We start from the raw sequence: 57,671 nt of genomic DNA, 5'->3' as shown, positions 1-57,671 counted from the left end.
GCTTTCGTCTTCGGCAACATCGTCATCACCGTCCATATCGAACAGCTTGTCGAGGTCGTCTTGTGACATCTCGGAGGCATCACCCATATCATCCTCCGCCTTTGCTTCTACTGGGGTTTCGTCTGCTTGTTCATTGCCGGAGTCCGCGCTCTGGGAGTCTTCATCAGAAATGATCCGGCGTATCGATGCGAGGATCTCCTCCATCGACGGCTCTTCAGCCTTGCTCGCCTGTGACATGACGTCCCCCGTACTTGTTGGCTACTCTACGCTCCAACCAGAAGTCCCCCGGATGATTCGTTAATGAAATTATGCGGATCATCTGGAAACGCGCAAAGCAACCGCACGGCCTGAGATAGGCTTTTCCCCTTTTAAGTCCACTTTTTGTAAACTTTTGGGTAATTGCAATCCGAATCGCTCTCTACAAACTCCAGAAACAAAGAAACCGGCCAAAGCCGGTTCCATTAGCGTCCTACTTCTAGCAAAGGGAGTAGCGGTTGTTCCTCAGCGCCCATCTGGCGTCCGCAGACCAATCCACTTGCCGCGGACGGACCTGTAATGCTGCTCGGGATTATAAACGTTGACGTTCAAGCTCAGGGACTCCGCGTCCAGCTGACCAACAGCCGCCACCAGCTGATATCCGCCAACGATCCGGTTCCGCTGGGCAGTCACAAGATTGGATTGCTGGATAACAAGTTCGCGCTGCGCATCCAGAACATCGAGCGTCGTCCGCTGGCCGACCCGCTGTTCCTCGATCACGCCTTCAAGAGCCAGCTGTTGTGCTTCAACAGCAGCACGCGCGGCAACGATAGACGCTTCAGCAGCCTGGAAGATGCCCCAAGCGGTGATCACGTTTGCGCGGACTTGATCGCGAGCGACATCCAGCTGTAGACGGGTCTGACCCAGCTCTTCCTTGGCCTGACGGACACGTGAATAAACGCCGCCGCCCTGATAAATCGGGATGCTCACATTGCCGAAGATCTGCGCTTCGTTGCTGAGATCGATCGTGTTTGAGGGGTTCCAATTCCGGCCGACACTCGCATCAACCGAGACAGTAGGCAGCAACTCCCCCTCGATGGTCTTCACATTGAAGATGGCAGCATCCACCAAGTGTTGCGCTTGCTGGATCAGAGGTTGTTTCTCTTCACTGGTCTGAAGCGCAACATCCAAAGACTTTGGCACCTGGCGTGTGATGGATGTGTCCGCCGAGAGGCTCTTCGGATCAACGCCGATCACCTGACGGTAAATCGCCCGGCTGGTGTTCAAATTGGCAAGCGCCGTGTTCAACGATGCCTGAGCTTCCGCGGCACGCGCTTCAGCCTGGGACACGTCGGTCCGGGTGCCCTCGCCCACATCAAACCGGTCGCGCGCTGCACGCACCTGTTCTTGAAGGAACGCCAAGTCACTACGCTGAAGCGAAACAAGCGCAGTATCGCGAATCACGTCGACATAGGCCGTCGCTGCACTGAGCAGCGTGTCCTGTTCGCTCGACATCAGGCTTTCGCGTTGGGCCCGGACAACAGCTTCGGCCTGACGGGTGGAATTGACCGTGCGAAAACCGCGGAAAACCGCCTGACTGAGGGTCAGCGAGATGGCAGCGTTGTTCCGATAGGCTTGCCGGCCGTTAAGAGAAGACCGAACACCACCAGCAGCCAGAGCAGCCGAAGCTGTAGGCCGCCAGCCGGCCAGTGCTTGCGGCACATTTTCATTAACACCGCGCAGCTGGGCCCGGGCAGCATTCAGGGTCGGATTATTCGCATAGGCGAGAGACAGCGCATCACGGATCGTGTCTGCACTGGCCGAGGACGCAATGAAGCCGGACAAGACGACGGCGGCAACCCCGCTCATCAGTCCTTTCGTTAGTGCCATTGCTTTCACCCTTGAACGACCAGACACTCTACACTCCTTCCGGATCACCCACGTACACTTAAAACCTGAGTAAACTCACCGGTGTCCATCTTCAACCGGTAGGGGCTCAGATTTAATGAAAATCTTCCAGTGCGGCTTATAGGCAACAGGCTCTAACGGAGCACACTGCATAACACAACACGTGAAACTGGCCGATCATGCCCGGTCTTCAGATCAGACCGGAAACAATTCTTTTTACAGACCTTTAGAAGGTAAACTCTGCGGCTTGAGCAAAACCGGGAAGCAGCGCTGCCGACGCATTGAAGGCAAACCGTCCGCTCACCACTTCGCCCGATTTCTGATACAGCTTGGCCACACCTGCTCCGCCTTGGCCTTCGATGACAACAAGGCGGCCGTCAGACTTCAACTGTTTCAGCAAAGCCTCGGACAGAACTTCAACCGCACCATCAATCAGTATAACGTCATATGGGCCTTCCGCAGCATACCCATCCACCAGCGGACCTTCCACGACGACCGCGTTTTCAGTTCCGAGATCAACGAGGAGATCCCCAGCATCGCGGGCCAAATCCGCGTTTTCTTCCAGGGCGACGACAGATGCCGCCAGCTTTGCCGCGACCGCCGTGCTGTAGCCGCTGCCGGCTCCAATCACGAGCACAATGTCGTCCGCACTGATCTGCGCCAGCTGGATCAGCTTTCCGAAGATATGCGGCTTCATCAAGTATCGGCCTGACCCGGAAGCACCAATGGGCAGATCTTCATCGATGTAGGCCACTGCCCGCTTCGATGCAGGAACGAACCGTTCGCGCGGAACCACCTCCATTGCATCCAGGATCTGGTGATCCGTCACATCGTTGGTACGCAACTGGTTGTCCACCATCTTGCGGCGGGACTGGTTAAAGTCCGTCATATCGGCCCTCGCTTGAATTGCCGGCGTCCCGGCACCTCTTCGGCTGGTTCCATACCGAGGCAAACCCGCCCTGACAAGCACCAGATGCGGCTCTATCACCAAACCCTTTGAATTCCGGGAGATTTTTTACCGCTGACAATCAGTCATACAGACCTTTCCACGGGTGTCCCAGTGGAAATGTTATCAGCCAATCAATCAGGACTTGACCTGCCGCGCCAAGTGTTTGATAAGGCGCGGCACACCACCGAGGGGCCCTGTGGCGGAGTGGTGACGCAGCGGATTGCAAATCCGTGTACACCGGTTCGATTCCGGTCGGGGCCTCCACTTTTCTTCGAAAATTTCATACTATCAAGCCGATCTCGGCAACCTGGCACCAGATCCGCGCGGCATCTGCCCTGGTGTTTTGAGTTTCGCCATCCGGTCAAGCTGAGCCCGCCGGAGCCACAAGAGGGCTCTCACCGCAAATATCGATGGTGCACTACGCAATAATTCGTGCTTGACCCCGCAAAGCCTGCTCCCGCAAGCTGTTTAGATGAAAGAGCCCAGCTTCAGCATCGGGATTGAGGAAGAATATCTTCTGGTCGACCGCGCCAGCCGCAATATCGCGAGCTCCCCGCCTACCGATTTGTTTTCTGCCTGCGAAACCGCGCTTGAAGGCCGAGTCAGCCCGGAGTTTCTTCAATGCCAGATCGAAGTTGGCACCCCGGTTTGCATGACGCTTGGCGAAGTGAAGGCAGAACTGGCTTATTTCCGCAAAACCATAGCCGATGAGGCCGCCCGACATGGCCTGGCACCCATTGCCGCCTCGACCCATCCCTTTGCGGAATGGACCGAGCAGCCACACACCGACAAGGAACGCTACAACGATCTTGCGAGGGTCATGCAGGTTGTCGCCAAGCGCCTCCTGATCTGCGGCATGCATGTTCATATCGGTATTGAAGATGCAGAGCTGCGCGTCGATCTTTTCAATCAGCTGACCTATTTCCTGCCCCACCTTCTGGCGCTGAGCACGTCTTCGCCTTTCTGGCGGGGCCGGAACACGGGACTGAAATCCTATCGGTTGTCGGTATTCAACGAGCTGCCCCGCACCGGATTGCCGCCGCGATTTGAGAGCCACGAAGACTACCGCCACACAATTGACATGCTGGTTCAAGCCGGCGTCATTGAGGATGCGACCAAGATCTGGTGGGACCTTCGACCCTCCGACCGGTTTCCAACCCTTGAAATGCGGGTGACGGATGTCTGCCCGTGCGTTGAGGATGCCGTTGCAATTGCAGCGCTCTTCCGGTGCCTGTGCCGGATGCTCTACCGCTTGCGGCGCGCTAATCAGGGGTGGCGGCACTATTCCAGGTTCCTGCTCGCGGAAAACCGCTGGCAGGCGCAGAGGCATGGCTCGGCCGCCAACCTGATCGACTTCGGCCAGAAGAAATCCATCGCGTTCAAGGATCTGGTCGACGAAATCAGCGAGCTGGTGGCGGCAGATGCTGCGTTTTTTGGCTGTGAAGCGGAGATCGCCCACATCCGGACGATTGCAGAGCGCGGTACATCAGCTGATCGTCAGCTGGCACTTGCAGGCGACATTACGGAAGACAGCCTGATCGACCGCACGAAACTGGAGGCCGTGGTGGATCAACTGGTCCATGAAACCCAGCATGGCCTTGCCGAAGCTCCTGCATCGGCCAAAGTTGGATGACGCTGATCTGATCTCCCGGAAATCGCAGCCCTAGCTCGGATCGTCCCTGGATGGCGGTGTTCCGTGGGCTTTAAGATGAAAAAAGTCACGCGATCCGGTCAGAACCAGGGCAAATTCATCAATTTCAGACACGACTGCATCTGCAGAGCGCGCAAGGCCCGACTTCGGTTTCATGCTTCGATGCGCCTCAATCAACGCCGCACGGGCACTTCCCAGTGATTGCAGTAACTTATCCCGGTCAAAGTCCAGTGGAGACCGGGTTCGCCTTGGGTGAGACATGGTCAATTTAATCCTGCGCACAGCTTGATGTTCTTATTTTGTTCTATTTTCAGCCAAGCGCCCCCGCGTGTCAACATGAAGCCTGGCTATTTTACATCATGCCAATACCGGTCCGGGATCGCACGGTGCCGGTCAGACAAAAAGGGATTCGCAATTTCCAGTACGGTCAGATCGTTCTGCCGAATATGACCCAAAGCCGTTTGAATCCGCGGATGTGTTTCAAAAAGCTGCATGAAGGCACCGGCCTCATAGGCCCGTTCTAGCCCGCGCTCGATCAATTCTGCCACGGCACGGTTGTCTTTTCGCACGTAGAAGAAAAACCCGAAGCGGTATTTCACAAGCAGATTGTTATCGACGGTGAGGTTTGGATAGATTTCATCGAAATTCGCTCTTTCGGCATGGGCTTCATGGACACCGAGATTGAACACATTCGTGCGGCCGACAGACAGCATCCGCCAGATGTTTTTCCATTCCGCCGGCAGAACCTTAAACCCGGCTGCCCTGAAAATATCCGTGTCCGGCCAGCCGAAGCCGGAGCCAATCACAGCATAGTCGCGAAACTCATCCAATGTCTTGATTTGCGCCAGCTGATCCAGCTGGTCCTTGCGGGTCACAAATATGCGGTGACCAAGCAGGCCGCGGCTCAAGGGGATGTCGATCTGCTCAAAACGTTTTTCGCGTTGCGGCGATCCGCCGCTGTAAAAAACATCAAAATTTGAGCGGCCTTGCTCAAACTCGATCAACACGCGTTCCTGCGTCGTATCACCGAGCGAAACCACCTCAAGGACGGCATCCTCTCCGGAATGTTCCAATGCGAGTTTCAGCAAGGAAACTTCGTAACGGTCATCACCATCATCGTAATGTTCGATCCCAAGCCGCACGATCTGCTGTGCTTGAACACCCGCACTTGCGGACATCCAGAGCATCAGGACAAAGACAAGCACTGCACGTGATCCGGGCATTGCGTCTCCCTTGACTGAAACCTACCATACAAAACACACACGAGAATTGGTAACTTGATCTGCAGACCTTGGCGACTTGGTCAAATCGACAATGTCTTTTTCCCACGCGCAAAACTGCAACCTTGTCTCACGTGCCGTTTCTAACGCAGCATAAGTCGTGATCCGCCTGTACTTTTATCATTGATATCCGCTAGATAGCAGCCTTGGACAACCATGCGGCTTGCGCATCACACAGGACTGACCGGGTCATGAAGCACGGCGGAGATTTGAGCGAAGCAATCGAGCGCTTTGGCGGGACACCTGACCAGTGGCTAGACTTGTCGACCGGCATCAATCCGCATGCCTATCCAGTCCCGGACCGGTTTTCCGATAAAGCGTGGACTTCCCTGCCCGCACAGTCTGCCCAGGATCAGCTTATTGGCGCTGCGCGACAGACCTATGCAGTGCCGGATCATCTTGGACTTGCCGCAGGGCCCGGCACCCAGCTGCTTTTGTCAGTGTTGCCGCAGCTTCTGCCCCAAGGCCCTGTTGCCCTGGCGGCCCCAACTTATACCAGCCATGCAGACGTGTGGACCCGGGACGGCCGCAAACCGGTCGAACTATCCAGTATTTACGCCCTGCCCGCCGATGCGAAAATCGTTCTGCTCGTCAATCCGAACAATCCCGACGGTCAACTTGTTGATGTCAAAAGTCTTCTGGAGATCGCCAGAACGTTGACGGAGCGCGGCGGGTACCTTGTGGTGGACGAAGCTTTTGCCGATGTCATGCCCGGTTCAAGCCTTCTGCCGCATATGGGCAATGAAAACATCCTGATCTTGCGTTCGTTCGGCAAGTTCTTTGGTCTGGCCGGCCTGCGTCTCGGTTTTTTGGCAGGACCAAAGCCGATGATCGCAAAGGTCTCAGCCCTTCTGGAAAGCTGGTGCCTCAGCGGCCCGGCTCTGGAACTCGGCACGGCCGCACTGAAAGACCAAGCCTGGCAAAAATCCATGACCCGCCAACTGGCCGACGAAATGGCCGATCTCACACTGGCGCTGCAACAGAACATGCTCAGCGTCTTTGGCGGCACCCCGCTATATGCGCTTGCCGGGACGAGATCTGCCGCCAAGCTGCATGACGCACTTGCCAAACAGCGGATCTGGACCCGGGTCTTCGACTACGCACCAACCTGGATCCGCTTCGGCCTGCCGGGTGGCGCTGAAAACCTGGCACGCCTGACCGACGCGCTTGCAGCGGTTCAAAAAGACCTCTAACCAGCACCCATGCTGCTTTATGAAAACGCGCTTTGGCTGCTACTCGCCGCCCTGATCCTCGACGGGATTGTCGGTGATCCGGACTGGCTTTGGCGTCGCCTGCCCCATCCAGTGGTCTGGATTGGCAAAGTTATTTCAGCACTTGATCAAGCACTGAACCGCAAAGACTGGCGCCCTCAGACCCGCCGGGTCGCCGGGATCGTGACCTTGTTGATCTTGTTGGTCGGGAGTATTGCGCTGGGCTTCCTCGTTCAGGAATTCGCAACCGCGATCCCTTTCGGTGAATTCCTGATCGTCGTTATTGCTGCAGTGTTGATCGCTCAAAAAAGCCTTTATGAGCACGTTGCAGCGGTGAGAATCGGCTTACTAAACAACGGCCTTGCCGGTGGCCAGCAGGCAGTCGCCATGATCGTTGGCCGGGATCCGAACTCCTTGGACGAAGCGGGTGTCTCCCGCGCTGCAATCGAATCCTGCGCCGAGAATTTTTCAGACGGCATTGTCGCGCCGGTTTTCTGGTTTGCCGTTCTGGGACTGCCGGGCCTGATAGCCTACAAAGCGGTGAACACAGCAGACAGCATGATCGGGCACAAGAACGAGATATATACTGATTTCGGCTGGGCATCGGCACGGTTTGATGACCTGATCAATCTTCCTGCCTCCCGATTGTCAGGTATGTTCCTGGCGCTAGCGGCGCCGCTTGCCGGCGGATCCGTCAGAAAAAGTTTTTCGGCCATGGTTCGGGATGCGAAACAGCATCGCTCCCCCAATGCCGGCTGGCCGGAAGCGGCAATGGCCGGTGCGCTCGGCTTGGCGTTGGCCGGTCAACGGACCTATCCTGGATACACGGTTGATGATCCATATATGAACGCAAACGGACGCCGGGACGCAACGGCTGATGACATCTCGCGCGGCCTCAAGGTTCTTGTCGGCGCGTATGGTATCGAAGCCGCGCTTGTTCTGCTTCTGGCTGTTCTTTTCTTGATTTGAGAGACAAACCCATGCTTCCCTTTTCTGCAGCCGCTGACCGCAACAAGGACGTCGTTCTGGAGACCTTGCGGCCAATCCTGGCGAACCGAACAAAGGTTCTGGAGATCGGCAGCGGCAACGGCCAGCACGCAGTTCACGTCACGAACGCCTTGCCGCATATCACATGGCAATGTAGCGATTTGCCGGACAACGTTCCGGGCATCGCTGAACGGCTGAAACAAGACGGCAATGACCGGACACCCGCTCCGATTGCCCTCGACGTCGCCTCGCCTCCATGGCCTCTGCCAGCACCGGACGGACCGGAGGCCTTCGATGCCATTTTTACAGCCAACACACTGCACATCATGTCATTTGAGCATGTGGAAGAGTTTTTCGCCCGTGCTGGCGAAGTCCTGTGCACACAGGACGGCGCTCTTTGCGTCTATGGACCACTCAAGTACGGCGGCGCCTTCACCACTGAAAGCAATGCCGCCTTTGATGTCCAGCTGAAAAGCTGGAACCCAGTGAGCGGCATCCGTGACTTTGAAGAACTCGACGCACTTGCCCAAAACACGGGCCTGACCTTCGCCGTAGATCACGCCATGCCTGCCAACAACCAGCTTGTGGTCTGGGAACGAGGCTAGTTTTCCCAGCAGTCACAACGGCCAGATGGTGGGGACTATTGCCCTAACGGCGGCCAATTTTCGTGGCAAGTGCGAGCTTTCGCTGTTTTTGATGTTCGCGCAAGAACACCAGAAGACCGCCGCCGACAATCAGACCAATTCCCCCAAAGACCACCGGCGCCGGCAATTCACCGAACATCAGCCAGCCCCAGAAAACGGCGAGCGGCAAACCAATATATTCAAACGGCGCAATCGTTGCCGCATCCGCGATTCTGTAAGCTTGCGACATGGTGTACCCAACGACACCGGAACAAAGCCCGAGCGCAACAAACCAATAGACATCCTCTTCCGGCGGCCAAACCCAGGCGCGCAGCAAGAACTGCAGGCTGGCGTTGTCGAAGCTGTCAGCGTAACGGCCATCCCCGGCGACCAGGAAAAACCCTATGGATACAATGAGGAATCCGGACTGCAAGTAAACAGCAAGGGCGGAGGCTTTGCTTGCAACACCCAGTTTCCGCGTCAAGACCTGCATCATGGCATAGGCCGCTGCGCCAATAACAGGCAGAATCAGAACCGCGCGCCCACCTTCAATCTGCAGATCGGTTTTCCAGGGCTGCATCATCAGGACGACTCCGCAGAAACCGATCCCGACTGCACCAAGCCGCCAGGGTCCAACCTTCTCGCCAAGTATGGGGATCGACAATAGCGTGATGAGCAGCGGCGCAACAAAAAACAGCGCTGTTGCATCGGCAAGTGGCACAACGGCGAGCGCGGTGAAAAAGCTCATGTTTGCAATCAGAACCATCACGCAACGGACGACATGCAAAATTGGCCGCCGTGTCTTCAGAATCGTCCAACCACCCTCGAAATGCACAAGAAACAGCATGAAAATGAGACCGATCAGGGACCGGACAAAAATCATCTGATGCAAGGGATATCCGCCCGACAACTGCTTGATCAGCATGTCGTTGACGGAAATTGCCGTCACGCCGGCAAGAACAAAGACAATCCCGGCAGCTGGTCTGGAAAGGGGCGTGGAAGATGAAAGCAGTCTCATTTATCCCGCCTACACGAGATGCGTGCGCCGCGCCAGCCCATCGGAACACATGTCGGGTATAAGCTTGCAATACTCGGCTGGATCACACTGCCGCTTAAAGTCGCCTCAGGCCTAGTATGAAGTTAGTAAATCGGCGTGTGCCAATCGTGAGAAACACTCCCATCCCCAGCGTAAACAATCCGTTGCCAAGTTCCGGGTTTGCCAGAACAGCCAAAGCCGATTGAGAGTCCATATAAGACTTGAACAAGACGGCGTTGAACAACGATTGCAGACCGCGAACTGTGAAGTAGAGACCAATCACAACTATCGCGATCTGCAGCATATTTTCAGATGGGATGTGATCCGGTTCTGCTTGCGGATCAGGTGTTTTCAGATCGCGTAGAACAAGTTGGGGAAAGAAGAACAGCAGACCAGCTATGAGCAGACCACCGCCGACAGCGCCAAAGGACACAATTTGCAGGGCTGGATCAGAATTTGCGGCGAAGAAAGCAAAACTCAACAAAGTGCTCAAATTGCTAACCAGAAGAAAAATGGCGAATAGTCGGACCTGAACGGTCCCAATGTATTCCATAAGAACTCCCTTAAAAAACGATCGCCGGACCTATCGGTTGTTTGCAATCTCCAAGATCACCTCAACATCCAGCACACGCTCCAAATGCTTCGCGAATTCATCAAGCACCGTGTCGATCTGGTGCTCGTAGGCAAGGTCGGATACCGCCCCGAAGCCTTTCAGATAGGTTTTCCGAAAACCATCATCGGTAAAGAGCCCATGCAAATAGGTTCCGGCAATACGGCCATCTGATGACTGCGCCCCGTCCAGTTTCGGCGTCCCGCCCGCATCACGGATGTGGAGATATGGCCGGGCGCAATCAGGCCCGGATGTGCGACCGATATGGATCTCGTATCCTTTGACACTGGCACCCGATGCCAGGTGCTTGCCCTCAGCCTCGACGAGCGATTTATCCGCCGTCAGTACCGTTTCGACATCAAGAAGCCCCAGCCCTTCGACAGTTCCGGCCGATCCCTCGATGCCATCAGGGTCGGAGATGGTTTTGCCGAGCATCTGATAACCGCCGCATATCCCGATAACATGGCCGCCCCGGCGCACATGAGCTGCCAAGTCAATGTGCCAGCCTTGTTTCCGGAAGAACGCCAGATCGCCGATGGTTGATTTGGATCCAGGCAGAAGGACGAGATCCGCATCTCCCGGCAAGGGCGTTCCGGGCTGGATCAACTCGAGAGAGACATCCGCTTCCATACGCAACGGGTCGAGATCATCGAAATTGGCAATCCGGGAAATCACCGGAATGACGATCTTGATCCCGCCCCTGCCCGCGCCGCTTGCAAGATCCAGCGCGTCTTCCGCAGGCAGTTTGTTGGCATCTGCAAACCACGGCACAACGCCCAGGCCCAGCCAGCCGGTGCGCTGGGCGATCTCGCGCATGCCGTCATCAAAGAGGCTCGGATCGCCGCGAAACCGGTTGATGAAAAACGCCTTGATGCGATCCTGCTCGGACGGCTCCAGCACTGCATGGGTACCCACCACCGAAGCAATGACACCGCCCCGGTCAATGTCAGCGCACAGGACAACAGGCAGGTCGGCTGCTTCCGCAAACCCCATGTTGGCGATGTCACCTGCGCGTAGGTTGATTTCGGCAGGGCTGCCCGCGCCTTCCACGATGACGAGATCGGCGTCTGACTGAAGTTTTGTAAAGCTCTCCAGAACCTTCGGCAAAAGCTCTGCTTTCTGCTTGCCATATTCGCGGGCGCGCATGGTGCCGAAGCGCTTTCCCTGAACGATAATTTGCGCGCCAGTATCCGTTTCGGGTTTCAAGAGAACCGGGTTCATGTGCACGGTCAGCGGTACGCGGCATCCCATCGCCTGCAAGGCTTGCGCCCGGCCGATCTCGCCGCCGTCGGAGGTGACAGCGGCATTGTTGGACATGTTCTGCGGCTTGAACGGGCGGACCGTCATGCCGCGATTGGCATAGAGGCGGCACAGCCCGGCAACAATCAGACTCTTGCCGACATTGGATCCGGTCCCCTGGATCATCAGAGCCGGTGTGCGGCGGCCAGTGCTGTTTGTCATCGGCTCACCGGCTCATCAACCGGCGGCGCGCCATATGGCCGGAATTCCTTCGGCACCGGGAGGTTGGCGAGTTTCAGCTCCAGAAGAAGCCGGATGGTCGGCCGCACCCCGAACAGGATCGAGCCGATCAGAAACAGCCAGGTTCCGGCATAAAGCAGGCTCTCGTAGAAAAAGAAGATACTGCCGATCACGAACATGAGCGCTGCGAGAAACTCAACTATTGTCCGGTAGAGTTCATACTTGCGCACGATCTCCGCATGGTCCGGAGACGCGCTGCGAAGGCTATGATCAAACAGCTTGCTCATTTCAAAGGCCCTTTTTGAAGCACCGGAAGGTCATGTCCAGCTGGGTTTTGGTCTCTCCGGTTTCAGCATATCCAAGGGATTTATAAAAGCGCTCCGCCGTGAGCGTGCTGGAAAGACAAGACTCATCCAGACCGCGGTCGCGAAACGTGTCTTCAAGCGCCCGCATCAAGGTTTTGCTCACCCCGGTCAAACGCGCATCCGGCAACACATACATCAAGGGAATGTGCCCCTTGGGTGTCCCCATTGCAAAGCCGAGAATGCGTTTGTCCTGATCCTGGACGACAAACGCTGCCCCCGGACCATCGATCCAGCTTTCCACATTCGGCGCGGTTTTGTTTTTCAGCCAGGCTTTATAGCGATCCGGATTGTCACCATGGTCAAGCCCGCAGAGCTCAATAATGGATGCGCGCAGCAGCAGCGTGATCTCGTGAGAGTCCGCGCTGCTGGCGCGTTCAACTGTGTAAGGCATCGCTCGGTCTTAGAACTCAATGCCTTCTTGCGGCTTTACGCCAGACCGGAACGGGTGCTTGACCTGCGTCATGTCCGTGACAAGGTCCGCGACTTCAAGCAGCTCATCCTTGGCGTTCCGTCCGGTGATGATCACGTGGACGTCTTCCGGCTTTTCATTCTTGAGGAAGTCAACGACCTCGTTGATGTCGAGATAGTCGTAGCGCAGCACGATGTTGAGTTCATCACACAGGATCAGCCGGAAGTCTCCGGAGCGGATCATGTCCTTGGCAGCGTCCCAGGCCTGTTGAGCCGCATCGATATCCCGCTGCCGGTCCTGGGTTTCCCAAGTAAATCCCTCACCCATGCGCTTGATCGTCACCAGATCGTGGAACCGCTCAAGCGCCATGCGTTCGCCAGTTTCGATCCGGCCTTTCACGAACTGGACAACGCCGACCTTGTGACCATGGCCAAGGGAACGGAAGACCATACCGAACCCGGCCGTCGACTTGCCCTTGCCCTTTCCGGTGTGAACGATCACCAATCCCTTTTCGATGGTCTTGGTCGCCATAATCTTGTCGCGCGCGGCCTTTTTCTTGCGCATCTTTTCCGCATGGCGCGCGTTGAGTTCGTCTTCCGTAAGCTCGGGTTTATCCGTATCGGCGGTCATGGTGTGTCTCCCGATTATTGTGTTTTGTTCAAATCATTCAGTGCAGCATGGGTCGAATTGCGGCGCGGTGTCCAGAGGCCACGATCAAGCGCCTCCTGAAACCGTGCCAGCATTTCCTGATAGCCTGCCGGATTCGCGTCCTGAAGAAAGTCGCGCACGACTTCATCGCCCAAATAGGCCTCGTAAAGCTGATCAAAATGGTGATCGCCGACAGCCCTGGTCGTTGCGGCAAACGCAAACAGATAGTCGAGCGTTGCCACCATTTCGAAAGCGCCTTTGTAGCCATGACGCATCACGCCCTTGATCCATTTCGGGTTGGCAGCCCGACCGCGCACGACACGGCCGATTTCCTCAGACAAGGAACGCACAACCGGGCGCTCGGGACGCGAGTGGTCGTTGTGATAGACTTTTGGCACGTCGCCTTTCAGGTGCTCAACCGTTGCCGCCAGACCACCCTCGAACTGATAATAATCATCGCTGTCGAGAAGGTCGTGCTCGCGGTTGTCCTGATTGTGCAAAACCGCATCAACGGAAGCCAGCCGCCCTTCAAGTTCGCCGCGCGCCTGATCACCCGACGCACCGCCGCCATAGGCATAGCCGCCCCAGGTCAGGAAAGCTTCGGCAAAGTCACCGCGTTCATCCCAGATCCCTTCGTCGATCAGCGCTTGAAGCCCAGCCCCATAGGCGCCGGGTTTTGAGCCAAACACCCGGAACCCGGCCCGGCGCTGGGCCTCATCTGGCGAAAGGCCTGCGGCAGCCAATTTCGCCTCTTCCTGTTTCATGCGCGCGGCAACGGGATTGGCATCCTCCGGCTCTTCCAGTTGACCGACTGCCCGCACAGCGCTGTCAAAAAGGTCCATCTGATGCGGGAAAGCATCCCGGAAAAAGCCGGACACTCGCAAGGTCACGTCAATTCGCGGGCGTCCGAGCTCCGACAATTTCAGGATTTCAAAGCCTGTAACGCGCCCTGACGCAGTTTCCCAGACCGGTTTGGCGCCGATCAGCGCCAGCGCCTGCGCAATATCATCGCCGCCCGTGCGCATGTTGGCCGTGCCCCAGCAGGTCAAAACCAACGACGCCGGCCACTCGCCTTCTTCCTGAAAATACCGCTCGGCCACCAGCGAGGCCGATTGTTGGCCGAGACGCCAGGCTGTTTCTGTCGGAACAGCCCGCACATCGACCGAGTAGAAGTTCTTACCCGTCGGCAAGACATCCGGCCGGCCACGAGACGGCGCGCCTGACGGGCCCGGTTTGACGAACCCGCCATTCAGCGCGGTCAAGACTGCGTCCAGCTCCGACTGTCCGGAACCGGTCACCGACGGGCGGATCCGTTCTTCGATTTCAGCCAGCACCGCCTGCACCGCCGGCCAGTCCAACGAAGTGACTATATCGCCCGCGACAATTCGTTGCGCGAGCAACTCAAGCCGCTCAACCGTATCGCCATTTGAGCGCCATGGCGCGTCAGAGACACTTGCAAGCACATCCGGCTTCGCTCCGGCCCAAGGTGCCGCAAAATCACAATTAAGCGGGTCAAACGCGGAAAACCCCAAGTCCTCTGAAAGCGCCCGCTGAAGACTGTTCTGCCGCGCCCCACCGCCACGCGGAACCCGCACAAGGGCCGACAGCAGGTCAGTCAGGAGGTTACCCTCCGGACTCTCGCCCAGAATATGCAGGCCGTCGCGGATCTGAAGTTCCTTCAGATCACACAAATGTGCATCAAGCCGGGCAAGACGGGTGTCTTCGTCCATCTCGTCGGTGATGCCGATATCCTTGTCGAGGCCGTGCCGGCTGGCCGCATCCAGGATGTCCCGGGTCAGCGCCTTGAGCCGCCGAGGATCGACACCGCTTGCGAGGTAATACTCATCCAGCAGGGTCTCCAGCTCCTCGGCAACGCCATGGCTTTCGGCCCGCGTGAGCGGCGGTGTCAGGTGGTCAACAATCACTGCGGATGTGCGCCGCTTCGCTTGCGCCCCCTCACCCGGATCATTGACGATAAACGGATAAATGTTCGGCATGGGGCCAAGCACGGCCTCCGGAAAGCAGCCTTCAGAGAGGGCGAGCGCCTTGCCAGGCAGCCATTCCAGATTTCCGTGCTTGCCGAGATGGATCACCGCATCAGTGCCAAACTCCCGGCGCAGCCAGATATAAAACGCGAAATAGTGGTGCGGCGGCACCAGATCCGGGTCGTGATAGGTCTCTTTGGGATCAATGTTGAAGCCACGTGCGGGCTGGATGCCGACGACCTGATTGCCGAACCGATGCAGCGCCAACCGGAACGTACCGTCGACTAGGTGCGGATCGTCTTCCGGGTTGCCCCATCGATCCTGAACAGCTGTACGGACCACTTCGGGCAGTTTGGCAAACTCGGCGGCATAAGTGGTAAGTGACAGCTGTTCATAGCACACCCTCTCCTGCCTCTGCGCAAGAGAATTGGTTACGCCGGACGTTAAAATGTCCATCAGGCCCGTCGACGTTTCCGGGGCATTTCCGACATCATATCCGGCCTGTTTCATAGCATTGAGCACAGAAACGCAGGAGGCTGGCGTATCGAGGCCGACCCCGTTGGCAAGACGGCCATCCTTGTTCGGATAGTTCGCCAGGATCAGCGCGGTCTTTTTGTCTTTTACAGCAACCCGTCCAAGGCGGGCCCAGTTGGCCGCCAAGTCGGCCACAAACCGCATGCGATCCTGCACAGGGGTGAATTTCACGGGCGTCGATTGCGTCTCTGGGTCAAATACACCCTCTTCCTTGAAAGACACGGCCCGGGTCAACAACCGCCCGTCGATTTCCGGCAACACCACATGCATCGCAAGGTCGCGGATTGACAGCCCCTGATCGCTCTCCTCCCAGCCCTCCCTCGATGAGGATGAGAACACGACCTGAAGAACAGGCTTGCCCCATTTATCGAGCGGTGTGGGCTGGTGCTCAATGCCGGCCTTGGAAACGGCAAATGCAGTGCCATTCAGTACGACATCCGGCTGCGCCCCTTCAAACAAGGCGTCCAGAACAGCAATCGATTCTGCTTCTTTGAGGCTGGAGACAAAGACCGGCAGCGCATTGACGCCGGCATCTGCGAGTACTGAGACCAAAGCATCGACAGGCGCGGTCTGGGACCCTTGCACCAGCGCCCGGTAAAAGGTGATCGCAGCGACGGGAGCTTTCGGGTCTGCCCAGGTTGATCTCACCGTTTCCAGACCCGGCGCGGTATGGCCAGGCAGGTAAATCCCGGCTCTTGGCAGAAGAACCGCATGCGCAGGCTCTTCGGTCTGCCCGATCAGGTGACCGGCAAACCGCAATGCGTTGGCGTAGTTCTCAGGCCCGCCCTCAATGAAGTAGCGCCACATCTGACGCACATCATCCGTGCTGCGCGTCGAATGGCTTGTGAGAGCTTCATCCCATTTGTCGTCACCGGGTATGACAACAAGATCGATACCGCTGGCGCGCGCCTCTTCAACAAACCGCCCCAACCCGTAGCGCCAATACTCAACACCTCCAAGAACGCGCAGGATTACGATCCGGGATCCGCGAACCGTCTGCTCTGCATAAAGATCAACCGAATACGGATGCGACAGTGCCATCAGGTTCGCAAGACGTAGGCTTGGGGCACCCGACCCTAAGCCTGACTGCGCCGCTGCCAGACTTCCAAGCTCGGTGTCGGCGGCGGACAAAAACAGGATGTCGGCAGGCTGCTGAGCGAGGTCGACAGCATCGCCCCCGTCGTCGATCCGGCGCGTCTGGCTTGCGAGAATGTGCATCTGGATGGTTTCTCGTTATTATGTCATCCCATGGCAGATCCATGAGATCCGTCGCTGTTTTTCAGTGAGAAAAGGCTTCCGTTGAATTGCAGGACACAGCCCGGCAACATCAGCATGTAACGGCGCCTGAAATCACTCAGCCGCTTCTGCAAGCCCCGATAGCGCCCCGCGAACAGCGCCCAAATCGAAACCTTTGAGCCCAATCACCACCAACTTGCCCGCACTCTCCGCACCTGATGCAAACCAGGTTTCAACCCTCGGACCGACAGCCTGAACCATGGCCGGCGCGGCCTTGCCATCCACCTGAACCGCCCCTTTGATCCGAAGAACACCTATCAATGCCATGGCCTGAAGCACCTGCGCTTCAGCTTCCTTCAGCGACGCAAAAACCGGCGCCTCGATCACATGGCTTTCAAAGTCATCGTGGTGGTGATGATCATGATGGTGGTCGTGGTCGTGATGATGATCATCGTGATCATGGTGATGGTCATCATCATGGTGGTGATGGTGATGTTCGTGACGGGAGGCCATGTCATCCTCAGCCGCTGAGCCGCGGCCAAGCAAAACCTCGATCGGCAAAGTGCCTTTTTCAGACGCAACGATATGCACGGCCGGGCGGACCTCAGCTGCAATTTTTGCCTGAACACCCGCAAGAATATCGCCCGCGACCAAATCGGCCTTGTTCAGCACCACAAGATCTGCACAGCGCAGTTGATCCTGGAAAAGCTCCTCAACCGGGCTTTCATGATCCAGCGCTTCATCCGCGGCGCGCTGGGCTTCCAGCGCGGCTTCATCCAAGGCGATCCGCCCCTCTGCAAGCGCAGCTGCGTCCAGAACCGTGACAACACCGTCCACAGTGACTTTTGGTTTTACCGATGGCCACGAAAAGGCCCGGACCAGCGGCTGCGGCAGGGCAAGACCGGATGTCTCTATTACGATATGCTCCGGCGGGTTTTCACGAGCCAGCAGCATTTCCATGGTGGGCAGAAAGTCATCGGCGACCGTGCAGCAAATGCAGCCATTGGTTAGCTCCACAACTTCTTCTGCCGAACAGCTCGGGTCCGCACAGCCGTTCACCAGCGATCCGTCAAATCCCATATCGCCGAATTCGTTGACGATAAGCGCGATCCGCTTGCCGCCGGCATTTTGCAACAGGTTGCGGATCAAGGTCGTTTTTCCCGCGCCAAGAAAACCGGTCACGATGGTTGCCGGGATTTTTTGACCCGGCCTAAGCGTTGAAGAAGTCACAATCCGATCTCCGGTTGATGCGAGGGTTTGAGAAGAAGCGGCTGTCCAGCAGCGACAAACACGACCTGATGGCACGCCGATGCGATATCCTGGTTCAAACGGCCTTGCGCGTCCCGGAACGACCGCGACAAGCGGTTCTCCGGCACGATCCCCATGCCGACTTCGTTGGAGACAAACACACACGGCCCGGCAAGACCCTTGGTGGCTTCAATCAAGCGCGCCGTTTCCTCAGCTATGTCCTTGTCAGAAAACATCAGGTTGGACAGCCAAAGGGTCAGGCAGTCAACGAGGATAACCCGGTGCGCGGCACTTTCGCGGCTCAGCACCCCTGCGAGATCCAGCTGCTCTTCAATGGTAATCCAGTAAGATCCGCGTTGGTCCTTGTGAAGGGCAATACGGTCCGCCATCTCGTCATCGAAAGCGGCACCCGTTGCGACATACACCCTTTCCAGGCTGCTTCGAGCTGCAAGCCTTTCTGCAAAGGTGCTTTTTCCGGACCGGGCCCCGCCAAAAACGAGGGTAGACCGGCCATGGTCAGACTGCGTCACATGTGTCTCCCAGCCGTCCGCCCGACAGCCTTGCGGTTAAACTCTATCGACGGCCGGTCTCCTGGCTCGCGGTTCCTTGTGACCGGCACCCCTTCCCGGAAGCCTTGAGAACAACGCTCAGAGGTACCCAGTGGGTTTTGTGCCAGCACTCGCCGCTCACAGTTGCGGGGGCAGCTCCGGATCAATCATAAATGAAGACCTACCGGATTCCCGTTTCATCCGGGCCGGATCACTCCAGCACCAGAACCGTCTGTTTCCTTCCTAACCGGAACCAATCGACCACACAAGCAAGAGTGTTTACGGAGGTAAGTCTTCTTAGCCATATGTTTGACCGCAAATTGCCATTGCCAGTTGGAAAACGCAGCGTTTTGGGTTCCATCTTGGCGGCAACGCAGAACTATGACCGGCAAAGCGCTTCTGTTAAAAACCGATCGATACAACTAGGCATCTGAAAAATTTGTAGTTTTCCACATACCTGACGAAAAAATAACGATGGAATGAAAAAAACGCATTTCAGGGCTTGGCAAATGGATAAGGGCTGCGTTATACGCATCTCCATCGGCGGGGGCGGTGACGCACTGCCCCGGCACGGTGATCCCTGATAGCTCAGTTGGTAGAGCAAGCGACTGTTAATCGCTGGGTCGTAGGTTCGAGTCCTACTCAGGGAGCCACACTTTCTAATTGCACCCCAACAACCACCTTGACAAAAACGGCTGTTTTCCGCCAATAATTTCGCCCGAACTTTTTACTTCCGGTTGAAATCCCGTAATTTGGGGTAAGAACGGGGTAAATATTGGGGTAAATTTGGGGTAAGCGCGCCTCGCATATCTGATCGGCTCAATCATGAGCGAGTACAAACGATATGTCGTAAAACGAGGTGACTGGTATCACTTCCAACGCGCTGTACCTGCCGCTTATAAATGGGTTGACCGCCGCCGCTGGGTGCGCCAGGCCCTCAAAACCCGAGATTATGCCGAAGCCGTCGTTCGAGCGGGTGAAGTCAACCGGCGGGTTACGGCCTATTGGGCAAGCCTTGTCAAAAGCGGCAGCGCTCACAGCAATGACCGCTACCGCGCGGCGATCGATCTAGCGTCGGTTTTCGGCATTGAATACCGGCCCTTTTCCGAAGTGATACAACTGCCCGCCGCCGAATTTGTTCGACGAGCGAATATCTTGGCAAGAAATGATCCGGACAACCCGGCACACTTCAAAGCGATTTTTGGCACCGAAGACAAACCCCGGATCAAGATGGGTGCCCTGTTGGCGGAATATGAGAAGATCGCCAAGGACGAAACAACAGGGAAAAACGCCGATCAAATGCGGGTTTGGAGAAACCCCAAAAAACGGGCAATTGCCAACTGGATCAAGGTTGTCAGTGATTGTCACATTGACGAGATTTCCCAGTTTCACACGCTGGATTTCCGCGACTGGTGGTTGGAGCGGATCGAAGTTGACGGCCTGAAACCTTCCACGGCGAACAAAGACCTTACGCACCTCAACAAGATGCACCGCGTCGTGTGCAAGTTCCACCGGATCGATCATATCAAGCCCTTCCAGGACACCTACTTTTCCGAAGGGATTGAGGGCGAAAAATATCCGTTCTCGCGTGATTGGATCAAAAACAAGATCTTGCCGGGCATCGCGTCCATGAACGATGAAGCACGCGCGCTTCTGATGATCGTTGCCAGTACCGGCGCACGGCCATCGGAACCGGCCCGCGCACCTAATGAGAAGTTCCGCCTGGACGCGGACATTCCACATTTGATCATTGAGCCCGACGATAAGGTGAAGATCAAAACCAAATATTCAAAACGGATTGTGCCGTTGTGCGGTTCGGCCCTGGACGGCGCGCGGCTTTTGGTTGGGCTTAAAAAACGCCGCTATATGGCAAAAACATCATCCCTCTCGGCAGCGGTCAACAAGTACCTGTCCGATCACAATTTGCGCGAAACCCCGAACCACAGCTTCTACAGTTTGCGGCATACATTCCAGGATGGCTTGACGGCCCTGGACGTTCCCGACCGGATGCAAACTGAGCTCATGGGCCACAAGTTCGACCGGCCCGTTTATGGCACCGGCCCAACATTGGAACACAAGAAGACCGTGATCGAAAAACTGGCGTTTTACGGTTAGCGTGGGGGGGATGTTTCCACCAAAGTCGCAACCTGTGACCTGCGACCGGTCGACGGCCAGTCCCTACCGGGCGGAAGGGCTATTGGTGTTCAATACCGCCAGCCGGGTTCAAGGGTACCGGGCGCGGATCCGCTTGCCGTCCTATCTGATGTCTGCGGCGAATAAAGGCCTGGAGGACCCGGACCTTTTCCGCGCTCCGCACCAAGATCGGCTTGGGGCCGGAATGGGCGGGAAGCGGACATTCTTTGCGGAGGAAACAAATGTCGGCTCCAAAGACGGAGCGGTCGTGTGCAACTGCAGCTATTGCTGACGCAGCATTTGCTGCAGCCAGTTGTCTGCCGCACGTCGGAAGCTGCGAGATCAGTCACTCAAATGCGTCAGACTGCCCGAATCCGAAGTCGCACTTTCCATGTCACCTGCTCAAACAAGCTAGTCATAGGACAGACCAGAAGTTAGAACTGTGCACCAACGCAAGCTACGCCGGGCCGCCGCATGAAAGGTGGAGGATCGCATACGTTCGGCAAAAGGTGTTTTCAGAAAGCTTGGCAGCATTCCTACGTTCTATCGGCTGAGGCTATCAGACTGCCTGCCACTCTTACTGGCGTTGACCCCAAGAAGAATTCTTTTGACGTCACCCTTCGCGCGGTAGGAGAGAAGCAAGAGATAAGGAAAGCCAAACATGCCACCAAGAAAAATATTCAAGAAACCATACAAATACGCTTTCCCGCCAGCTCCCTCGCGCCAAACGATCCAGCAAGAGGACAAAACAAGATAGATTACGAAATCGAAGTTGAATTGGGAGCGCCAGTTCAACGCGACCAGATCGCGAATGGCCGTCACCGGCCACAGCCACCCGTGACCGACGATGGCGATGAGGGTCAGGGCGTAGATGCCCACTGTTGATGCAACAAGAAAAATCCGAAGTTTTGTCATGTGGTTGTTCTCTGTGTTTGAGAGAAGCAGGCGTCATCGCCGTTTTGCGAACTGCTCGCCTCTGTCGTTCACCGAACATGTTCTTGCCCTGAAAAGTCAGGCTGTTCGACTCCCGGGGTACATGAAGCGCGCAATCCGCGGCGTCAGCGACGGCATGTGATGTAGGTCATCAACAGGCAAAGTGGTGATTCAGATTTGCAAGCGGTTGGGGCCTCCCATCCCGATTCAGTAAGCTCGAAATCCACTCCAATCAACGGTATGATTACTCACTTGCCCAGTGCCTGAACGACAAGTTCGGCTGTTGCAAAACCGGAATCCTGCTGCTGCCCGGTGATCAGGTTTCCGTCGCGCACGGCAAACGGTTTCCACATTCCGGAGACAATAAAATTGGTGTCTTCCAGCTTGTTTGCTTCCTTTTCGATCCAGAAGGGTTGAAACGGTTGGCCGACGGCGGCCTCGACATACGTCTCTTCGCTGTCCGCGAATCCTGTCCACGTCTTACCTTTGGCAAGCAGGTCACCATTGGACAGCCGGGTTTTAAGCAGGATGCAAGTACCGTGGCACAGCAAGGCGACGATCTTTCCAGCCTCATAGGCGCGCGCCACGAACGCATGCAAGTCATCGTCGCCGATCATTGTCACCATAGGCGACCCGCCGCCCGCAACAAGGATCGCGTCATACGCTACCGGGTCAATCTCGTTGGTCGGTTTCGTTCCCTTCAACAGCGCTGCATGCTTTTCCGATTTCTTGAACCCGAGCGAGATCAGGTCATGCGCCGAATAGCCACTCTCATCTTCCGGATCCGACATGCCGTCGGGAACAAGATCGCCGCCGGCCGGTGAAGCAATATCGACATCGTAACCAGCCTCGACGAAAGTCCAATATGGATGGCTTAACTCGGAGAACCAGAAGCCGACAGGCCACCCGGTTACCGGTGAGGTGCCGGGGTTGCCGGCAATGATAAGCACCCTCTTTTTGCTTGGAAAATCAGCGGCATCAGACATGCGGTATTCCTTTCAAACTAAACGGTTTCTGATTTTGGATAAACAAATCTGGCAATGCGTGGCGTCAGCCATGGCATAACCACGTATGTCATCAGCGTGACCTGGATGCAGACCGTCAGCAGCAGGCGCAGCGGTTGCGGCCAATGCGGTGTTAGCGCGGTGATCGTAGTGCTGAGGATTAGGATCATTGTGAACACAACCGCAATCATGACCATTGCCATACGATGAGGGCTGGGCTGCGCCACCCTCGTGCCAAGCGGGGGATCAAACCAGAACTCGAGCCCGGTCATCCGTTCCAGTGTCGGGTCGGTGGCAAAGTGTTTGGACCCCTCGGCCAGCATCTTCGCCCGGTACTCGGAACGCTCGAACTCTTCCAGTTGGTCGATGCTGTCAAAGCGGAAGATCTGGCGATAGTGGCCGCCGGTTTTTTCGGGGCGATGAAATCCCACACCCAGATAACCGGGAAAATTCGCCTGGGCCCCCTCGGTCATCCGTTTCAACCAAGCCTCGTAAGCCTCTTCATGGCCCGGTTTGACGTATTGCCGAACAACGATGGTGACTGTGTCGCTCATGTCGCGCGCCTCAGGTTTTGGGGCTGGTCATCTGCCTTCGCCAGTCTGCGCCAACTGCCCAGAAACGGATAGGCTCGTGTTCTGGCGTCGCACTAGTGTTGGTCAACCCGGTGGTTCCTGTGAGTGGTGGCGCGGAACGACCGCAACAGATCCCCGATGCAGCCTTAGATATTGCGTGGAGGCGTATTGCGGCCGACCTGCACGGCCGGGCGCGCATTGAACCTCTCAAGGTATGCTGGGATGTTCCTTAGTTCAGTCCATCCAACGAGGTCCTTCGCCTCGTAGTTCTCCATCATCCCCAACCATGGCGCCAGCGCGATATCGGCGATGGAGTAGTCCTCTACGATCCATTCACGCCCCTCCAGTGCGTTTTCGACAACGTTGAGAAGTCGTTTCGCCTCGTTGACGTAGCGCTCGCGTGGCAAGGGATCCTGAACTTCAGTGCCTGCCAACTTCACAAAAAAACCGAGTTGGCCGAACATCGGGCCAATGCCGCCCATCTGAAACATCAGCCATTTTAGAACTTGGTACCTGCTTGCTTCCGTTGCGCCCAAAAGCTTATCCGTCTTCTCGGCAAGATAGATCAGGATTGCCCCAGACTCCCAAAGTGCGATCGGCGCACCATCCGGTCCATTCGGATCGATGATCGCAGGGATCTTGTTGTTCGGATTAAGAGACAGGAACGCTTCACTCTTGACATCGGCTTCGGCCAGCGTGACGCGGTGCGCCTCGTAGGGCAATCCGAGCTCCTCCAGTGCGATCGAGGCTTTCACGCCATTGGGTGTCGGGAAAGCGTAGAGTTGGATCACGCTGGGATCGCTGGGGGGCCAGCGGTTTGTAATTGGAAACTCGGATAGTGCAGACACTACGCACCTCGTCTCATTTGCATCGCGATCCGGCCCCGAACTACTCTCATTTTCAGCTGGGGTAGACAGCGGCGACAGAGCTGTCCAGAACCCATTCCAAGGCTTTCTCCTCATTGCCCGACAGCATTGAGGCCTTCAGATCTTCGGCGTTGGATGTCTCTGCGAGTCCCGCCTCCCATTGGTCGATATAGGCGCGGGTCGTACCGAAGATGGATGAATCACGCACCGCACCCGGACCTTCGTGCCCCGGCACGATGGTCCCGGCCCCTATGGCCTCGAGTTGATCAAGGCTAGCGCGCCACCGGGCCAGCCGTTCAGGTGTCGTGTTTTCCGCCATCCATTGATGCGTGTCGGAATACAGAAAGTCGCTGGCGATCAGTGTATCGAGTGCGGGAATGTGCACCGCCGTTAGCAGGTCCGTGTCGCCGTGCATCGGTTCAAGGACTTCGATCCGTTCGCCCTCGAGTATGATCGTATTGCTCGTCATCGGTGCGGGAACGACCACGCGGTCCGCGAAAGTTCCGGGTTCGGCACCTTGAGACATCGTGCTGAGCATCCAGCGAGCCGCTGCCGACAATTGAGATTGTATCAGCGGATGCGCAACCGGCTTCGCATCCGGGAAACGATCCATGATCGCGGCCAGCCCCAGGTGATGGTCTGGGTGAACGTGTGTGATGCAGATTGTCTCAAGCGTCTTTCCTGTCGCCGCTATGACATCCGCCAGTCTATTGGCGTTCGGCACTGTCAATTGCGCGTCAATCAACACGGCGCTTTCCTCGCCGACGATGATCGCACTATCCACAGCTGCCCCCCAGAGGTCGGCCGTAAAGATGTCCGCACGACCGTTCGCGGCTCGCGCAGGCCCAGCAAGAGTTGTCGCGGCGGTGGCCGCCGAAAGCGCCATGAAGGTTCGTCTATCTAGCAGTTGCATGGGTACCTCCTGAAAACGAAGCGTCGGGCGGATCAGAGTGAAGCACTCCGCCGAACCGATGGACTGTTAACTTTTGACTACCGCTCACCAGAATTAAGTGATAACGAATAATGCTAATGTCTGAATTAAGTAAATCCGAACTCCGGCGGTTGGATTTAACTCTGCTTTTGGTGTTCCTCGGTTTGCTGAAACACCGCAAGGCGATGGATGTGGCCCATGAACTGGGCCTGACGCAATCTGCGATCAGCCAGGCTTTGAAGCGATTGCGCGAGGTATTTGGGGATGAGTTATTCCTTCGCCGTCCGCACGGTATGGAGCCGACCGCCACAGCCCTAGCCCTGCAGGCCCCAATCGCCAACGCTGTCGAGACACTACGGCAGGCTCTTGGTGTCGCGCGCGCATTCGATCCGAGAACAGCGACAGGACAGGTGCGATTGGCGGCCATGCATGCCGAGCAAGCCGTGCTCATACCCGCCTTGGCGGCACGGCTTCGAAATACAGCTCCGGGGCTTGACCTCTCAGTAGTTCCGCGCGGCCGTAGAGAGGCAATGCAGTCATTGCAAGATGGCGAAGTTGATCTGGCGCTGGGTTTTTTCCGGAACGTGCCGAAGACCTGTCGGGCCGAGGTCCTCTACGAAGACACCTATCTTGTCGCCGGAAGTCCCCAGACATTGTCCTTAGAAACACCTCTCAATCTCGAGACCTATTGCGCGATGGATCATATCCTGACGTCGCCAAGTGCTCAGCTTCATGGTGTCGTGGACACTCACCTGGAAAAATTGGGACGGCAGCGCCGGGTCGTACTTGGGCTGCCCGCATTCGTGCCAGCGCTTGCAGCTGCGGCGGCATCCGATGCGCTAATAACCCTCCCGGCCCGCGTGGCTGAGGCCTTTGCGGGTCGCTTTGGCCTTGTCACCTGCAGACCGCCTCTGGACATCCCGTCCTTTCCAGTTTCGGTTGTCTGGCATCGCCGAAATGACTCTGATCCACAAACGCAGTGGATCAGATCGCAACTCAACCATTGCGATGCGTAGCGTCGAATACGCACGCGGTGAAACATTCAAACCTCTGCGTAAGCCAATTGGCGGGTACTCCGGTATCCCATGAGCATTGCTCCGAAGTACGCGTTCCGTGCTAGGCAATACCCGGCTTTGGAACTTTTCTGAATTTATTTTCGGAATTGGGGTAGAGGTTAGGCGCACCCAAACCCGCCTGGAGCGGGGTAGTCAAACATTTGGCGTTTTCTACGGCATGGAAGGCGGGACCATTGCTCACGCCAGCAAATCCATGAGGGTTATCGAATAGTCTTTGCGCAGCCACCAAAGCTGTGCGATTCTAAATATCGGCCATGGAGGATCACACCTGCTCCGCAGAATCAAAGCCAAAGCCGCTTCACATGTGCAAGTCTTAGGCGACTTGAATTCAGCCCTACAGAGTGCACCAAATCTGCGATCTGCTTACACAATTGATTGTCACTTTGTCTGTGACGGGCGAATTTCCAACACACTCTTCGCTGCACGGTGCTTGAAGGGCCGGCATTCCAAGACTTTGCAATTATGAGAATTGGGCAATCGCGGCGAAACCCATGCTGCGAGCGCGCACAGCAAAAATTCCAGGGGTCTCCTGTTGGCTCGGAGCAGACCTTTGCTGCGCCTGGTGCAAACGGCAGGTTTGGGCCATTTTCAACCAATTCTCGTCAGGGTCGGAGGCTAACGTTAGACGCGCTTGGCACGAATGGCCGTTTTGCAAAATAACAACCAGTCCAGCGAAATAGTTTTGCTTTCAATTTTTCCACATGGACATATTAGTTGCACAGCCTTTTCCGAATATCGGTTGGGTCTCGGGCCAGGCCTTGCCATCAAAACCAACCATGGTTCATCATCTGATCAAATGAAGAGGGCGCTCAGGTGGTAAAAATGGGGGGATAAGATGAGAGTTTTTTTCACAGGTGGCAGCGGCAAGGCGGGTAAATGGGCAATCCAATACTTGCAGGCGCAAGGCCACCATGTGGTGAACGTGGATCGAAGACCTTCTGGGCTTGACTGTCCGGAGTTGTTAATCGACCTTTGCGATGCGGGTCAGGTCATTGGTGCCATGTCCCAATTCGTTGAAGGCGCGGAACTGGATGCTGGCACCGGCGTGCCGACCTATGACGCCGTTGTGCACTTCGCGGCTATCCCCCGCGTTATGATTGGTACAGACGGCGAGTGCTTTCGGCAGAATACCTTGACCACCTATAACGTGATCGAGGCCGCAGTGAAGCTGGGCGTACACAAGGTAATCTTTGCAAGTTCTGAGACGACTTATGCCATTTGCTTTGCGGACGGAGAGTTAAAACCCGATTTCGTGCCGGTTGATGAGAGCCACCCAACGGTACCGCATGACAGCTATGCTATGTCGAAAGTCTGCAATGAGGTTACCGCGCGGTCTTTTCAGGCTCGTACAGGCGCCGACATTTATGGATTACGGATTAATAATGTAATTGAACCGCATGAATATGCCGAGATGTTCCCAGCTTTCATGGAAAACCCGGCTCTGCGTCGCCGTAACGTTTTTGCCTATATCGACGCCCGCGATTTGGGGCATATGGTCGACTGCTGCTTGAAAACAGATGGAATGGGATACCAAGTATTTAACGTATCGAACGACGATATGTCGGTTGGCATCACATCGGATCAAGTGATTGAGCAGTTCTATCACGGTGTAGAAGTGCGTTGCGAAATGGATGAGAACGAAACCTTTTTCTCAAACAAGAAAGCTAAGCGGATCGTCGGTTTTGAACCAAAGCACTCATGGCGGGATGCATTGAATTAGAGCATATCTTTTAGATCTTCGATGGTGCGCTGATATTTTCGCTTCATGGTGGTTCTCATTTTTTGCGATCTTACTCTGTTGCCACCGCAAACGCTAAAAAAGCTGCTGAGTTCCTCCTTATACTTCAAATATGGATGAAAAGGATTTTGTTCGACCGGCGTGGCAGCGCATCTGACAATTCATAGGTGTGTGCACCGGGAATGCCAAAAACGGTATCAACGTCATTGGCCACAATTGCATCGACCAAATGGTCTGTGTTGGACGTTTCCACGAGATTGCCTTTCGATCCGGTCAGGTCAGGGAGTTCGGTAAATAACTATCGGCTGGCGGTGATTGCATCTTCAAACCCGGTCTGGCTTGAGAGTTCTTGACGATAGGCTTCGATCAGATGGCCGATGTGGTCTTCCAGCAGTGCCGCCGCTAGGTCGGCATCGCCACGCTTGCAGGCATCGAGCAGTTCCACATGTTCGTCCAGTGAACGCTCGATATTGGCGTTCATGATAGTAAACAGGTGCGTGCGCAGCGCTATCAGCGGGCTGATGGTCCGCTTGTAAGCTGAGGCAATGGAGCGGTTGCAGCTCGCGCGCACGATTGTTTCGTGAAAACGCAGATCGCCCCGGGTGTAGTCAGTTGAACTGTTTACCCGCAGCGCTTCTTCCATTTCGTCCACGCAGGACTGCAATCCCGCTACCAGCTTGTCTTTGTTGCGGGCGATGGCCCGCCTGACCGACCCGGTTTCCAAAAGGGCGCGGTGTTCACAAATGTTGTCCACCTCTTTCAGGTCCGGCGTAAAGACGTAAGAGCCGCGCTTTGGCGAAATGTTGACAAGCCCTTCGGACTGCAGGATCGCGAGGGCGTCATGGACAGGAGATCTGCTGACGCCGAGCATGTCCGCCAGACGCTGCTCCGACAGTTTGTGACCCAGTGGCAGATCTCCTGTGGTAATCGCGTCGCGAATGCGGTTGGCGGTCACTTCCGTCAAAGAGGGCGCTGGAACAATCCTGTCAAAAATTTCTTTCATCCGTCCACCGTGCTGGTTCAGCTCAGCTTGAATCCTAACATGTTACATGGTATTTAGCAATAAATTCCAACATGTAACATGTTAGATGCTGGGATTGTGGCGTGTTTCAATGTGGAGTTTATACCTTGTTGGGGAGCCGTCTTTTAGAGGCAGAAAACGACGTTCTTTTGGAGCGTTTATCTGAGATTGTTGGTCCGGCAAACATCCTGGCCCTGTCCGGGGATATGGCTGCTTACACGGAAGACTGGACGGGTAAGTATCGCGGCGAGGCGCTGGCCGTTGTCCGTCCCGCCAGCACGGCGGAAGTCACCGAGGTTGTTGCCGCATGTGCTGCATCCGGCGTCGCCATCGTTCCCCAGGGCGGACGGACGGGCCTGTGCGGGGGTGGCGTTCCCGTGCCTGGAAAGCCCTCTGTCATCCTGTCCCTGACACGCATGACCAAGATCCGGTCGTTGGATGCCGCCGGGAGGACGGTGGTTGCGGAAGCAGGTGTTGTTCTTGAGACCTTGCAAGCCGAAGTGGCCAAGAGCGGTCTGGCGTTCCCGCTGAGTTTCGGGGCCAAGGGCAGCTGCACGATCGGCGGCAATCTTGCGACCAATGCCGGCGGGTCGAATGTCGTTCGATACGGCAACACGCGCGAGCTTTGCCTCGGGATTGAAGCTGTGCTTCCGGATGGATCCGTGATCAACGCCCTGACGGGACTGCGCAAGGACAATACCGGTTATGACTTCAAGGATCTTTTGATCGGCGCCGAAGGGACGCTGGGGGTCATTACGGCTGCGGTCTTCAAACTGTTTCCTGAGCCGACAGCGCGCGCTACGGCGTTTCTCTCTGTTGCAAGCTTGGATCAGGCAATTGAAGTCTTGAACAAGGTTCAGGATCGAACGGGCGGTGCGGTCGAGGCGTTTGAATACATGTCTCAGCCCGCGATCGACGTAATCTGCCGCGCTTTTCCCGATATCCGCCCGCCGCTTGAGGGGACAGTGGAAACAGGCGTGCTGCTGGAAGTCGCCTCGATTCGTCCGGCAGACGGCCGTGTTCTCCAAGATGGCTCGATCGGTCTGCAGAACGACCTGATGGAAATTCTGGCAGAACTGATGGAAGCGGAGTTCATCGTGGACGCGATGCTGGCGCAATCGGAACGACAGCGTGGCGAGCTGTGGCGCATGCGCGAGTCGGTTCTAGAGTCCATCACGGCAAATGGTCCCGCACACATACTCGATATTTCCCTGCCACTGGCAAACGTCGCGACATTTGTGACCGAAATGGACCAGGAAGCGCACAGCCTTGGGTTCCAACCGCTGACCATAGGGCATCTCGGGGATGGCAATCTGCATTATGCGCTCGCGGCAGCTCCTAGCTATGATTGGTCGGGCTTGCCATTGGAAACGGCCAAAGAGGTGGCCTTCGCTCTTCTGACGCGCTTGAACGGATCCTTCAGCGCAGAGCACGGCATCGGTCAGAGCAAGCTGCCCGTCATGACGAAATTGAAAGAGCCGGCGCAGCTGGCGGCCATGCGTGCGATCAAGACAGCTCTTGACCCGAACAACATAATGAACCCCGGCAAACTCATACCATTAAAGTAACCTGCAGACGACACAGAAAAACGGACAGGTCTACTTGGAGTAAGACGATGGTGCTGACGAAACTCATAAAGGGATTTCTTGCCGCGGCCGTAGTGGCTGCTGCTTCGCCTGCGTTGGCCCAGTCATTCGAGGGTTGTCCCTCAGGACCCATTCTGGAGAAGTTTGTCGAATTCGGGAAAACCGGACAGATGCCGCCGGAACTGCGCAAATGGCTAGGTTCGAAACATCGCAGCCGGCAATCGGTCTACTCGCAAACATATGAGCGTGGCACAGCTCTACAATAACCAAAAAATAGCATTGAGCCGCCGCCTGAAAACGAAAGTGCTTAAGATCTTTGACATTACCACCCGCTTCCAATCAGCGGGGATCAACAGGCCTAAGGCTACGATAGGCGGTTCCGCACATGTCTCCGCCTCTCTTCAAGGGGAAGGCCCCATACATCAGCAGAAGCGACACATCTGAAGATTACTATATTAACTCAATAAGCCTGAAATCAATGACATTGGGCCTATATGAGAATTATCGGAACACATCATTCATTGATAAAATCCACATATTGAAATCTATTTTTCTGCAGCTACTTTCGGCGATAGAATACTAATATCGAAAGAAAAACTGATATGCGGCCTATCGCATTTTTCCTATCATCTTTATTTATTTTTTTGATGACTTATTCTGTCAAAGCCGCGGATTGTAATATCGATAAGCTATGGCGGGTCAGCTTTGGTTTGACCCCTGGAATTACCGAGCCCGGCAAGAAGAGCCCCATGGTAAATTTCGTAAGCGAGTTGGCTGATGACATTGGCGTCAAACTGACCTACGAAATAACACCGTTCAGACGGTCAATAATAAGCGTATCGGTTGGGCGCGCAGATATGCATCTGCCAATGCTTCAGGCCGATGATAGAGCGTTTATTGATGAAAATCTTATGTACTCGGAGGCAACCTTTTTCGAGGTACCATTCTATGTGTACACGAGTTCAGAGAGGAATTCCCTAGACTCAGACTATGAAGACGAGCTTAAGACTATTGAGACTGAAGCTAAACATGCGCATTTCTTTCCTTTTCCAGTCATTGAAAGCGATTGCATAGAATGTTCTTTAAGAAAACTCATGCTCGGTCGAATAGATGCGTTTATTTATGCTGAGCAGACGACTGAGAAAACAATCAAGAAACTTGGTCTTGAAGCCCGTATCCGCCGCGAGTTTTACAGAGCTTTTCCGGCCAAGGCAGTAATCAGAAGAAACGAATGCGGTGAGAAGCTAGATCAAATACTAAGTAAACTTGTTCCCTCCAAACGCAGCAACGCTATCCATCCAGCTTTCAGGCCCAAAGCGAACTCTTCTGTAGAATCGAACTAGCCGAAGCTCCGCCAGGGCGGCAACGAACGCTTCGCCTTTTCCCGTTCTGGAGATCTCACAGCCATAAAGAAGAATGTCTGCGGTTTCGCTCAGGGCCCGGTTGAGGACCATCAATGCGTCTGAGTGTTTGTGCAGCGTCTCACGCGACAAGACATCTGTGCCCAGCACCAGTACGCCATCCTGGCCATGAGAACCGATGTGCACTTTTTCGACGGCACTTGGGCCGACAAACTAATCGGCGAGCTGCTGAAACCCGCCGCACCTCCCATCGATCAGAAGCACATCTGCCGGACGGTCGATCCCTGCGAGCAGGTCCTGTTATCCGTCAACCGCAGTGTCAAAAACGTAAACAACGCCGCTGTGACGAGCCGGGACGGTGGGGACATTGGGCATAATGGGCTGATCCTGAGTATAGCAATCACAGTTGCTTCACCAAAGCGCAATAATTTAAAATAAAAGTACTGAAAATTCTTAACGTTTTCAGAATTAACGATAAAATTCGGCAAACCCAACAGTCTAGTGACTCAAATTTTATTTGGCACTCTCCGGCTTTCCCCAAAGGAAATTCGCCCTGGGTTTCATCGTCATTTTTCAAACCGGTTTGATCCAAATGTCCCCTCGGACTCTTTGGCGGGGGCGGCAAAAAAAGGCACGAAGTGGACCCTCGATGCGCTTGGAGCAAATGGCCGTTTTGGAGCCGGTTTTGCCACACTGTCCCACTGTCACGCCCCCGGGAGGCGACCCACATCGGTCATGGACGGGCGATGTCGCTGTAGCCCGCTTGATACTCGTAGGCCTCTTTACACCGTCAGGCCTGGCCCGGTCAGATGGCGGTTGATAAGCGCTTCTCGGCGCCCTTCTACTTATAGGCAAGCACAAGCGCAACGCCCAAAAACCCGACCAGACTGACGAGCAGTGTCGCGGATCTGAGGACCGCGTCCCGCACAACTCCTGTGGCAGCCGCACACCTGCGCCAAACCGGAAATTCCTCAAGACGGTCCGGCAAATAGCATCTCCTCACCCACTGATCGACGCCGCCGGGCCGAAGGTTGCACCCAGATCCCCTCCCAGCCCTTACCTCCGATGATGACCCACCGTTTGTCACGCGCTTTTTGGAACGTTATCCACTCATGGAAACCCGATCAGGCTTCTCTAACCTGTTTAATTGGAGGCGGGACGGAACCCGGCACCTGTGTTGAGATGCGTGTCGGCGCCGTCCACACGGTCGGTGTTCTGACAACTCTCGATCCGGAAACCGCCCTCCCTCTGCCTGTGTGCGACTATGGTGATGACGGCGGTACGTTGGCCTGCGATGATACCGTGTTCATCGGTCTGGCCGTCGAGTGTCGAGACGGTGTGAACGACCTCAACGTCATCACCCAAAGGGCGGGATTTCAGAGCGACGATTTCAACGCGGGCTTTCTGAAATATCTTACGGAAGCCATAGTCATGGGCCTTGCGAATTTGGCGCCGCGTCGTCCACCAGAGACCCACGACGTTCACAAAGTCTGCGTCCTCAACGAACAGACCGGCCAATCGGTCCAGGTCCTGAGCGTTCCAAGCTTCAAAAAAGGCGCGGGTTATCTCCTCGCCGGTCTCGTAGCGTTGAGTCATCCTGCGATCTCCTTCATTGCCAGGAAAGCCAGCTCTTCTGACGTACTGTCGCGGCCGAGGATTGAGTTCCGGTGCGGGAAACGGCCGAAACGCGTCACGATTTCAAGGTGATGACGTGCATGAGCCACGCCTGGCTCGGGGCCGTGCGTCTGGAAGAGCTCAAGGCTCCTGCGTTGATCTTCGATATCTTCGCTGTGCATGAACGGCACGTAGAGGAAAATGCGCCAATCATGGGGGCGATAGGTCTTCAGCCAAAGGTCGTCGCCCATACGAAGCGCATGTTTCGCAAGCAAGAGACAAGCGTTGTCATTGCCGTAGGCGGCTGCATTTCCGCGATGGATGTTGCGGCTGAATTGGTCAAGTACGATGATAAGGGCCAGGCGCCCCTCGATGGTTTCTGTCCAATGCTCAAGCTTGCTGTTCGCCGCGGCGTGTAATGTGGATCTGAAACGGTTTTTAACATCGGCATCAAACGCCTTGTCAACCTCGAACCAATTGAGAGCCGCGCCTTTTGCGAACCAAAAGTGCAGCACATCTTGGATACTAACGGTCATTGGATCGTCCTCACGCTAGTGCGCAGGCGGCTTGGACGCCGCCGCGCTTGCGTCGATGTCTCAGTTTTCGCCCCACCCGGCAGTGTGCAGGTAGGTTTCAAAATCAGTTATGTCGCCAAGCCACTGACGTAGGTTATAAGGACTGCCATCCATGCCGAGTTCGTCGAAGGACTTGAACATCAGCATCAGTTCTTCGCCCATAGCCTTCCCGGCCTCGACGTAACTGATCTGATCGTACGCAACATCTTGGCCCATCACACGCCCAAGCGAGGCAGCGACCTCGTGCATGGTCGAGATATCACCGGTGATCGGAGACGCCTTGTTCGCCCAGAAACCGGGTTGCTCGAACGCGAGCGCGACCATGCGACCAATGTCGTCACAGGCGATTTGCGCATAAGGCATGTCGGGGCGCATCGGGTAATAGATCGCACCGGTTTTGGCGATGCTCTCCCGCTCCCATTCCCAGTTGTCCATGAATGCGGCCGGCCGGAACACCGTCCAGGGTTTGCCGCAAGCGCGGACCGCCATCTCCAGGGTCCACTTGCTTTCAAGGTGCGGAACACCGGTGTTGCGGTCCATTGTGGATGCGCCGGTATAGACAACATGGTCGATGTTGGACGCTGCTGCGGCAGCAATCAGGTTCATTCCCTGGCGTTCTTCCGCATCGACACCCGCTTCCAGAAAATCCTGTACCGAGTAGAGACCAGCAGCGTCACTCAGGGCCACATCCAGCGACGCCCGGTCTTCCAGGTCACCCTTCACGATTTCGGCTCCTGATTCTGCAAGGGCAAGGGCTGCGGGCTTATTCGGGTTCCGCGTAAGAGCCCGCACTTTATGGCCATGCGCCAGCAGATGCTTTGCAACGGCACCGCCTTGCTTGCCGGTGGCACCAGTAACAACAATTGGACGATCATAGACTTTTGGGGATGAGAACATGGGCACAATCACTCCGGATAAGTTGGTGGTACCGGAAAGATGTATTGTTACTCATGTGTTGAGTAGGTCGCGATATGAGCATGTTATGCTCATAAAAGTGACATTACTGCGGCCGTCCATCACCTGCGAATTGCTGCAAGAATCGCCTGAACTTTAGAGCTTCTGTGAAGGTCCATGTGGGTGACTGCCCAGACCGTCTCGTTCCACGAATGCTCTCGTTCACAAATCTGTACGCAGCCGTTCGCTTCGGCTGTCGCGCGCGGCAAAAAGCCGACACCAATTCCCGCTTTAACAGCTTCAAAGGAAGTCGCCACATTGTTGCATCGGATATGAACCCGATCCGATGGAACATTCGCATCCAGCCAATCGAAGTAAGGTGGGCGCGGGCAACTGTCGTCTGGCCCGACATATATATGGTTGGCGAACTCCCCGGATTTTAGCGGGTGTCCGCGTTTTTGAAGGTATTGCGGTGCTGCATAAAGGCCCATCTCTAGTTTCAGGGCCGGGATAACAACGTTATCCGGGTGATCGGGTTTTGGTCCGATACGGAACGCAAGCGTGGCTTCTCCGTATTCCAGCTTAAGGACCCGGTCACTGCTGACAAGGTTTACGTTCAAACTGGGATGACGGGCTCGGACATCGGCGATCATAGGCAGGATGAAAGGAACCAAGACGTCGAGTGCTGTGATGATGACCGTTCCCTCAAGCTCGTCGGAAGCACCGCGGGCCAATCGTTTGAGCTCACCGAACTGTGCATAGGTTGCATCAGCAATCCTGAGGAGTTCATACCCGAGTTCTGTCGGAGTGAACCCACGGGCATGACGCTGAAACAACTTGGCGCCAAGCAAACCTTCCAAGGCATCAATGTGTCGGGTCACGGTTATCCTGTGAACGCCCAGCGCGGCGGAAGCGGCGCTCACAGTTCCCAAACGGGCGACATGAGCCGCAGTGCGAAATTCATTCCAGTTATCCATCTTCGTTTGTCACTCTATTGCGCATGTTGTGCGCATTTCACACTCTATCCAACTTTGATGCAACATAGCATTTAACCCCGACGAGCAACCTTCGGGGGCGTCCATACGTGTCGTTCAAGACAGATCCCGTCACCAGATTTCGACGGTCAAAATTTGGCGCGCAGAGCATGCCGGGCCCAAACACCGGCAAGCAAATTCCGAACTTGTTAAGTCCCTGTGATCTCTAAAACACTCTGAGCGAAGGAGACCCCAAATGCCCACGGCCATATATATCCTTGCGCTTGCGGCTTTTGTCGTGGGTACCCAGAGCTATGTATTCTCAGGCCTTTTGGCGGACCTGGCTCGCGATCTTGGTGTGACTGTCTCTTCGGCGGGTCAGCTTGTTGCGGTGTTTGCCATTGCAAGCGCCTTGGCGTCCCCACTGGTGGTCAGTGCTTTGTCGCGGTTCGAACGCAAGAAAGTCTTGATCGCTTCTCTGGCCGGCGTCTCGGCCATCAATCTGGTAACGGCGTTTTTGCCCGTTTTCGAGGGGTTCCTTGCGGCTCGGGTCTTGGTCGCAATTGTGTCGGCGGGCGTCATGCCGATGGCCGGTTCTATCGGGGCAAGCCTCGTCCCGGCAGAGCGTCAGGGGCAAGCCCTCGGCATGATCCTTTCTGGCCTCACCATTGCCTTCATTGTTGGCGTTCCGTTCGGCACAGTCATCGGCAGCGCTTTTGGCTGGCGCGCAACCTTTGTGTTTGCCGCCGTGGTCGCTTTGGCGGTGATCCCTGCGATCGCATTCTTGGTCCCATCGAGCGCCGCCGACAAAGCGCCGCCGAAATCCGATTGGTCCGTTGTGAAAAAGCCGATTGTGCTCCTGGCGCTCTTCCTGATCAGCTCGTCATTTATTGCCGCCTATCCCATCATCGCATATCTTGGTCCGATCATCACCGCATCCACAAGTCTTGAAGGCGCTGGGATCGGTGCAATGCAGTCAGCCATCGGCTTTGGGTCGATCGGCGGTCTTGTCGTGGGCAGCAGGCTTGCGGACCGGCGAGCCTTCCTGCCGAACATGCGGATCATGTATCTCGTCTTTGCAGTCGTTCTTGGTGTCTGGAGCGTCGTGTTCCTGACCGGCACCTCAAATTCGTGGTTCACCATCGCGGTTGTGGCGCTCGTGATCCTTCTGACTTCAGCTACTCTCATTGCACCGTCCCCAGCCATCGAAAAGGCTCTCGTGCAAGCTGATCCTAGGCAAAGTGCATTGACCCTCGCTCTCAACACGTCCGTCATTTACCTCGGACAGGGAATCGGTGCGGGCATTGGTGGCTTGGTTGTGGGATCAGTTGGCTTTGCGGCTCTTGGATACTTCGGGGCGGGGATTGCGTTAGTAGCAGTGACCACTGCAGCGGTGGTCAAAATCGATCAGCGGGGGTCCGATCACGCAGACTGAAAGGCAGATTCGCCCTTTGTCCCGCAACAAAACTCCAGACCGGCAAACCGCCGATCAAGACCATATAGGCACCCCACCCATCCTGGACGAATTTCCGTTGCAGACTTAGGCTGCAATGCAGAGAAGGGCAGAGTTCGCAGCGCAAAGCAGTCGGTTGCTGCTCAATCGATCACTGCCCTACATGCTTGACCTCGATCTCTAACGGGGCATCATCCCGCACGTCATTCTGCACTGCAAACCCGAACGCCGAAACAGACGTCACCGCCCTCCCCGACCAGAAATTCGGCGACGTTTCCTTGGCGGGCGTCCCGCGCCATAAATGTAGGAAGCTCCCGTTCCGAAGCCAAGCTAGCCACCCGCAGCAACAGGACGGAAACTGCTGGGTCCTGCTTTTACCGAACCGCCGTTGGCTTTTGATAATTCCACTTCTCAAGGAGACATCGCCGTCTGCGGAACGGATTTAAAAAGGTCAGCCCAAAAAGCCGCTGAAAGTAACCTGGCGTCAATGGATCGCGAGCCAGGCTAGGCCTGGTTAATCGAAATGCAACCTGCACACCTCCAGTGCCGTTTTTTTGCATGCAGCTAGAAACGCCGGTTTGGCCCGCCCAGCCCTGTCAAACGTGTCAGCTTGCCTAAATCCGGCTCTCAAATTTTTTAAGGTGCCGGAGGCCGTGGTTGGGCCTCTTGCACAGTCACTTTTCAAGATCTGCCTGCAATACGCCGGCAGATCTTTTTTTGTTGCGCAAAGATTAAAAAAGCGGTTAGGCACCGGTACAGTCGGCCGCGGTCAAAAGACATCCCACTCAGAAAGGGTTTCTTCGCCCGCCTTTTAGCAGGGTGTGGACACCGCGCCTCCCATAACACGCCTCCCAGAGCGCGTTTGAAGGCCGCCCGTTACTGTTATCGCGAATGAACACCGGTCACACCGTTCTGTCCAAAAGCGTCTACCAACGCACCAAAACGCCTCATTGGCGCCCGAAACCACGCCAACGAGCCCCCGTCGACAACAGACGGTCGACAACAGACGATCACCCTTGAAAAGACCGATCACGCCGGTGCGCGGGCGTGACCCCACACGACGTGACCAAGTGATCCGGCGCAGCGCGCCGGATCATGGACAGAGAATGGATAAATCACGGCCGGATCACAGGCCAAATCACGAAGAGCGCTGGCAAATCCCCCCCCGCGCGTGGCCAACGGCCCCCAGAAGAGACCCCATGACCGTGTCCAAAACCCGTGCGGGCCGCATCCACCGCCTTTATTGGGCAAATCCGCCCTCGGAGCTCGTCTGTGCCTGCACCTCACTCTCATTGCTGACGGCCGTGCCCCGTGGCGGAAAGGCCTGAAACGTTTCCAGGTGCGTTTGCACCAGCCGGGCTGCGGGACCAAAAGCCCACATCTTGGTGCCCATCCAGCGGGTGTACATTCCGCTCTCTTCCGCCGCCTTTTCGTAAGGATCCCGGCGGAGATTGAACAGCAGCGGCGCATTTAGCTCTTCTTTCGGTCCGGCCCAGCCATGCTCCTGGATCACGAAATGCGCCTTCCAGTCCCGGTACCGGACAGCCTGGAGGTCGGTGCCCTCATAATAGATGATTTCATCCCGGCTGCTGTCCCCCGTTCCAAGGAGGTAGGGGAGCTGGTTGTAGCCGTCCAGATGAACGGTATACCCGTCATACCCTTCAAGCAGCTGCTCGGGAAGATTGTCGGGCCCACCGGCGGCGGCAACCAGGGTCGGCATCCAGTTTGCCCGCAAGGAGGTTCGGGTCCAGCTGCCGGAAAACACAAAACTCGATGATGGCGAAAAGGAAGCCATTGCCGCGGCAGCGGCAGAGGCTGCCGCTCCTAAGCCGGCAGTCTGATTAAGCAAGCAGACGAACAATTTGCTATGCAGGAGGTTCAGGAGATCGCCATGGTCTCTTGAACTTCTCTTGTGTCGATTTGGTGCTTCTAAAAAAGGAGCAGCATTGGTCAAACTGATTTGAAGAATTGGTCAGACACAATGGCCAGGCAATTCACACATCGGCTATCTTTTCTTTGAGATCGCAACGAGTTCACGTGCCGTTTCGGCTGCATCCTCGGCGTATGTTGCGTCACGGTGGATGAGCATGGCAGAAAAAGCACCTTCCATGAGGAGCACAATACTGCGTGCCAGTCTTTCCGGCCTGCAGTGACCCGCACTTTGATATTGCTCTGAGAGCCAAGCCTCAAACTTCTTCTTGTGATTTGCGCCCACGAGAACTGCTGGATGACCCGGCATGTTGGCAAGTTCCGCGACGGTTCGGATAAAACCGCATCCTTTCCACTTCGGGTGCCTTGCATTTTGCGCAACCTTCAAAAAGATTTCAGCTGTTTTATCCGTTACGTCACCATCAGCGTCATCGAACCATTTGGAGAAAAGAGCAAGGTTCGGGTGATCCCGAGATTCCAGATAACTGGTCACCAGCTCGTCCTTGCTCTTGAAATGATAATACAGCGTCTTCTTGGTTACCCCCGCAGCTTCGGCAACAGCGTCCACGCTGACAGCCCGAATACCTTCCTGATAAAATAGACGGTTTGCAGCGTCTACTATTTGGTTTTTCGTATTATTTTCAGCCATTTGCCTCATGTATACTAACCAGTGAGTTTACTCAGTCTCTCACGATTTGTAGCGTTAAGTCAACGTAACAAGCAGGAGAAGCTGACATGCAAACCAACATACTTTTTGAGCAGAAGGACCGGGTGGCCATTCTCACGCTAAACCGCCCTGAGAAACTCAATGCCTTGAACTATAAAACCAATGATCAGATGTTGGCGCTCCTCGACGAGATAGAACAAAACCGCGGTATTGGTGCTGTTGTTATTACCGGTGCTGGTGATCGAGCATTTTCAGCGGGCGGCGACATTCACGAATTCACTGAAAGCATCAAAGAAGATGTGGAGGTTGCCGTCAGAGAGTTCTGCAAGCGTGGGCAGACCATGACGGCGCGCCTGGAAGCCTTTCCGAAACCCATAATCGCAGCCGTAAATGGCGTCGCATTTGGAGGCGGTTGTGAAATAACGGAAGCGGTTCATTTGGCAGTAGCAAGTGAAGAAGCCGTGTTTGCCAAGCCCGAGATTAACATCGGTATCCCGCCGACGTTTGGAGGCACGCAGCGATTATCACGTCTTGCAGGTCGGAAACGAGCTCTGGAATTGTTGTTAACTGGAGACACATTCTCAGCCCAGCGAGCGTATGAACTCGGGTTGGTCAACAAAGTCGTTCCACATAATGAGTTGCTTCCGGCCGCAATTGATCTGGCAGACCGTGTGCTCCGACATTCTCCCCTTGCAGCATCGAGAATTATTTCTGCTGTCACAAGAGGTTTGAACACAACCATAGAAGAAGGCCTTCTCATCGAGCGGGAACAATTCGCTCGAATGGCAGCCACAAAAGACGTTATTGAAGGTCTTGATGCATGGATTGCTCGCCGGACGCCGATATATAAAGGGGCCTGAGAACGAAACGGAAGCCATCTGAGCAAAAGAAGTAGCCACTCCGAAGCCCGTCGTCTGAGGGGCGTGGACCGGGTTCTGGACCGAAGCCCGGGCAAGAGCGCCGTCTTAAACGCTCTCAGGACCTTGCACCGCGAACGAACCATCCGCCCTTGATGGCGCGCAAATCGCGCGGGCCGTCAAGGGCCCAAAGCAGCGTTTTCTGATCCTATGAGAGCCGTTGCCTGGACGGTACGGCGCCACACAGGGCACCGCGCTCTGCCCCTGCCGCGTCTGCGGCCCGGGTTGCCAGTAAGGCTTGGATGGCATAGATGGCTTCAGCCATTTTGGATTGGTCGCCGGGGATTTACGTCGACATTCTCGCGTAAACAAAGGTCATCATATGTCAAGTTAACCGGGCTCTGCTTTCATTGATTTCTAGTGGCAGGCCATCTGGAACGGCATTCTTAGTAGAGCCTATATTGAAGAACAAGGTATCTACAATCCCGCCGATCCCTAAAGAGTTTCCGCAAGGGTACGGATGCAGTCCCACGTTACACTGGGAAGTCAGGCATTGGCGCAGCCACAGAAAAAAGGTCGGTTTGTCCGGCTTGATCACCAACATCGGCGGCAGTCGCCAAACACCCCGCGGTCACATTGTGTTAGAGCGTTGCTAAAATTTCTACCTATTGAGGCGGAATTTTCCGGCCGGATTCCTCCTGAAGTTGAACGATACACCACAACACTTCGCTCTGTTGTGCTTCACCCATTTTTCATTGCGACAGACCTGTGTCAGAACTTGTAGGAGAATTTCAGTGTGCCGCTGTGGCTGGAATAGCCGCTGCCGAATGCGCTCTCATATTCCGCGATCAAGTTAAACCCGGCTTCATGTGTAAGCTGTGCGCCAGCTGCTACCCGACCAACGACGTCAGCTATTGGAATTGCGCTATCAAATGTACCAGACCCCGCAAACGCTTCACTTAAGGAAGCAGAAGTCGTCCACTCGTCCTCGCTTGAAATGCTCACGCCACCCCTAACAAAACCTCGAGCTTCCCAACTGTCTGACAGTTCTAGGTGCGTTCCCACTTCCAACGCAGGGGTTGCGATAAAGGCCGTCTGGCTTTCACTGGCCACCTTTAAATTGTAGACACCGGCATCGCGTTCTTCGTACCCGCTGGCATATGTGCTGATAACGTCCAGATCCACAAAAGGGCGCACATAGGCTGGTTGGCTGCCGATGGTATAGGCAGCGCGCACACGGCCGGAAATGGTCGCAACATCCATATCCCCCCGGGCAAGCCCGTTGTAACTCGGCAGATCAATCAAGCGGCTCGTGTCGAATGTGCCGTAACTCCCTGACACGGCGCCCGATAGAAGCAATGCGCCCCACTGCCGCTTCAAGGCGGCGGCGATGAAGCCCGTATCACCGTCAACACTCGACAAGCCGTAGTCGCCGTCATAGGAGGAATTCTCATAGCCTGCTGCGAAACCGAGGAACCAGTCAGGCTGAAATTCAAATTGACCGCCGGCCGCCATGCCAAAGACGGTACCGTCATAGCCGGGTGTGCCATCTTGATTGACTGCCCCAGCTCCCAAAGTGCCCCAACTACATGTTTGTTCTTCCCAAATAGCTGCGACGCCAGAGAATTGCGGACAACTCAATACTTTTCCGAGACGGCCTTGTGCCAACTGCGTTTGCGCAGCGACGGCTGCCTGAGAACCACCCGGAGACACCACGGATAGGCCGCGGCCGTAGGCTTGCCCCGTGCTATCGCTTTGTGCCAGCCGTTCAAGATCTGCAAGCAATGTTCCATAGGTCCCGCTGCTGGTATCGAAGAGAGTATCCATATACGCACCAACATTGCGTTGGTTGCCATTGATGGCGGCAAACGCGCTTTCAAAACGCGTATCCGTTGCCGATACCTTGATGGTGTTGTTTTCCCTGCGAACATTGTAGATCACCGCAGGATTTTCGGCGGCTACAACGTCCCCCGTGACCGTCCCGGCAATAGTCACCACGTCCAGCTCGACATTAGGCGCCAAGGTGCCCGGGTTTACAGACAGGTATCCCGCGAGAGCCGCATCCCCTTCGACCGAAAAGATATCGCTGCGCGCGCCGACGAAGTCCACGCCGACTTGCAACGTCCCGCTCTGTTCCTGGCTGAAGTTGCCGGTTAGCCGCGTCGTCCCATTGGCACCTTTATCGCCGATTTGAGCGATACCGGCATTGGTCATGTGACCGGCATATTGTGTCGCTCCCCGCAAGGTCCCGCTTGCGTGGTTTTGTATGAGGCCCAGGACTGGGCCATTTGCCTCATGCAGTGAGATGGAACCGTCAATGGTGCCGGTGTTGTCCACGAGCAGTGTGCTCGATGCCGAAGCCCCGCCCGTTTCCCGGATTTCGTGCCGGATGGCATGACCTCCGGTGCCAGCCACCACCAAGGCATCGGCCGTCACTTGGAGCGTGTTGGCGGATGTACCGCCAACCGTCTGCGTCGCGCTCGAGCTGTCGCCCGTGCCACCGGTTACGGTGCCGTTGATCTGAATGCTGATGGGTTGGCTGCTCTCGCCATAACCCGTGCTTTGGGCATAGATACCGATTGAGCCCGCGCCACTTGCGGCGATGGTTCCGGATTGGGTGACCGAAACCGCACCGCCGCTGCCGCTGCCGGTTGTGGTGCCAGACGCGCTGCTGCCGGCAAACACACCGTTTCTGTCTCCGGCAAGGCCGCCCCCGCCGCCAATCGACTGAGCCAAGATGCCGAATGCGCCGTTCCCTGTCGTAGTGATATCGGCATTGACATCCATAGTCACTGCGCCGCCGATCCCGTCACCGGGGTTGATCAGGATAGCGCCATTTGTGAATGCCCGGCTGGTGTCTCCCACGATACCGCCGCCGCCGCCAATCGATTGGGCGACGATGGCATGCGCCCCGCGCCCGGCCGTTGTGATGCCCGATCCTTGTTCCAGGGTGATGGAAACGGCCCCACCGTCACCTGTTGCCCCGCTGGTGCCGTTGATGTTCAGTTTTTTGATACTGGCGCCATCGGCGCTGCCGGAGACACCGCCTCCGCCCCCGATCGACTGCGCTAGAATACCGAATGCCCGGTCACCCGACGTTGAGAGGGTGACTCCGCTGTCAATGCTGACCGTGTTGCCACCGCCGCCGCCGCCGCCATTGCCGCCCACGGACAGCTCGAAGCTGTGGCTGTCATCGTCATCCGAGGCTTTGCTGCTGCCCGCTCCAGCGGTGCCGCCTCCGCCCCCAATCGACTGTGCGGCAAGTGCAAAGGCATCATTGCCCTGTGTGGAGACCGTGAGCATGTCCCCGGTCACGGTGATCTGGCCGCCATGCCCCGACGCACCTCCACCACCGCCAAGTCCGCCGCCGACAGCAATTGTCGCAGTTGCCGAATCCGATCCGTCAGCGCCGTGACCTCCGCCGCCACCGATGCTTTGGATGAGAACGCCGTGCGCAGCGTGACCTTTCGTGGAAACCGCTGAACTGCCACCCGTGAAGCTGGCTGTAATCGCGCCCCCGCTCCCGCCTGTTCCGCCGGTACCGCCAATGGCAAGATCCACCGTGGCGGTTGCACCGCTGCCCGCCGCGGTGGCGGTACCGGCCGTGCCGCCGCCGCCGCCGATGGATTGCAGAACGATCCCGTCAGACCAGTCTCCCAGCGTGGTTACGGTTCCGGTGTGGGTCAGACCGATATCGCCACCGTCCCCGCCGGTACCGCCTGTGCCGCCAGCAGAGGCTGTAAGCGCATAGCTTGTTTCATCGTCACCTCCAAGAAATCCGTTGCCGTCGTCGCCTTCATCGCCCGCATCGCTTCCGGCAGATCCCCCGATCCCGCCGGATCCGCCAATCGATTGCGCAATGATGCCGTCTGAATCGCCTCCGTCGGTTGAAATCATCCCACCGGTTGCCAGATCGACATACCCGGCGGTCACGCTACCCCCACCGGTCCTACCGACACTGACATTGACGCTTCCGGAAATCTCGGTCTCGTCCTCTTCACCACCGGTTCCACCCTCGCCTTCCCCTTCGCCACCAACACCGGCAGAAGCCGACAGTCCGATATTGCCCCCCTGGCTGGTGCCGCCACCGCCTGTAATGGCCTGGGCCACAAGACCGTGGGCGTTGGCTCCATGCGTGCGGATGGATGCGCCGGATGCAAGTTCGACGGTGACGGTGTCATTTGAACCGGAGGTTCCCCCAGACCCGCCCACGCCTATGTCCAGAGACGCGTTAAACCCGCCTCCGATCTTGTTGCTGGAGGCGCTGCCAACCCCGCCATTGCCGCCGCCACCGCTGATCGACTGGGCCACAACCGCGTTGGCATGGTCGCCAAACGTTTCGACAAATGTATCTTCATCGAGGCCGATGACAACGACATCGGAGTTTCCACCGCTTCCGCCATCACCCCCAATGCTGGTGCTTATATCGAGCGAGATCGTATTGGCATCTCCGATTGTATCTGAAAGCGAGGACGCGCCGCCGCCATCACCGCCGCCGCCACCCACCGACTGGGCCAGGATCCCTATGGCGCCGTCCCCTCCAGTAAGGACGGAGCTGCCGCCTCGGAGACCAACACCGACATACGCCCCATTGCCGCCGACGCCACCCGAGCCGCCGACGGCGGTCGAAATAGAAACTGCGAAGGAGACGTCCTCGCCAGTTGGGGCGGCCAAAGTGACGGCATCGGCCGTTGCCGTTCCGCCGACACCACCGCCGCCGCCAATGGCCTGGGCGACAATACCATGGGAGTCTGTTGCCGATTCATCGGGCATCGGCTCGCCTGGTGCAAAGTTGAAACCGGTTCCAATGGTGGTCTGGCTCACTACGACACTTGCGGCCTGCCCGTCGCCACCCGGTCCTCCCGTGCCGCCAACTGCCGTATCTATGCTGACACCGATGCTGCCGTTATAACCGGTTGCCGAGCCCCCCGTGCCTCCGCCGCCACCGACCGACTGGCTGACGACCCCCGCCGAGCTAGCCCCCCGGGTCACGAGAAACGAGCCATCGAGCACTGTGGTCACCTCTCCGCCATCACCGCCGATGCCGGAACTGCCGCCCACCTGAACCGGAACAAGCGTCACGGCTCCCCCGTTCAAGGCGTTGCCCCCGTTTCCGCCACCTCCGCCTATGGATTGGCTGATAAGGCCCTGCGCATTGTTTCCTCTGGTCTCCAGCTGCAGCTGGTTGAACGCCATGCGAACCGTGCCGCCGTTACCGCCCGCGCTGCCGGACGCTCCGATCTGGATATTTGTAATGGACGCAATGTCGACCCCGGTCGCGGACCCGCCGTTGCCGCCGCCACCGCCGACGGATTGCGCCATCGCCCCGACGGAGAAATCGCCCGTCGTCAGGATGCCGGAAGAACTCGCTTGAGCGGCTTTCGATCCGCTGTCGCTGGGCGCAGTCGAGCAGCCTATGCTCGTGTCATACACATCGGTAAGGCACACCGATCCGCCATTGCCACCGACGCTGCCATCGCCCCCGACACCGCCGCGGCCGACATTGGCAACAGACAGATCGAACACGTTACCCCCGGAGCCGCCGCCGCCGCCGATGGACTGGACTGAAATCCCGTGGGAGAACTCGCCCGCCGTCGTGATCTGCCCCCCGACGTGATAGGCCTCAGCCTCGCCGCCATTGCCACCGGCAGAGCCTGAACCGCCAACGACAAATATACCGGCGCTGCCTGCAGCCGAACCTCCGCCGCCCCCGATGGACTGGACAGAAATCCCGGTAGAGGCATCGCCGCTGGTTGTGATATCGCCATTGTTGGTGGCATACGCGCGCGCGCCATTCGACCCGCTGCCCGCCTGACCGCCAATTGACAATGCGCCGCCGTCCATGCCGGCCAAGCCGCCGCCGCCGCTGATCGACTGGACCACAATGGCACCCGATCCGTATCCGGTCATGACCAGATTGCCAGTGTTGTTGACAATGGCATTTCCGGCCGCGCCACCTCCGCCGCCATCACCGCCAAGGCCAAGCACAAGCCCCGCGCCGATGCCGCCCGTCCCCCCGGATCCACCGATGGATTGCGCGACCAGACCAGTTGCGTAGTCACCACTTGTTGTTACCCCGGTGGCAGAAGTTATTTCCACCTTGCCAGCGTTGCCCCCATTGCCCCCGTTGCCGCCGGATCCGGCCAGCACCCCGGTAAAGTCCTCGCCGGTGCCGCCGCCACCGCCGATCGAATGCAAGGTGATCCCCGACGCAAGATCGCCGCTGGTTGTGACAGTCCCCGAGTTGCTGAAAAGGCCGACCGTCCCACCATTTGCTCCGCGGCCACCGGTACCGGCATTTCCGCCACCCAGACCGCCCACCGATTGACCAATCACGCCGTAGGCTTCCCGCCCGCCCGTCGAGACAGATCCGCCGAGGTTCACCTGAATATTGCCGCCGGTTCCCCCGGCACCACCGGTCGAATCTGAATCGCCATTGCCGTTCCCGCCGACGCCGCCGACAGACCGGGCCATGACACCGGCCACCCCGGACCCTATCGTCACGATAGAACCCGTATTGCCGGCGGTGACCGATCCGGCTGCGCCACCAACGCCACCGGCAGCCTTGTTGGACGACGCGCCGCCGTTTCCAGCAATCGACTCGGCAAAGATCCCGGCTTGATAGCCCCCAATCGCATTTGCCGTTTCAGACGTATCCACGCGGACGGACCCTGAGTTGGTGACAGTAACCGTCCCGGCTGATGCGCCGTCCCCGCCGTCATCATCGTTGTCAAACGACGCTGTGCCATCCCCCCCATCGCTGCGGGCGTAGAGTCCAGACACCCCGTCGTTTCCGGCCGCCAGTTCGCTGTAGTACACGCTGACGGAGCCATTGTTGGTGAGTGTGACCGTCCCGCCGGCTCCACCTGGACCATTGTCCTGGCCACCCGTGCCCCCCTGGCTTACCGCCTCAATCCCACGGCCGAGATTGCTGCCGAACACGGGCGCACTCTCACTGCCGAGCGTAACTGTGCCGCCGGCCGCATTCGTCACGGTGACCTGGTTTCCATCTCCCGCCGGGCCGCCAAGCTGATCTCCAAAGACATAACTCGGGTTTTCATCACCGCCATCTCCGCCAACGCTGTGTGCCCGGATGCCCCTCAATTGCGCGGAAACGTCTAGGGTCGCGGATTGCTCAAGCAGAATGTTCGCATTGTTGGTGACGCTCACAATGCCGCCCTCGGCACCGGTTCCACCGGTTGCATTGTTACCCGGCTCGGCACCGTTGCCACCAAAACTGAAGATTTCGATTGGCGCGACTTCGGTCACCGTATCCTGCTGAGACGAGGTGCCCGAGGTTGTAATGTCCCCGTTGTTCGTGACCGAAATCTGCGGCCCTTGAGTGCCGTTGACACCGTCATCGGTCGTGCCGTTCAACCCGAAGAAATCAAGAAACAGCTCGTTGCTGTTCTCGTTGTGGTTTGCTGTGTCCGTATTTTGCGAAAGTGTTGCGTTGTTGACCAAGGTCATTGTGTTTCCGGATTGGAAACCGAACTGGACAATGGAAACGCCGTCGGTGGTCCCAGCATTCAGCGTGCAGCTTGCATCGCCGTAGGTTACAGATCCCGAACAGTCATCGGCCAGGAGCGGGCTGGACATGAGCAGGGCGAGTGCGGATGTTGAGACGAGCAATCCCACCTTGCCTGCACCAAGGCAAAGGACCTGACCGAAACTATTGCGATCCTGCCAATGGCAAGCCGTCAACATGCGATATGTCATCCAAGCGCCCCCCAAGCAACTTTCAGTCGTACGGGGCGAAGACTTGGCCCACCCCTGACTTGCAGGGTCGACCTTCTCAGCCGCACCGGAGACATCGCAAGTTACGTTCGATGAACCGGCAAAAACACTCGATGAACTAGCATACTGGGCCGGGACGATGCGCACATCAGGTTGCAGACACCATTGACTGTTGTGCGAAGGACTCGCAAGGTCATTGGTGAGAAACAGAACCGCGAAGGTCAGCAACCTTTGTTATGAAATTGATAGACCTAATAACGCGCACCGAGAACCCCATGGGCGCGTTTCAGCTTGATCCGCGTTCTTCCGCTGAACACGGGGCACTCAACGGAACTGGCCTGACCCCAGATGATGTTGGCTTTCCTCTGCTGAAGGCACACACGACCGTCTGGATTTTCCTGGCCACATTCGGGTTCGGCGCGCGCGTTATTTTGTTCAATGATACGGCACTTGCCGCGACAATGACGTTGGTGCTCGACCCCCTCGCATACGCCATCACAGCCGGGTTTCATCTGACTGTGTCCCGTTTGGGTGTTAAGATATTCGGCCCACGTTTCGCAGTATTGGGTTTGATTTTTTGTATCGTTGCGGCTATCGCGCTGGCAGCAATTGGTGGTGGAATCCTTGCGGGTTTTGGCAAGACTCTCCCATGGCGCGACGGAGATGTGGCAGCGATTCCCGGTGCCTACTATTTTGCGATCCTGGTAAGTTGGGTATCGCTCTATGCCTGGACGATGTCGTGGAGCAGAGCCCGAGCAGCCGAAACAAGGCGCATTCTCGCTGAAAACAATGCAACACGCGCTGAACTGAATCATCTGCGCACACAACTAGATCCACATTTTCTGTACAATGCACTGAACACCATTGCGGCGGAGATTCACGACAATCCTGAAGTTGCGCTAGACATGACCCGCAACACAGCTGCTTTTCTGCGCCATAACCTGGAACAGCATCAGCACCCAGTCTGCTCTTTGGGTGAGGAGATCGATAGTCTACACACCTATTTAAAGATCCAGGAAGGCCGCTTTGAATTACCTTTTCGGATGGAGCTCGATGTCTCGGGCTCTGCTGCAGAACACCTTTTACCTCGCTGGACACTCCAGGTTCTGGTAGAAAATGCGTTTAAGCACGGCGCTTCCTCGGATTTAAAACTTCGGGTGTCAGCCCTGAGCGATGACGAGGTCCTGATCCTACAAGTAAAAAACAAGGGACAACTGGTCCCGGGCAAGACTGATACAGGCATTGGCCTTGCTAATCTTCGCCGTCGGCTTGATGTACACTTTCCATCGCGTCATCAACTTCAGCTCCGCCCTGACAAAGACGACGTGGTCGTTGAGCTCCAACTCCAAGGTGAACCATGCTTCGCCTAATAGTCGTGGATGACGAGCCCCCAGCCCGACGGTTGCTCAGCCGTATGTGCGCCTCACACGACGACGTGGAGGTCGTCGGAGCGGCTGCGAACCTGGCAGAAGCCAGTTCGCAACTCAAAGCCCTTTCCCCCGACGCAGTCTTCCTCGACATAAACCTCGGACAGGATCGCCCAAATGGTTTTGCACTCTTGGATGGCAAGCAGAGCCAAATCCAAATCGTTTTTGTAACTGCGCATGCCGACCACGCTGTCCAGGCCTTTGACCATGGCGCTGTCGATTACCTTTTAAAACCGGTCGAGCCCGATCGGTTAAAACGGGCAATTGATCGCCTCAGGTTGAACAAACTGCACTTGGAAGCAAAGGCAGTTGCTAGTGACGAACAACGGGTCACGATCCGTGTGGATGGTACAATTCAGTTCCTGGTGCTACGCGATATTGCAATGCTTCAGGCTGAGGGCGATTACACGCGTATTCACCTCACCCACGAGAGAGAGATACTGGTGAGCAAGAGGTTGGGACAATTTGAAGCGGATATTGAGCATCCCGATTTCGTGCGTATTTCCCGGTTCTTAATCATGAACCGCGCTGCCATCAGAACGATCAGGCACGCGGAGGCTGGAAAGCAGGCGGTCACCCTAAAGGGTCAAGGCGAACCGATCACCGTCGGCCGTGCCGCCGCTCGGCGTCTTCGCGCTTGGTCTAAACAATAAACCCTATATCTAAGTGACTTAGGATATCTGCGATCAGATGGAAGAAGCGCCGGAGCCGGCAAGGAATTCGAAGTCATCACTGCACTTACTCGTTAAAGCTTTTCGCATCCCAATCAATATCAACATGACCCTGACCATGAACCTGACACTTCGGCGAACACCACGTGCGTCCGTGTCCCGGGATGGCGAATGACCTCGTGGGACAGATAACGACCTGAAAGGACCCGCGCGTTTTTCTGGCCACATCTCATGTGCTCGCTCTGCCCGATGCTGCCTAAATGATCTCGGTTTTGAGATTGATCCAACATTCCCGCCTCCCCGGCACTAGATGCACTAAAACGAAAAATGCGCCGCCCGGTTGCCCGGTGGCGCACTTATTGAGACTGATGAATCCCTAACGTTTAGTGTCGCACTAAATCAACCCCCGGATCCCCCAAAAGCTGTGCATTAGCCAACTGAAGCGACTTCTTACTTGCGTTCAAGCGACCTGCTCCAAGTCGCATGCAGTTGAAATATTGTATCTTTTTCCTCGCATTCAGGAAATCCGAACCAACCAAATTTTTGTTTCTGGTCGCGCTTAGTATCCTCGTCGGACAGAGGTTTACCGATTGATGCGATCTTTGGGAATTACTTCATAAGACTTTGAGATTGTTGAGATACATGCCTACTCACATTGAAATCAGCCATATTCGCGTCAAAGCAATTTCAAGTAGAACCATCCTGCAACTGATCAAGAACAGCTCTTACCGAACCCCATTTCGATCACGAGGAGTGTAGCCATTGCTTGAGCGATTGAGCTCGTTTTCATCAGACAATGTTGTTTTATAAATACTGTTCTTATGCATGCCCACTGTGGTTGGCATGGCATGCCAAACTGTATTGGCATGGGGTGATTCTCCAACATCGGCCACGGCAAGACCGCCGGTTTGCAATTCGGTCTCCGAAACTCTCAAACAACACGACTTGAAAAGCTCTGATTTCATCGCCCCGTCGCAATCCAACAAAAATCTTTTGGGGTAAGTTTGGGGTAAATAGTGGGGTTTCTAAATTATCTATCAAATTTCTTTGCTATTATTTTTCAGTGCTTTATGAAAATTATATCGAAAGGTTGGCATTCTACTCAGGGAGCCACTCATTTTTCCAGAAAATTGAATTCGTTCAGCTCGGCGCACAATCGGTTTTGAGACCCGTTCGCGCGCTCGGGGATTAGCGTTTAAAACTTCAAAGAAAGTCAAGGACTGACGGAAACCGCCAGCCCCACCCTGTCGTTGACTGCCGTCGATCAGTCCAGGGTCACTTTGTACTCAGCTTTTAATGCGGCGACCTTGTCGGCGTTTTCAAACATCCAAGAGTTAAAGTCCGCAATCAACTCCGGCTTTGTCGTTGTGCTCGCATAATAGTAGTCGCGTGTATGCTTGAGATCCGGGTCGAACGCGAGCGCATCCGGTTGCCCCATCTCACCCAACTGGTGCTGTATGACTGCAACGTTGGCATACGCAGCATCGATACGGCTGTTTATGGCTTGTTTGATCAGACCATCTAGGGATTTCACTTCCGACAACTCAACGTCACCGGACGACGTCAGATCGATCCAAGACCACGGTGTGAAGCCGCGCACTGTGCCCAGCTTCTTGACCGAGTCCATACCCTTGCCGACATTGCCCGGCGTCACCGAGACCCCGTCAATATATTCCACCACCTTGTCGGAATAGACCACCGGCTTGCCATCCTTCAGATCCGCCGACCAATAGGCATTGTCCGGATATTTGATGTCGACCGTGCCTTCGACCAGGTTTTCCATCAAGCGCTTGATCGGATACGCCTCATATTTCAGCGTGTGTCCGTTATCAGACGCCCATGCATCCAGTAGTGCCCGCCCAAAACCACCATACTCCCCGCCGTCCATCGTGTAATGCGGGTAGTATGTTAGATCTTCAACGCCAACAATTACAGTATCCGCCAAGGCTGCAGATGAAAGTGAAACACTTCCAACCAAAACAGCATGAATTGGCAGTAAATTCACGAATGGCTTAAGATCTGCGTATTTCATGTTCCCTTACCTTTCTTGGCAATTTATCTGGAACTTGGCCTCACAACGTTATTGAGAACCCAATGAATTACGCATTTATTAATTAATTTTTGGGAACAACTTTAAATTCCTTCTCGTGATTTTTGATAATCACTCCAGAAAGACAGATGAAAACTGATCAGGCCCACAGACCTCGACCTTCCGCAGAGGTCAGAGTGATCAATGCACATATTCAATTTATTTCGGAAAGAAGCTTACTGGTTTTTTGCTCAAAACGGGCCTCTTTTCGTTGCCAAACCGCAACAGACGCGACCAACCGCACATTTTATCCGCAATACTTACAATGAAGATAACATCACGTCAGCGTGATTTTTCTTGCACTGAGGCTATCAAGACACACTTATTAACGGAAAGTAGCCAGAAACAAGCAGTTTTGTGATGTTTATTACACCCATTCACCAGATTGTGGTGCGATAATGGCGAAATAGTGGCTGCGCATAAAGGGGCGCTTTCTCGCTAAAAGACGAAAAACAAAAGGAATTTGGTCAAGAAGTCCAAAACGGACCAGGATCACAAGGCCCCAAAGCGCGGTAAATTGAGTTGTATTAGCCTTGGGAGGCGATCATGCAACGGAATACCAAAGCAGGAGCGTTTGCGCTTGGCCTCATCCTCGCGTTTGCGGGAAGCGCGGCAGCCAGTCCTTTGCCGCAAGAAACGATTACTCTGCCGGAAGACAGCCTTGAGGTAACGGTCGCCTCTGCGAGCCTGGATCAAAAGGATCCGCTTGAGAGCGAACTCACCATATGGGTTGGAGAAGTTCACTTGAATGGCCGCGACGTCGTTTGGGTCGAGTTGATCGATTCCTATGGTGAGGTGATTTACGATTCCGAAGTCAGCACCAACGAAACGCATCTGTTGCCGGATGGACGCGCGGTCGTGGTCAATGCACTGGATCCGCAGACGATGGTCGCGGAGAAGGATGAATCCCGTATCGTGACCGAAGGCGCACTTGTTGTGACCCGGCGGGTGATCAATGATGGTGGCAACGCAGCGGCAGTTGAATTGATTGAAACATCGGACGAGCCCGTTCGTAAGGGCACGATGCTCGAAATCGCCGACTTCGGCCAGACCGTTTGGGAACGGGTTGTTGCGTTTTTCAACGCAGCCACAAGTCAGGTGAAGGTTGCATGGACCTGGCTGGTCGACACGCTTCAAGCCTGATCGCCATAGTCCCCGCGAACAGGTTGATGCGGCCCGCTCGACAGAGCGGGCCGCGCCCCTTGACCACGCAAGAGTGCCACGAACCAACACTCTTTAAATGACTGCGCCGCAAGCAGCAGCTGGTTATCTCTCCATTTTCAACACACCTTTGCCTCGAATTGAATTTTCATAGGAAATTCATTGTCCTGCGTGATCCGCACTTTAAACTCCCCCGTAGACGGTCTTGAATACCAACTGACCAACCGAATGGGCGTCCCAACGCTGGGATTTAGGCGGCCCTGCCAAGCCAAAGGATTTAACATGCGGATTGCCGTCATCGGCTCGGGTATTTCCGGAAACAGTGCTGCATGGGCACTTAACAGCCACCACGATGTCGTTCTTTACGAGAAAAGAGACCGGCCAGGTGGCCACAGCGCAACGGCCGATATCGACTATGACGGCACACCTATGAGCGTCGACACAGGCTTCATCGTCTATAACGAGCTCAACTATCCGAACTTCACGGCCCTTCTCGATCACTTGGGTGTTGCAACCGAGATCAGCGACATGAGCTTTTCGCTGTCAGCTGACCGGGGCAAACTGGAGTGGTGTGGTGACGGTCTGAACGCCGTATTTGCTCAGCGAAAGAATATCGTTTCGCCGCGGTTCTTGAAAATGCTTCGGGACATCTTCCGCTTTAACAAACAAGCCGTTGCGGATATGAAATCGGGCCGGCTCGCGGGTCAGACGCTTGGTGGCTATCTGGAGGCGGAGCGCTATTCCAGCGGTTTCATCAACGACTACCTCCTTGCAATGGGGGCAGCCATCTGGTCCACGCCGATCAATGAGATGCGCGCCTACCCGGCCGAGAGTTTCGTGGCCTTTTTCGACAATCACCAGCTCCTATCTTTCGACCGTCAGCTGTGGCGGACGGTGTCCGGTGGCAGCCGCAACTACGTGAAGAAGCTCACCGAGCCGTTTGCAAACAAGATCCGTCTTGGCAGCCCGGTTGCCGAAATTCTCCGGACCGATGGGAAAGTTGTGGTTCGCGACGAGACCGGCCACACTGATACGTTTGATCACGTCATCCTCGCCAGTCATTCGGACCAAAGCCTTGCCATGCTCGGCGATCCGAGCTCGGAAGAACGGGAGATACTGAGCGCAATCCGGTATCGCCCGAACGAGGTGTATCTGCACCGGGACGAACACCTGATGCCCAAGAAGAAAAAGGTCTGGGCATCCTGGAACTACATGTCTGACCGCGAGGCGGGTGAAACGCGTGATGTAACCGTGTCTTATTGGATGAACCGGTTGCAGAACCTTGACCGCTCCAAGCCGGTCTTTGTGACGCTCAATCCGTTTCAGGCACCGCGCGAAGACAAGACCTTCGCCAAATACATCTACGACCACCCGCAGTTTGATGCCAAAGCCCTGGCGGCCAAGCAGCAGCTCAGCAAGATCCAGGGTGTGAACAACACATGGTATTGCGGCGCGTGGAATGGTCATGGTTTCCACGAGGACGGATTGGCATCCGGCCTCAACGTGGCAAAGGCATTGGGCGCTGTTTTGCCTTGGGAACGCGATCGCCAAGAGCCGGTGATGCTGGAAGCCGCTGAATGATACCTCTACCTGCCACAAACAGGATGTCGGACAACGGTCCCGCGCCGCAAGCAGCGGCAGCGCTTTACAATGGCGTTGTCATGCACCAGCGCATGAAACCAAAACAGCACCGGTTCTCGTATGACGTTTTCAATCTTCTGATCGATATCGATCGATTGAAAGAAGCCACAAAGATGAGCTGGATGTTTTCGGTCAACCGGTTCAACCTTCTCTCCTTCCATGAAAAAGACCATGGCCCGCGAGACGGAAGCTCGTTGAGACAACACATCGACAGCTTGCTGCAGAAAGAGGGTTTGGTGCGTGCGCACCGGGTTGTGCTCCTCGCCTACCCTCGGCTTTTGGGGTACGGTTTCAATCCGCTCAGCGTCTATTATGCTTATGATGAGCACGACCGGCTGACCGCACTTGTCTATGAGGTCCGCAACACGTTCGGCGGTCTTCATACCTATGTCGGGCCGGTGCGTGACGGACAGATCAGCGATGCCGGTGTTCGACAGGATCAGCGCAAAGAGTTTTATGTGTCGCCGTTTATCAGCATGCAGCAGCATTATCACTTTCGAATGCTACCGCCGGGCAAAGCGGTGCGGGTCCGGATCCTAGAGACGGACGACACAGGCCCGTTGCTGTCAGCGACCTTTTCCGGCGCGCAGGAACCCTTGACCACATGGTCTTTGATGCGCGCCTTTGCACGGGTTCCGCTTTTGACCTTCAAGGTGATGGCGGCCATTCATTGGCAAGCCTTTAAAATCTGGCGCAAGCGTGTACCATTTCATCCGCGGCCTGCGAATGATGGTAGGGATGATAGCGCGGGCCGGAGCACGGCTCCGAAACTTTGGCAAGAAACAACAAACAACATTTCAAGGGGTTCGGCATGAATGGGCCTATTGTGTTGTCCGAGGACAATCTCCGCACGCAACTCAAGGGGACGCCACGGCTAGCGCGCATGGCGGCAAACCTGGCAATCAATATCCGCTATGGAACACTCGACGTCACTTTTCCGGACGGGCGCATGTTCCGGATCAATGGGACGGAACCTGGGCCAAACGGCGTTCTGAAAATCCATAACTGGAAATTTTTCACCATGGCCGTCAAAGGCGGCGATGTTGGTGTCGGTGAAGCTTTCATGGCCGGGTATTGGTCGTCTCCGGATGTCACGACTTTCCTCGAGATTTTCGCGCTCAATCAGGCGTCTACTTTGGAGGCCTTGCGTGGCCGCCCACTGGCCCGTTTGCTGTTGTCACTCCGTCATTGGCTGAACGCGAACACAAAGCGCGGTTCCAAGCGCAATATCTCGGCGCACTACGATCTGGGAAATGCGTTCTATCAGGAGTGGCTCGACCCGTCGATGACCTACTCGTCTGCGATCTTCAGCAATGAAACCAACAGTTTGGAGCAAGCGCAGTTTGAAAAATACGCGTCGCTTGTTCGCCAGACGGGGATCGAACCCGGACACTCTGTTCTGGAAATAGGTTGCGGTTGGGGCGGCTTTGCAGAGCACGTCGCCAAAACGGTCGGGGCGAACGTCCGAGGCCTGACAATCTCTCGCGAGCAGTATGATTACGCCAGAGAAAGGATCTTCAAGGCGGGTCTCAATGAGAAGGTTGAGATTGTCTTCCAGGACTACCGGGACGAAAAAGGCGTCTACGACCGGATTGCCTCAATCGAAATGTTCGAGGCAGTCGGCGAAAAATACTGGCCGACCTACTTTGAAAAGGTCTCGGATTGCCTCAAACCAGGTGGCAAGGCGGGCCTTCAGATCATCACGATCCAGGATCAGATGTTCGAGGACTACCGGTCGGGCACCGACTTTATTCAACGCTACATTTTCCCAGGCGGCATGCTTCCACCTCCCGGAAAACTTTCGGAAATCGGTAAGTCCCTTGGCCTCGATCTGAAAGATCAGAAAATCTTCGGGCAGGATTACGCGCGCACGCTTCTGGAGTGGCGTCAACGTTTCCGCACTGCCTGGCCGCAAATCCGTCCGATGGGTTTTGACGAACGGTTCAAACGGCTCTGGGAGTTCTATCTGCACTACTGCGAAGCTGGTTTTCGCTCAGGCAACATCGACGTCAGGCAGCTGGTATATGAAAAGGCGACCTGACGCGGTCTGTTGAGCTTGCTTAAAATGCAAATGAGCG

Annotated in this window: 49 protein-coding genes, 2 tRNA genes and 1 riboswitch (1 of these 52 cut by a window edge); of the genes, 21 read left to right on the top strand and 30 right to left on the bottom strand. The window is 56.0% G+C overall.

Annotated features, from left to right (window positions below):
* The 3 genes from SADFL11_RS04990 to SADFL11_RS04980 form a co-directional block, all read right to left on the bottom strand.
* A protein-coding gene (locus tag SADFL11_RS04990; protein WP_008188604.1) for a DUF2497 domain-containing protein crosses the window boundary here: on the bottom strand, positions 1-237 show its 5' portion. The gene continues 528 nt to the left of window position 1, outside the view; only the first 237 of its 765 coding nucleotides appear in the window; its start codon is at positions 235-237; the stop codon falls past the left edge of the window.
* Positions 238-501: 264 nt separating this feature from the next.
* Positions 502-1,866 carry a TolC family outer membrane protein gene (locus SADFL11_RS04985; RefSeq protein ID WP_040450575.1) on the bottom strand — a complete coding sequence of 455 codons (1,365 nt, stop codon included), beginning with the start codon at positions 1,864-1,866 and terminating at the stop codon, positions 502-504.
* Between the two features lie 244 nt (positions 1,867-2,110).
* The gene (locus tag SADFL11_RS04980) at positions 2,111-2,773 is read right to left on the bottom strand and encodes a protein-L-isoaspartate O-methyltransferase family protein (protein WP_008189680.1); all 663 of its coding nucleotides are present in this window, start codon (positions 2,771-2,773) and stop codon (positions 2,111-2,113) included.
* Positions 2,774-3,023: 250 nt separating this feature from the next.
* Here SADFL11_RS04980 and SADFL11_RS04975 point away from each other — a divergent pair.
* Positions 3,024-3,097, top strand: a tRNA-Cys gene (locus SADFL11_RS04975).
* A gap of 208 nt (positions 3,098-3,305) precedes the next feature.
* Positions 3,306-4,466: a carboxylate-amine ligase gene (locus SADFL11_RS04970; RefSeq protein WP_008190238.1), complete on the top strand. Its 1,161-nt coding sequence runs from the start codon at positions 3,306-3,308 to the stop codon at positions 4,464-4,466.
* A 30-nt stretch (positions 4,467-4,496) separates the two neighbouring features.
* On the opposite strand, the gene SADFL11_RS25415 is transcribed toward SADFL11_RS04970, so the two are convergent.
* Entirely contained in the window at positions 4,497-4,640 is a 144-nt protein-coding gene (locus SADFL11_RS25415) for a hypothetical protein (RefSeq protein WP_008189755.1), read from the bottom strand.
* Positions 4,641-4,831: 191 nt separating this feature from the next.
* On the bottom strand, positions 4,832-5,707 hold the full coding sequence (locus tag SADFL11_RS04960) for a hypothetical protein (protein ID WP_008188645.1): 876 nt from the start codon (positions 5,705-5,707) through the stop codon (positions 4,832-4,834).
* A gap of 248 nt (positions 5,708-5,955) precedes the next feature.
* Here SADFL11_RS04960 and cobD point away from each other — a divergent pair, with 248 nt between their 5' ends.
* The 3 genes from cobD to SADFL11_RS04945 are packed head-to-tail and all read left to right on the top strand — an operon-like array spanning position 5,956 to position 8,567.
* Positions 5,956-6,957 (top strand): threonine-phosphate decarboxylase CobD, encoded by a 1,002-nt coding sequence (gene cobD, locus SADFL11_RS04955; protein ID WP_008197150.1) that lies wholly within the window; start codon positions 5,956-5,958, stop codon positions 6,955-6,957.
* Between the two features lie 9 nt (positions 6,958-6,966).
* Positions 6,967-7,944, top strand: coding sequence for an adenosylcobinamide-phosphate synthase CbiB (cbiB, locus tag SADFL11_RS04950; protein ID WP_008195094.1), 978 nt, complete (start codon positions 6,967-6,969; stop codon positions 7,942-7,944).
* Between the two features lie 11 nt (positions 7,945-7,955).
* Positions 7,956-8,567 carry a DUF938 domain-containing protein gene (locus tag SADFL11_RS04945; RefSeq protein ID WP_008192737.1) on the top strand — a complete coding sequence of 204 codons (612 nt, stop codon included), beginning with the start codon at positions 7,956-7,958 and terminating at the stop codon, positions 8,565-8,567.
* A gap of 43 nt (positions 8,568-8,610) precedes the next feature.
* On the opposite strand, the gene SADFL11_RS04940 is transcribed toward SADFL11_RS04945, so the two are convergent.
* The 9 genes from SADFL11_RS04940 to cobU form a co-directional block, all read right to left on the bottom strand.
* Complete coding sequence (locus SADFL11_RS04940) at positions 8,611-9,603, bottom strand: DMT family transporter (RefSeq protein ID WP_008192252.1); 993 nt, start codon at positions 9,601-9,603, stop codon at positions 8,611-8,613.
* A gap of 94 nt (positions 9,604-9,697) precedes the next feature.
* Positions 9,698-10,114, bottom strand: a complete 417-nt coding sequence (locus SADFL11_RS04935; RefSeq protein ID WP_167578954.1) for a hypothetical protein — start codon at positions 10,112-10,114, stop codon at positions 9,698-9,700.
* Between the two features lie 90 nt (positions 10,115-10,204).
* Positions 10,205-11,692 carry a cobyric acid synthase gene (locus SADFL11_RS04930; protein WP_008195187.1) on the bottom strand — a complete coding sequence of 496 codons (1,488 nt, stop codon included), beginning with the start codon at positions 11,690-11,692 and terminating at the stop codon, positions 10,205-10,207.
* Positions 11,689-11,997, bottom strand: a complete 309-nt coding sequence (locus tag SADFL11_RS04925) for a YrhK family protein (protein WP_081450459.1) — start codon at positions 11,995-11,997, stop codon at positions 11,689-11,691. The genes SADFL11_RS04930 and SADFL11_RS04925 overlap by 4 nt, the downstream gene beginning before the upstream one ends.
* A gap of 1 nt (position 11,998) precedes the next feature.
* On the bottom strand, positions 11,999-12,466 hold the full coding sequence (locus tag SADFL11_RS04920) for a GNAT family N-acetyltransferase (protein ID WP_008192554.1): 468 nt from the start codon (positions 12,464-12,466) through the stop codon (positions 11,999-12,001).
* A 9-nt stretch (positions 12,467-12,475) separates the two neighbouring features.
* Positions 12,476-13,114 (bottom strand): cob(I)yrinic acid a,c-diamide adenosyltransferase, encoded by a 639-nt coding sequence (cobO, locus tag SADFL11_RS04915; RefSeq protein WP_008193526.1) that lies wholly within the window; start codon positions 13,112-13,114, stop codon positions 12,476-12,478.
* A gap of 14 nt (positions 13,115-13,128) precedes the next feature.
* A complete protein-coding gene (gene cobN, locus SADFL11_RS04910; protein WP_008196539.1) occupies positions 13,129-16,869 on the bottom strand; it encodes a cobaltochelatase subunit CobN in 3,741 nt (1,246 codons plus the stop codon).
* 132 nt (positions 16,870-17,001) lie between these two features.
* Entirely contained in the window at positions 17,002-18,117 is a 1,116-nt protein-coding gene (gene cobW / locus SADFL11_RS04905; RefSeq protein ID WP_008189183.1) for a cobalamin biosynthesis protein CobW, read from the bottom strand.
* A complete protein-coding gene (cobU, locus tag SADFL11_RS04900; RefSeq protein ID WP_008191545.1) occupies positions 18,114-18,665 on the bottom strand; it encodes a bifunctional adenosylcobinamide kinase/adenosylcobinamide-phosphate guanylyltransferase in 552 nt (183 codons plus the stop codon). Before cobU ends, cobW begins: the two co-directional genes overlap by 4 nt.
* A 34-nt stretch (positions 18,666-18,699) precedes the next feature.
* A riboswitch (cobalamin riboswitch) is annotated at positions 18,700-18,931 on the bottom strand.
* Positions 18,932-19,260: 329 nt separating this feature from the next.
* Here cobU and SADFL11_RS04895 point away from each other — a divergent pair.
* The 3 genes from SADFL11_RS04895 (at position 19,261) to SADFL11_RS04885 (ending at position 21,108) form a co-directional block, all read left to right on the top strand.
* Positions 19,261-19,336 (top strand) — tRNA-Asn (locus SADFL11_RS04895).
* A 172-nt stretch (positions 19,337-19,508) separates the two neighbouring features.
* Positions 19,509-20,798 (top strand): DUF6538 domain-containing protein, encoded by a 1,290-nt coding sequence (locus SADFL11_RS04890; RefSeq protein WP_008193273.1) that lies wholly within the window; start codon positions 19,509-19,511, stop codon positions 20,796-20,798.
* A 10-nt stretch (positions 20,799-20,808) separates the two neighbouring features.
* Positions 20,809-21,108: a hypothetical protein gene (locus tag SADFL11_RS04885; protein WP_040450586.1), complete on the top strand. Its 300-nt coding sequence runs from the start codon at positions 20,809-20,811 to the stop codon at positions 21,106-21,108.
* A gap of 251 nt (positions 21,109-21,359) precedes the next feature.
* On the opposite strand, the gene SADFL11_RS04880 is transcribed toward SADFL11_RS04885, so the two are convergent.
* The 5 genes from SADFL11_RS04880 to SADFL11_RS04860 form a co-directional block, all read right to left on the bottom strand.
* Positions 21,360-21,731, bottom strand: coding sequence for a hypothetical protein (locus tag SADFL11_RS04880; protein WP_040450588.1), 372 nt, complete (start codon positions 21,729-21,731; stop codon positions 21,360-21,362).
* 266 nt (positions 21,732-21,997) lie between these two features.
* A complete protein-coding gene (locus tag SADFL11_RS04875) occupies positions 21,998-22,735 on the bottom strand; it encodes a type 1 glutamine amidotransferase domain-containing protein (RefSeq protein WP_008193120.1) in 738 nt (245 codons plus the stop codon).
* Between the two features lie 17 nt (positions 22,736-22,752).
* Entirely contained in the window at positions 22,753-23,307 is a 555-nt protein-coding gene (locus SADFL11_RS04870; RefSeq protein ID WP_008196298.1) for an antibiotic biosynthesis monooxygenase, read from the bottom strand.
* Between the two features lie 164 nt (positions 23,308-23,471).
* On the bottom strand, positions 23,472-24,173 hold the full coding sequence (locus SADFL11_RS04865; protein WP_134852907.1) for a glutathione S-transferase family protein: 702 nt from the start codon (positions 24,171-24,173) through the stop codon (positions 23,472-23,474).
* Between the two features lie 52 nt (positions 24,174-24,225).
* Positions 24,226-25,104 carry an MBL fold metallo-hydrolase gene (locus tag SADFL11_RS04860; RefSeq protein WP_008194700.1) on the bottom strand — a complete coding sequence of 293 codons (879 nt, stop codon included), beginning with the start codon at positions 25,102-25,104 and terminating at the stop codon, positions 24,226-24,228.
* Positions 25,105-25,220: 116 nt separating this feature from the next.
* Here SADFL11_RS04860 and SADFL11_RS04855 point away from each other — a divergent pair, with 116 nt between their 5' ends.
* Entirely contained in the window at positions 25,221-26,138 is a 918-nt protein-coding gene (locus SADFL11_RS04855; protein ID WP_134852906.1) for a LysR family transcriptional regulator, read from the top strand.
* Positions 26,139-27,033: 895 nt separating this feature from the next.
* Positions 27,034-27,918: an NAD-dependent epimerase/dehydratase family protein gene (locus SADFL11_RS04850; protein ID WP_040450591.1), complete on the top strand. Its 885-nt coding sequence runs from the start codon at positions 27,034-27,036 to the stop codon at positions 27,916-27,918.
* 124 nt (positions 27,919-28,042) lie between these two features.
* On the opposite strand, the gene SADFL11_RS04845 is transcribed toward SADFL11_RS04850, so the two are convergent.
* On the bottom strand, positions 28,043-28,189 hold the full coding sequence (locus tag SADFL11_RS04845) for a hypothetical protein (protein WP_134852905.1): 147 nt from the start codon (positions 28,187-28,189) through the stop codon (positions 28,043-28,045).
* 45 nt (positions 28,190-28,234) lie between these two features.
* The gene (locus tag SADFL11_RS04840; protein WP_008195250.1) at positions 28,235-28,939 is read right to left on the bottom strand and encodes a GntR family transcriptional regulator; all 705 of its coding nucleotides are present in this window, start codon (positions 28,937-28,939) and stop codon (positions 28,235-28,237) included.
* A gap of 125 nt (positions 28,940-29,064) precedes the next feature.
* On the opposite strand from SADFL11_RS04840, the gene SADFL11_RS04835 reads away from it, so the two are divergent.
* Positions 29,065-30,525 (top strand): FAD-binding oxidoreductase, encoded by a 1,461-nt coding sequence (locus SADFL11_RS04835; RefSeq protein WP_008193813.1) that lies wholly within the window; start codon positions 29,065-29,067, stop codon positions 30,523-30,525.
* 620 nt (positions 30,526-31,145) lie between these two features.
* Positions 31,146-31,886 carry a type 2 periplasmic-binding domain-containing protein gene (locus SADFL11_RS25200; protein ID WP_167578931.1) on the top strand — a complete coding sequence of 247 codons (741 nt, stop codon included), beginning with the start codon at positions 31,146-31,148 and terminating at the stop codon, positions 31,884-31,886.
* Here SADFL11_RS25200 and SADFL11_RS25820 read toward each other — a convergent pair.
* The gene (locus SADFL11_RS25820; RefSeq protein ID WP_407690686.1) at positions 31,800-32,054 is read right to left on the bottom strand and encodes a DUF4347 domain-containing protein; all 255 of its coding nucleotides are present in this window, start codon (positions 32,052-32,054) and stop codon (positions 31,800-31,802) included. The genes SADFL11_RS25200 and SADFL11_RS25820 overlap by 87 nt on opposite strands.
* On the opposite strand from SADFL11_RS25820, the gene SADFL11_RS04825 reads away from it, so the two are divergent.
* Positions 32,016-32,342, top strand: coding sequence for a hypothetical protein (locus SADFL11_RS04825; RefSeq protein WP_008195153.1), 327 nt, complete (start codon positions 32,016-32,018; stop codon positions 32,340-32,342). The genes SADFL11_RS25820 and SADFL11_RS04825 overlap by 39 nt on opposite strands.
* Positions 32,343-33,047: 705 nt before the next feature.
* Here SADFL11_RS04825 and SADFL11_RS04820 read toward each other — a convergent pair.
* The 4 genes from SADFL11_RS04820 to SADFL11_RS04805 form a co-directional block, all read right to left on the bottom strand.
* Positions 33,048-33,500, bottom strand: a complete 453-nt coding sequence (locus SADFL11_RS04820; protein ID WP_008188818.1) for an SgcJ/EcaC family oxidoreductase — start codon at positions 33,498-33,500, stop codon at positions 33,048-33,050.
* On the bottom strand, positions 33,497-34,054 hold the full coding sequence (locus SADFL11_RS04815; RefSeq protein WP_040450596.1) for a DUF924 family protein: 558 nt from the start codon (positions 34,052-34,054) through the stop codon (positions 33,497-33,499). Before SADFL11_RS04815 ends, SADFL11_RS04820 begins: the two co-directional genes overlap by 4 nt.
* A gap of 60 nt (positions 34,055-34,114) precedes the next feature.
* Positions 34,115-34,990 carry an NmrA/HSCARG family protein gene (locus tag SADFL11_RS04810; protein WP_040450597.1) on the bottom strand — a complete coding sequence of 292 codons (876 nt, stop codon included), beginning with the start codon at positions 34,988-34,990 and terminating at the stop codon, positions 34,115-34,117.
* Positions 34,991-35,109: 119 nt separating this feature from the next.
* Positions 35,110-35,964, bottom strand: coding sequence for a LysR family transcriptional regulator (locus tag SADFL11_RS04805; RefSeq protein WP_008192949.1), 855 nt, complete (start codon positions 35,962-35,964; stop codon positions 35,110-35,112).
* 253 nt (positions 35,965-36,217) lie between these two features.
* On the opposite strand from SADFL11_RS04805, the gene SADFL11_RS04800 reads away from it, so the two are divergent.
* The gene (locus SADFL11_RS04800) at positions 36,218-37,396 is read left to right on the top strand and encodes an MFS transporter (RefSeq protein ID WP_008194103.1); all 1,179 of its coding nucleotides are present in this window, start codon (positions 36,218-36,220) and stop codon (positions 37,394-37,396) included.
* 1,258 nt (positions 37,397-38,654) lie between these two features.
* On the opposite strand, the gene SADFL11_RS04795 is transcribed toward SADFL11_RS04800, so the two are convergent.
* Both SADFL11_RS04795 and SADFL11_RS04790 read right to left on the bottom strand, forming a co-directional pair.
* A complete protein-coding gene (locus SADFL11_RS04795) occupies positions 38,655-39,209 on the bottom strand; it encodes an alkaline phosphatase family protein (protein WP_209002735.1) in 555 nt (184 codons plus the stop codon).
* Positions 39,210-39,419: 210 nt separating this feature from the next.
* Positions 39,420-40,001, bottom strand: coding sequence for a TetR/AcrR family transcriptional regulator (locus SADFL11_RS04790; RefSeq protein WP_008195470.1), 582 nt, complete (start codon positions 39,999-40,001; stop codon positions 39,420-39,422).
* 77 nt (positions 40,002-40,078) lie between these two features.
* Between SADFL11_RS04790 and SADFL11_RS04785 the strand changes: the two genes are divergently transcribed.
* Positions 40,079-40,870: a crotonase/enoyl-CoA hydratase family protein gene (locus SADFL11_RS04785; protein WP_008188616.1), complete on the top strand. Its 792-nt coding sequence runs from the start codon at positions 40,079-40,081 to the stop codon at positions 40,868-40,870.
* 768 nt (positions 40,871-41,638) lie between these two features.
* Here the strand turns inward: SADFL11_RS04785 and SADFL11_RS04780 are convergent.
* Positions 41,639-48,586 carry an autotransporter outer membrane beta-barrel domain-containing protein gene (locus SADFL11_RS04780; protein WP_134852902.1) on the bottom strand — a complete coding sequence of 2,316 codons (6,948 nt, stop codon included), beginning with the start codon at positions 48,584-48,586 and terminating at the stop codon, positions 41,639-41,641.
* A gap of 293 nt (positions 48,587-48,879) precedes the next feature.
* On the opposite strand from SADFL11_RS04780, the gene SADFL11_RS04775 reads away from it, so the two are divergent.
* Positions 48,880-49,974 (top strand): sensor histidine kinase, encoded by a 1,095-nt coding sequence (locus tag SADFL11_RS04775; RefSeq protein ID WP_040450600.1) that lies wholly within the window; start codon positions 48,880-48,882, stop codon positions 49,972-49,974.
* The gene (locus tag SADFL11_RS04770; protein ID WP_040450602.1) at positions 49,962-50,684 is read left to right on the top strand and encodes a LytR/AlgR family response regulator transcription factor; all 723 of its coding nucleotides are present in this window, start codon (positions 49,962-49,964) and stop codon (positions 50,682-50,684) included. Before SADFL11_RS04775 ends, SADFL11_RS04770 begins: the two co-directional genes overlap by 13 nt.
* A gap of 1,282 nt (positions 50,685-51,966) precedes the next feature.
* On the opposite strand, the gene SADFL11_RS04765 is transcribed toward SADFL11_RS04770, so the two are convergent.
* Positions 51,967-52,734: a type 2 periplasmic-binding domain-containing protein gene (locus tag SADFL11_RS04765; RefSeq protein ID WP_050775948.1), complete on the bottom strand. Its 768-nt coding sequence runs from the start codon at positions 52,732-52,734 to the stop codon at positions 51,967-51,969.
* 603 nt (positions 52,735-53,337) lie between these two features.
* Here SADFL11_RS04765 and SADFL11_RS04760 point away from each other — a divergent pair.
* The 4 genes from SADFL11_RS04760 (at position 53,338) to SADFL11_RS04745 (ending at position 57,634) form a co-directional block, all read left to right on the top strand.
* Positions 53,338-53,934 carry a hypothetical protein gene (locus SADFL11_RS04760; RefSeq protein ID WP_008196895.1) on the top strand — a complete coding sequence of 199 codons (597 nt, stop codon included), beginning with the start codon at positions 53,338-53,340 and terminating at the stop codon, positions 53,932-53,934.
* Positions 53,935-54,234: 300 nt separating this feature from the next.
* Entirely contained in the window at positions 54,235-55,533 is a 1,299-nt protein-coding gene (locus tag SADFL11_RS04755) for an NAD(P)/FAD-dependent oxidoreductase (protein WP_008193427.1), read from the top strand.
* On the top strand, positions 55,530-56,408 hold the full coding sequence (locus SADFL11_RS04750; RefSeq protein ID WP_228198245.1) for a DUF1365 domain-containing protein: 879 nt from the start codon (positions 55,530-55,532) through the stop codon (positions 56,406-56,408). The genes SADFL11_RS04755 and SADFL11_RS04750 overlap by 4 nt, the downstream gene beginning before the upstream one ends.
* Entirely contained in the window at positions 56,405-57,634 is a 1,230-nt protein-coding gene (locus SADFL11_RS04745) for an SAM-dependent methyltransferase (RefSeq protein WP_040450604.1), read from the top strand. Before SADFL11_RS04750 ends, SADFL11_RS04745 begins: the two co-directional genes overlap by 4 nt.
* The last annotated feature ends 37 nt before the right edge of the window (positions 57,635-57,671 follow it).

Source organism: Roseibium alexandrii DFL-11, from assembly GCF_000158095.2.
Taxonomy (GTDB): Bacteria; Pseudomonadota; Alphaproteobacteria; order Rhizobiales; family Stappiaceae; genus Roseibium; species Roseibium alexandrii.
The sequence above is the reverse complement of the archived record's forward strand: the minus strand, read 5'-3'. Positions and strand labels throughout refer to the sequence as shown.

What these genes read in the sequence shown, in the direction of transcription:
- SADFL11_RS04885 (WP_040450586.1), top strand. Translation starts at nt 20,809, where the DNA reads ATGTTTCCACCAAAGTCGCAACCTGTGACCTGCGACCGGTCGACGGCC.
- SADFL11_RS04870 (WP_008196298.1), bottom strand. Translation starts at nt 23,307, where the DNA reads ATGAGCGACACAGTCACCATCGTTGTTCGGCAATACGTCAAACCGGGC.
- SADFL11_RS04765 (WP_050775948.1), bottom strand. Translation starts at nt 52,734, where the DNA reads ATGAAATACGCAGATCTTAAGCCATTCGTGAATTTACTGCCAATTCAT.
- SADFL11_RS04805 (WP_008192949.1), bottom strand. Translation starts at nt 35,964, where the DNA reads ATGGATAACTGGAATGAATTTCGCACTGCGGCTCATGTCGCCCGTTTG.
- SADFL11_RS04745 (WP_040450604.1), top strand. Translation starts at nt 56,405, where the DNA reads ATGAATGGGCCTATTGTGTTGTCCGAGGACAATCTCCGCACGCAACTC.
- SADFL11_RS04755 (WP_008193427.1), top strand. Translation starts at nt 54,235, where the DNA reads ATGCGGATTGCCGTCATCGGCTCGGGTATTTCCGGAAACAGTGCTGCA.
- SADFL11_RS04785 (WP_008188616.1), top strand. Translation starts at nt 40,079, where the DNA reads ATGCAAACCAACATACTTTTTGAGCAGAAGGACCGGGTGGCCATTCTC.
- SADFL11_RS04985 (WP_040450575.1), bottom strand. Translation starts at nt 1,866, where the DNA reads ATGGCACTAACGAAAGGACTGATGAGCGGGGTTGCCGCCGTCGTCTTG.
- SADFL11_RS04875 (WP_008193120.1), bottom strand. Translation starts at nt 22,735, where the DNA reads ATGTCTGATGCCGCTGATTTTCCAAGCAAAAAGAGGGTGCTTATCATT.
- SADFL11_RS04815 (WP_040450596.1), bottom strand. Translation starts at nt 34,054, where the DNA reads ATGACCGTTAGTATCCAAGATGTGCTGCACTTTTGGTTCGCAAAAGGC.
- SADFL11_RS25415 (WP_008189755.1), bottom strand. Translation starts at nt 4,640, where the DNA reads ATGAAACCGAAGTCGGGCCTTGCGCGCTCTGCAGATGCAGTCGTGTCT.
- SADFL11_RS04820 (WP_008188818.1), bottom strand. Translation starts at nt 33,500, where the DNA reads ATGACTCAACGCTACGAGACCGGCGAGGAGATAACCCGCGCCTTTTTT.
- SADFL11_RS04940 (WP_008192252.1), bottom strand. Translation starts at nt 9,603, where the DNA reads ATGAGACTGCTTTCATCTTCCACGCCCCTTTCCAGACCAGCTGCCGGG.
- SADFL11_RS04860 (WP_008194700.1), bottom strand. Translation starts at nt 25,104, where the DNA reads ATGCAACTGCTAGATAGACGAACCTTCATGGCGCTTTCGGCGGCCACC.
- SADFL11_RS04890 (WP_008193273.1), top strand. Translation starts at nt 19,509, where the DNA reads ATGAGCGAGTACAAACGATATGTCGTAAAACGAGGTGACTGGTATCAC.
- SADFL11_RS04855 (WP_134852906.1), top strand. Translation starts at nt 25,221, where the DNA reads ATGTCTGAATTAAGTAAATCCGAACTCCGGCGGTTGGATTTAACTCTG.
- SADFL11_RS04980 (WP_008189680.1), bottom strand. Translation starts at nt 2,773, where the DNA reads ATGACGGACTTTAACCAGTCCCGCCGCAAGATGGTGGACAACCAGTTG.
- SADFL11_RS04880 (WP_040450588.1), bottom strand. Translation starts at nt 21,731, where the DNA reads ATGACAAAACTTCGGATTTTTCTTGTTGCATCAACAGTGGGCATCTAC.
- SADFL11_RS04795 (WP_209002735.1), bottom strand. Translation starts at nt 39,209, where the DNA reads ATGGCTTCCTTTTCGCCATCATCGAGTTTTGTGTTTTCCGGCAGCTGG.
- SADFL11_RS04800 (WP_008194103.1), top strand. Translation starts at nt 36,218, where the DNA reads ATGCCCACGGCCATATATATCCTTGCGCTTGCGGCTTTTGTCGTGGGT.
- cobD (WP_008197150.1), top strand. Translation starts at nt 5,956, where the DNA reads ATGAAGCACGGCGGAGATTTGAGCGAAGCAATCGAGCGCTTTGGCGGG.
- SADFL11_RS04750 (WP_228198245.1), top strand. Translation starts at nt 55,530, where the DNA reads ATGATACCTCTACCTGCCACAAACAGGATGTCGGACAACGGTCCCGCG.
- SADFL11_RS04960 (WP_008188645.1), bottom strand. Translation starts at nt 5,707, where the DNA reads ATGCCCGGATCACGTGCAGTGCTTGTCTTTGTCCTGATGCTCTGGATG.
- SADFL11_RS04930 (WP_008195187.1), bottom strand. Translation starts at nt 11,692, where the DNA reads ATGACAAACAGCACTGGCCGCCGCACACCGGCTCTGATGATCCAGGGG.
- SADFL11_RS04840 (WP_008195250.1), bottom strand. Translation starts at nt 28,939, where the DNA reads ATGAAAGAAATTTTTGACAGGATTGTTCCAGCGCCCTCTTTGACGGAA.
- cbiB (WP_008195094.1), top strand. Translation starts at nt 6,967, where the DNA reads ATGCTGCTTTATGAAAACGCGCTTTGGCTGCTACTCGCCGCCCTGATC.
- SADFL11_RS04780 (WP_134852902.1), bottom strand. Translation starts at nt 48,586, where the DNA reads ATGACATATCGCATGTTGACGGCTTGCCATTGGCAGGATCGCAATAGT.
- SADFL11_RS04925 (WP_081450459.1), bottom strand. Translation starts at nt 11,997, where the DNA reads ATGAGCAAGCTGTTTGATCATAGCCTTCGCAGCGCGTCTCCGGACCAT.
- cobO (WP_008193526.1), bottom strand. Translation starts at nt 13,114, where the DNA reads ATGACCGCCGATACGGATAAACCCGAGCTTACGGAAGACGAACTCAAC.
- SADFL11_RS04920 (WP_008192554.1), bottom strand. Translation starts at nt 12,466, where the DNA reads ATGCCTTACACAGTTGAACGCGCCAGCAGCGCGGACTCTCACGAGATC.
- SADFL11_RS04790 (WP_008195470.1), bottom strand. Translation starts at nt 40,001, where the DNA reads ATGAGGCAAATGGCTGAAAATAATACGAAAAACCAAATAGTAGACGCT.
- SADFL11_RS25200 (WP_167578931.1), top strand. Translation starts at nt 31,146, where the DNA reads ATGCGGCCTATCGCATTTTTCCTATCATCTTTATTTATTTTTTTGATG.
- SADFL11_RS04770 (WP_040450602.1), top strand. Translation starts at nt 49,962, where the DNA reads ATGCTTCGCCTAATAGTCGTGGATGACGAGCCCCCAGCCCGACGGTTG.
- SADFL11_RS04775 (WP_040450600.1), top strand. Translation starts at nt 48,880, where the DNA reads ATGGGCGCGTTTCAGCTTGATCCGCGTTCTTCCGCTGAACACGGGGCA.
- cobN (WP_008196539.1), bottom strand. Translation starts at nt 16,869, where the DNA reads ATGCACATTCTCGCAAGCCAGACGCGCCGGATCGACGACGGGGGCGAT.
- SADFL11_RS04945 (WP_008192737.1), top strand. Translation starts at nt 7,956, where the DNA reads ATGCTTCCCTTTTCTGCAGCCGCTGACCGCAACAAGGACGTCGTTCTG.
- SADFL11_RS04970 (WP_008190238.1), top strand. Translation starts at nt 3,306, where the DNA reads ATGAAAGAGCCCAGCTTCAGCATCGGGATTGAGGAAGAATATCTTCTG.
- SADFL11_RS04850 (WP_040450591.1), top strand. Translation starts at nt 27,034, where the DNA reads ATGAGAGTTTTTTTCACAGGTGGCAGCGGCAAGGCGGGTAAATGGGCA.
- SADFL11_RS04810 (WP_040450597.1), bottom strand. Translation starts at nt 34,990, where the DNA reads ATGTTCTCATCCCCAAAAGTCTATGATCGTCCAATTGTTGTTACTGGT.
- SADFL11_RS04760 (WP_008196895.1), top strand. Translation starts at nt 53,338, where the DNA reads ATGCAACGGAATACCAAAGCAGGAGCGTTTGCGCTTGGCCTCATCCTC.